Annotated in this window: 31 protein-coding genes and 4 tRNA genes; 15 read left to right on the forward strand and 20 right to left on the reverse strand. The window is 58.0% G+C overall.

What is annotated here, in order from left to right:
• Positions 1-159: 159 nt before the first annotated feature.
• The 4 genes from AB1Z34_RS09795 to AB1Z34_RS09810 form a co-directional block, all read right to left on the reverse strand.
• Positions 160-232, reverse strand: a tRNA-Arg gene (locus AB1Z34_RS09795).
• Positions 233-465: 233 nt separating this feature from the next.
• Positions 466-4,125 carry a phosphoribosylformylglycinamidine synthase gene (locus tag AB1Z34_RS09800; RefSeq protein WP_367158282.1) on the reverse strand — a complete coding sequence of 1,220 codons (3,660 nt, stop codon included), beginning with the start codon at positions 4,123-4,125 and terminating at the stop codon, positions 466-468.
• Between the two features lie 571 nt (positions 4,126-4,696).
• Positions 4,697-4,772 (reverse strand) — tRNA-Arg (locus AB1Z34_RS09805).
• 3 nt (positions 4,773-4,775) lie between these two features.
• A tRNA-Ser gene (locus AB1Z34_RS09810) sits at positions 4,776-4,867 on the reverse strand.
• Between the two features lie 211 nt (positions 4,868-5,078).
• On the opposite strand from AB1Z34_RS09810, the gene AB1Z34_RS09815 reads away from it, so the two are divergent.
• On the forward strand, positions 5,079-6,218 hold the full coding sequence (locus AB1Z34_RS09815; protein WP_367158283.1) for a histidinol-phosphate transaminase: 1,140 nt from the start codon (positions 5,079-5,081) through the stop codon (positions 6,216-6,218).
• 14 nt (positions 6,219-6,232) lie between these two features.
• Here AB1Z34_RS09815 and AB1Z34_RS09820 read toward each other — a convergent pair whose 3' ends face one another.
• The 5 genes from AB1Z34_RS09820 to AB1Z34_RS09840 all read right to left on the reverse strand — a co-directional run bounded on the left by AB1Z34_RS09820 (position 6,233) and on the right by AB1Z34_RS09840 (position 10,357).
• A complete protein-coding gene (locus AB1Z34_RS09820; RefSeq protein WP_242451355.1) occupies positions 6,233-7,126 on the reverse strand; it encodes a hypothetical protein in 894 nt (297 codons plus the stop codon).
• Positions 7,119-7,862 (reverse strand): hypothetical protein, encoded by a 744-nt coding sequence (locus AB1Z34_RS09825; RefSeq protein ID WP_070603642.1) that lies wholly within the window; start codon positions 7,860-7,862, stop codon positions 7,119-7,121. Before AB1Z34_RS09825 ends, AB1Z34_RS09820 begins: the two co-directional genes overlap by 8 nt.
• Positions 7,863-8,152: 290 nt before the next feature.
• A complete protein-coding gene (locus AB1Z34_RS09830; protein ID WP_284858007.1) occupies positions 8,153-8,881 on the reverse strand; it encodes a hypothetical protein in 729 nt (242 codons plus the stop codon).
• Positions 8,882-8,939: 58 nt separating this feature from the next.
• Positions 8,940-9,731, reverse strand: coding sequence for a hypothetical protein (locus tag AB1Z34_RS09835; protein WP_367158284.1), 792 nt, complete (start codon positions 9,729-9,731; stop codon positions 8,940-8,942).
• 541 nt (positions 9,732-10,272) lie between these two features.
• Positions 10,273-10,357: transfer RNA gene (locus tag AB1Z34_RS09840), tRNA-Ser, on the reverse strand.
• A gap of 197 nt (positions 10,358-10,554) precedes the next feature.
• On the opposite strand from AB1Z34_RS09840, the gene AB1Z34_RS09845 reads away from it, so the two are divergent.
• Complete coding sequence (locus AB1Z34_RS09845; RefSeq protein WP_048732059.1) at positions 10,555-11,523, forward strand: NAD(P)H-quinone oxidoreductase; 969 nt, start codon at positions 10,555-10,557, stop codon at positions 11,521-11,523.
• A 16-nt stretch (positions 11,524-11,539) separates the two neighbouring features.
• Here AB1Z34_RS09845 and AB1Z34_RS09850 read toward each other — a convergent pair whose 3' ends face one another.
• Positions 11,540-12,808, reverse strand: a complete 1,269-nt coding sequence (locus AB1Z34_RS09850) for an aminotransferase class V-fold PLP-dependent enzyme (protein ID WP_048732056.1) — start codon at positions 12,806-12,808, stop codon at positions 11,540-11,542.
• A gap of 471 nt (positions 12,809-13,279) precedes the next feature.
• Between AB1Z34_RS09850 and AB1Z34_RS09855 the strand changes: the two genes are divergently transcribed.
• From AB1Z34_RS09855 to AB1Z34_RS09865, 3 genes are all read left to right on the forward strand, one after another.
• The gene (locus AB1Z34_RS09855; RefSeq protein WP_016421833.1) at positions 13,280-14,248 is read left to right on the forward strand and encodes an ABC transporter permease; all 969 of its coding nucleotides are present in this window, start codon (positions 13,280-13,282) and stop codon (positions 14,246-14,248) included.
• 46 nt (positions 14,249-14,294) lie between these two features.
• Positions 14,295-15,077 (forward strand): ABC transporter ATP-binding protein, encoded by a 783-nt coding sequence (locus AB1Z34_RS09860; RefSeq protein ID WP_005510871.1) that lies wholly within the window; start codon positions 14,295-14,297, stop codon positions 15,075-15,077.
• Positions 15,078-15,243: 166 nt separating this feature from the next.
• Positions 15,244-16,350 (forward strand): glycosyltransferase family 2 protein, encoded by a 1,107-nt coding sequence (locus tag AB1Z34_RS09865; RefSeq protein WP_070547050.1) that lies wholly within the window; start codon positions 15,244-15,246, stop codon positions 16,348-16,350.
• Positions 16,351-16,713: 363 nt separating this feature from the next.
• Here the strand turns inward: AB1Z34_RS09865 and AB1Z34_RS09870 are convergent, their stop codons facing one another.
• The 6 genes from AB1Z34_RS09870 to AB1Z34_RS09895 form a co-directional block, all read right to left on the reverse strand.
• Positions 16,714-17,844, reverse strand: coding sequence for a hypothetical protein (locus AB1Z34_RS09870; protein ID WP_367158285.1), 1,131 nt, complete (start codon positions 17,842-17,844; stop codon positions 16,714-16,716).
• Positions 17,845-18,018: 174 nt separating this feature from the next.
• Positions 18,019-19,209 carry a hypothetical protein gene (locus tag AB1Z34_RS09875; RefSeq protein WP_367158286.1) on the reverse strand — a complete coding sequence of 397 codons (1,191 nt, stop codon included), beginning with the start codon at positions 19,207-19,209 and terminating at the stop codon, positions 18,019-18,021.
• A gap of 10 nt (positions 19,210-19,219) precedes the next feature.
• The gene (locus AB1Z34_RS09880) at positions 19,220-21,142 is read right to left on the reverse strand and encodes a glycosyltransferase (RefSeq protein ID WP_049189780.1); all 1,923 of its coding nucleotides are present in this window, start codon (positions 21,140-21,142) and stop codon (positions 19,220-19,222) included.
• 18 nt (positions 21,143-21,160) lie between these two features.
• Positions 21,161-21,694 (reverse strand): GtrA family protein, encoded by a 534-nt coding sequence (locus tag AB1Z34_RS09885; RefSeq protein WP_053093006.1) that lies wholly within the window; start codon positions 21,692-21,694, stop codon positions 21,161-21,163.
• A gap of 78 nt (positions 21,695-21,772) precedes the next feature.
• Positions 21,773-22,756: a hypothetical protein gene (locus AB1Z34_RS09890; protein WP_049189781.1), complete on the reverse strand. Its 984-nt coding sequence runs from the start codon at positions 22,754-22,756 to the stop codon at positions 21,773-21,775.
• 51 nt (positions 22,757-22,807) lie between these two features.
• Positions 22,808-23,461 carry a hypothetical protein gene (locus AB1Z34_RS09895; protein WP_367158287.1) on the reverse strand — a complete coding sequence of 218 codons (654 nt, stop codon included), beginning with the start codon at positions 23,459-23,461 and terminating at the stop codon, positions 22,808-22,810.
• Positions 23,462-23,480: 19 nt separating this feature from the next.
• Here AB1Z34_RS09895 and AB1Z34_RS09900 point away from each other — a divergent pair, with 19 nt between their 5' ends.
• From AB1Z34_RS09900 to AB1Z34_RS09910, 3 genes are all read left to right on the forward strand, one after another.
• Positions 23,481-23,708 (forward strand): hypothetical protein, encoded by a 228-nt coding sequence (locus tag AB1Z34_RS09900; protein WP_005510976.1) that lies wholly within the window; start codon positions 23,481-23,483, stop codon positions 23,706-23,708.
• 113 nt (positions 23,709-23,821) lie between these two features.
• Positions 23,822-25,291: an FAD-binding oxidoreductase gene (locus AB1Z34_RS09905; protein ID WP_070607246.1), complete on the forward strand. Its 1,470-nt coding sequence runs from the start codon at positions 23,822-23,824 to the stop codon at positions 25,289-25,291.
• A 25-nt stretch (positions 25,292-25,316) separates the two neighbouring features.
• Complete coding sequence (locus tag AB1Z34_RS09910) at positions 25,317-26,078, forward strand: decaprenylphospho-beta-D-erythro-pentofuranosid-2-ulose 2-reductase (RefSeq protein ID WP_038627263.1); 762 nt, start codon at positions 25,317-25,319, stop codon at positions 26,076-26,078.
• Positions 26,079-26,278: 200 nt separating this feature from the next.
• On the opposite strand, the gene AB1Z34_RS09915 is transcribed toward AB1Z34_RS09910, so the two are convergent.
• Genes AB1Z34_RS09915 through AB1Z34_RS09930 form a run of 4 tightly spaced genes read right to left on the reverse strand, consistent with a single transcriptional unit; the run spans position 26,279 to position 31,011 of the window.
• A complete protein-coding gene (locus AB1Z34_RS09915) occupies positions 26,279-27,745 on the reverse strand; it encodes an ABC transporter ATP-binding protein (RefSeq protein WP_367158288.1) in 1,467 nt (488 codons plus the stop codon).
• Positions 27,742-28,533, reverse strand: a complete 792-nt coding sequence (locus AB1Z34_RS09920) for an ABC transporter permease subunit (RefSeq protein ID WP_367158289.1) — start codon at positions 28,531-28,533, stop codon at positions 27,742-27,744. The genes AB1Z34_RS09915 and AB1Z34_RS09920 overlap by 4 nt, the downstream gene beginning before the upstream one ends.
• On the reverse strand, positions 28,530-29,477 hold the full coding sequence (locus AB1Z34_RS09925; RefSeq protein WP_069359686.1) for an ABC transporter permease: 948 nt from the start codon (positions 29,475-29,477) through the stop codon (positions 28,530-28,532). Before AB1Z34_RS09925 ends, AB1Z34_RS09920 begins: the two co-directional genes overlap by 4 nt.
• Position 29,478: 1 nt before the next feature.
• Positions 29,479-31,011: an ABC transporter substrate-binding protein gene (locus tag AB1Z34_RS09930; protein WP_035010183.1), complete on the reverse strand. Its 1,533-nt coding sequence runs from the start codon at positions 31,009-31,011 to the stop codon at positions 29,479-29,481.
• A gap of 164 nt (positions 31,012-31,175) precedes the next feature.
• On the opposite strand from AB1Z34_RS09930, the gene AB1Z34_RS09935 reads away from it, so the two are divergent.
• From AB1Z34_RS09935 to AB1Z34_RS09965, 7 genes are all read left to right on the forward strand, one after another.
• Positions 31,176-32,144 (forward strand): TauD/TfdA family dioxygenase, encoded by a 969-nt coding sequence (locus AB1Z34_RS09935; RefSeq protein WP_069359687.1) that lies wholly within the window; start codon positions 31,176-31,178, stop codon positions 32,142-32,144.
• Entirely contained in the window at positions 32,141-33,133 is a 993-nt protein-coding gene (locus AB1Z34_RS09940) for an ornithine cyclodeaminase (protein WP_070429116.1), read from the forward strand. The genes AB1Z34_RS09935 and AB1Z34_RS09940 overlap by 4 nt, the downstream gene beginning before the upstream one ends.
• Positions 33,127-34,515, forward strand: a complete 1,389-nt coding sequence (locus tag AB1Z34_RS09945) for an alanine racemase (protein ID WP_076772194.1) — start codon at positions 33,127-33,129, stop codon at positions 34,513-34,515. Before AB1Z34_RS09940 ends, AB1Z34_RS09945 begins: the two co-directional genes overlap by 7 nt.
• Before the next feature lie 18 nt (positions 34,516-34,533).
• Positions 34,534-35,595: a PLP-dependent cysteine synthase family protein gene (locus tag AB1Z34_RS09950; protein WP_076772192.1), complete on the forward strand. Its 1,062-nt coding sequence runs from the start codon at positions 34,534-34,536 to the stop codon at positions 35,593-35,595.
• On the forward strand, positions 35,577-37,031 hold the full coding sequence (locus AB1Z34_RS09955) for an MATE family efflux transporter (protein WP_367158290.1): 1,455 nt from the start codon (positions 35,577-35,579) through the stop codon (positions 37,029-37,031). Before AB1Z34_RS09950 ends, AB1Z34_RS09955 begins: the two co-directional genes overlap by 19 nt.
• A 74-nt stretch (positions 37,032-37,105) precedes the next feature.
• Complete coding sequence (locus AB1Z34_RS09960; protein WP_367158291.1) at positions 37,106-39,139, forward strand: galactan 5-O-arabinofuranosyltransferase; 2,034 nt, start codon at positions 37,106-37,108, stop codon at positions 39,137-39,139.
• A gap of 146 nt (positions 39,140-39,285) precedes the next feature.
• Positions 39,286-42,684, forward strand: coding sequence for an arabinosyltransferase domain-containing protein (locus tag AB1Z34_RS09965; RefSeq protein ID WP_367158292.1), 3,399 nt, complete (start codon positions 39,286-39,288; stop codon positions 42,682-42,684).
• The last annotated feature ends 187 nt before the right edge of the window (positions 42,685-42,871 follow it).

Raw genomic sequence — 42,871 nt, forward strand, 5'->3', positions numbered from 1 at the left:
CTAGATATATGCTTCCGGAGCATATACTTTCCGGAAACCTACAGGTCAATCCGTGAAAATCCGCGATTCCGGACACACTTTTTGACCCTTAACCCGGAAAACCATCGATAAGTCGGGCAGACAAAAAGACCCGCACCTTACCGGTGCGGGTCTGCGTTGTGCGCCCGAAGGGATTCGAACCCCTAACCTTCTGATCCGTAGTCAGATGCTCTATCCGTTGAGCTACGGGCGCATTTTGTTGTTATTCAGCGACTCTGGGGTAATTCCCTCGGTCCCTGCAACGAATAGATACTTTACTCATCCTGCTAAGTTTTACAAAATCGCCTGTTCAAGCAACCTTTTTCGGCACTTATTCAAGTACATATTCGTTGCACATTAATAACAGGTTTCGTAGCGGTTACCCCGGCCTATCCGAACAGGACCGACCGAGGTACCCCTGACCGAGGTAACGAAGAAACCGAGGAACTACTCGCCGCGGACCCAGCGGACAGCGTTGCCAAAGATGTCCTGCTCACCAATGCCCGGAATATTGCGCATCAGCCCCTCGCGGAAACGCTCCGGGTGGCCCATCTTGCCCAGGATCCTGCCGTCAGCACTGACAATGCCCTCAATGGCGTAGGAGGAACCGTTCGGGTTGGCTGGCGCTGTCATCGTCGGCACGCCCTCGGCATCGCCGTCGGCATCGACGTACTGGAAAGCGACCTGGCCGGCCTCGAACAGGCGGCGGGCCTCGTCCTCGGAAACCACGAAACGACCCTCACCGTGAGAAACCGGCATGAGGTGGGTCTGGCCTGGCTCGAAACCGCGCAGCCACGGGGAATCCACGGTCGCGACGCGAGTAGTAGCGATGCGGGACACGTGACGCAGCTGGCGGTTGTGGGCCAGGGTCGGCGAGTCCTCGCGGAGCTGCGCCGGGTCGCCGTACGGCAGGAAGCCGGACTTGACCAGCGCCTGGAAACCGTTACAAATACCGAGCACAAGACCGTTGTCGGCCACGAACTCCTTGACGGCGGCTGCGACGTCGTCGGAACGCAGGAACGCGGCGATGAACTTGGCGGACCCGTCCGGCTCATCACCCAGGGAGAAGCCACCGGAGAATGCCAGGATGTCGGCGTCCTGAAGCTTCTCGACGAACGCCTTCGTGTCCTCCGCCAGCATTGCCGGGGTCAGGTTGCGGATTACGTGGAACTCGTAGGTAGCGCCAGCCGCGACGAATGCCTCGGCCATGTCGTACTCGGAGTTGGTACCAGGGAAGACTGGCAGCAACACGTGGACATCCTTCTTGCCCGGGCTCTGCAGGTCGGTCTTGGTCTCGTTGACCTGGTTGGCGAACTCCGGCAGGGCCTCGCCCTCGTAGTCATTGAGCGGGAAGACCTCACGGTAACCGGACTCCATCGCCTCCAGAGCCTCGGCGACAGTGAAGGACTCCTCACCGAAGCGCAGCGTGCCCGACTCGTCGGTGGTACCAATCTTCACAGCACCTTCAACAGCACCATCAACATCCTGACCAGCCGGAACAGCCACAACAATGGAACCCAGCGGAGCCTCCGGAAGGGATGCCTCCAGGCCCACGCCATTACCCACAGCCATGTTGACCAGGGTCGCAGCCAGATCCGCGTTAGTAACAGCCGAGGCCGCAGCCGGACGCAGCTCGCGCACAGCAGCAAATAGTTCGTTGAGCTGCTCGTAGTTCGGTTCCCCGGACTCGAGCGGCTGGTGCGCAAACAGGTAGAGGTCGAAATTACCGGCCGGGATTGCAGCGGATACGGCGTCGGTCTCGTCCATCGCGGCAACTGCGAAGGTCACCAGGGTCGCCGGCACGTGCAGGTCCTCACCGTAGGTGCCGGACATGGAGTCCTTACCGCCAATAGCCGCAACCTGGAAGCCGTCCTGAGCCTCGAGCAGACCGAGCAGAGCCTGCGCAACCTCGCCCCAGCGCTGCGGGTCCTGGTCCAGGCGCTGGAAGTACTCCTGCACACTCAGCCAGGCGCCGCGCGGATCGCCACCGGCCGCTGCGAGCTTAGCTAGTGCCTCCACGACGGAGTAGGAACCCATGAGGTACGGGGATTCGTCGGCAAGCGATGGCGAGTAACCCCAGGTCATGATGGACGCGGTGCTCGTGCCGCCATCGACCGGCAGCGTCTGGATCGACGCCTGCTCGTCGGTCTTCTGCGTCGCACCGCCGTACGGCATGAGCACGGTGGAGCGGCCGACGGTCGAGTCGAACTGCTCGATCATGCCCTCCTGGGAGCCCGCCGTCGCCGCACGCAGCGACTCCAGTACGCTCGTCGGAGCCTGCTTTACGACGCCGCCCTCCGCAGCAACCATCTCGACGTTCTGGGCGCGGTCGGCGCCGTTGGTGTCGATGAACTCACGGGAGAGGTCGAACACGACCTCGTCGCCCATGAACATGCGCAGCCGACCGGTGTCGGTGATGTCTGCCAGCGCGACGGCCTCGATGTTCTCTTCGGCAGCGGCGGCGATGATGAAGTCAGCGTCCTCCGGGCGCACGACCAGCGCCATGCGCTCCTGGGACTCGGAAATCGCGATTTCGCGGGCATTCAGACCGGCGTACTTCAGCGGCACGCGCTCGAGGTGAATGTCGATGGAGTCAGCCAGCTCACCGACCGCAACGGACACGCCACCAGCGCCGAAGTCATTACAGCGGACAATCTTGGTGGCGACGTCCTCGCGGCGGAACAGGCGCTGAATCTTGCGCTCGTTGACCGGGTTGCCCTTCTGCACCTCGGCGCCGGAACGGCCCAGCGAGTCCTCATCGTGAGCCTTCGACGAGCCGGTCGCACCGCCGACGCCGTCACGGCCGGTGCGGCCACCGAGCATAATCACCACATCGCCCGGCGCAGGTTCGAGGCGCTTGACGTTGTCTGCCGGGGCAGCGGCGACGACGGCACCGAGTTCCATTCGCTTAGCGACGTATCCCGGGTGGACCAGCTCGCGCACACCAGTGGTGGCCAGACCGATCTGGTTGCCGTAGGAGGAGTAGCCGGCTGCGGCGCGGGAGGAAATATCGCGCTGCGGCAGCTTGCCCTCGAGGGTCTGCTCGCGCGGAGTGTTGATGTCACCTGCGCCGGACAGACGCATGGCCTGGTAGACCCACGAGCGACCCGACAGCGGGTCGCGGATAGCGCCACCGAGACAGGTGGAGGCACCACCGAATGGCTCGATTTCGGTCGGGTGGTTGTGAGTCTCGTTCTTGAACATGAGGAGCCACTTGCGGTCATCGCCCTCGACATCGACGTAGACGGAGCAAGCGTTGATTTCCTCGGAAACTTCCTGGTCATCCATGACACCCGTGCGACGCAGTTCGCGGCCCATGATGGTGCCCATGTCCATCAGGGTGCGTGGCTTGTGGGTGCGGCCGTTGAGCTCACGCAGCTCGTCGTAGCGACGCAGCGCGCGGTCGAGCTGTGCGGCAAAGCGCGGCTCGTTGTTCTCGATGGAGGTCAGCTCGGTGTTGAAGGTGGTGTGGCGGCAGTGGTCCGACCAGTAGGTATCCAACGCGGACAGCTCTACCTCGGTCGGAGTGCGGCCCTCGGAGCGGAAGTAATCCTGGATGGTCTTCAGGTCAGCCAGCGACATGGCCATGCCGTCGGCTGCGAGCAGCTCGGCCAGGCCTTCGTCATCCAGCTCGGTGAAGCCCGGGTACTCCTTCAGCGGCTCGATCTCGCCCATGCTCGGACGGCGCAGGACGCTCAGGTTCTTCTCCCCCGATTCGACCGGGTTGATGAGGAAGGAGCGCACGGCGTCATTCACCGGAGCATCGAAAACATACAGCGTTGCCGAGGTGATCTGCGCCTGCGTTTCCGGGCGGAGCAGGCGCAGGGCCTGCTCGGCGGCATCGGCACGCTGGTCGTACTGGCCAGGCAGCGGCTCGACAGCAAGGTAGTTCCCCAGCTCGGCGGGGGCCGGGAGCTCGACCAGCTCGTCGACACGCGAATCAGCAACTACCGACTCACGCAGCGCGACAAGATCCTCCTCCGTCGCATCGAAAGCATCGTAGAGATAGTAGATTGCCACCTCGCCGTCCTGGCCGATCGAGGACAGCAGCGTAGCTTCCTCATTGCGGAACTCGGGCTTACGGCGAACGGCTAGACGGGCGTCCATCAAGGCTCCTATCGAAATACGGGGAGGGCAACCGGGGTCTAAGTCTATTGCAACTGTTCAGGATAGGAAAATGTCCCCCGGTGTGCGAGGCGGCGCGGGGCGGAAGCGGCGCGGGGCGGAAGCCCCGATTGACCAAGTACAAGGCCAGGCTAATCGGATTCGGTCGGGCAAAGGCTGCGCGGGGGTGTTGGAGGTACGGCCGTGGCGGCTCAGGGAGGTGGCGAGTCGGTCGTCAGGTCCGGGTTGGTGCCTGTTGCTGCGCTTTGCTACCTGTTGCTGCGCGTTGCTGAAGCAAAGGGAGCTGGTTCGTTGTCTTATCGATGCATAGTTCACCCATCGATTCGCTATAGCCTGGCCACAAGTGAACAGTGCATCGACAAGTGCACACGTAGCACCCACAGCGTGCGCATAAGTGGCGCAAAACCATCGACAGGTCACGAGAAACCATCGATATGTGACCGAACCCTGGCCACAAGTGAAGGACCTCGCTGCCCCCGCCCCGCAATGCCCCGGCTCGCGCTGCCAGGTAATAAAAACAAAAAGCCCCGCACCTACAAGGTGCGGGTCTACATGGTGCGCCCGAAGGGATTCGAACCCCTAACCTTCTGATCCGTAGTCAGATGCTCTATCCGTTGAGCTACGGGCGCGTGTGGCGGAGGCGAGAGGATTCGAACCTCCGGCCCGTCGCAAGACAGGCAACTCCTTAGCAGGGAGCCCCATTCGGCCGCTCTGGCACGCCTCCAAAACCACTGGCATCGATCCCGCTTCAGCAAAGCTGTTCGCCATTGCGTGGACGAGACCAAATAACCGCAGCCAATCCTACAGAACACAAGAATTGAAAAGCAAAACACCCGCGGAGCCACCAAATACGGCGCCACAAATAGCGACCACACCTTGGGATTTTGCGGGGATTCTGTACTGCCCAATCCGGGCCATGTTCTACAGTTAGGCCTATGACCAACGATGCATCTTCAGTTCAGCCCAAAACCCGCGCCGACCTCGAGCAGGTTCCGGCCTATGTCCCGGGCAAGGCTGTGCCCGGCGCGCTGAAGATCGCGTCCAATGAAATGACTCAACCGCCACTGCCCTCGGTGGTGGAGGCCATCTCGCAGACCATCGCTGACCCAACCACCAGCCCGAACCGCTACCCGGACATGGGCGCGGTTGACCTGCGCATTAAGCTCGGCGAGCACCTGGATCTGCCCCTGGAGCAGGTCGCGGTCGGCTGCGGCTCCTCTGCTCTGTGCCTGCAGCTCGTACAGGCCACCTGTGCGGATGGGGATGAGCTCGTGTTCCCGTGGCGCAGCTTCGAGGCCTACCCCATTCTCGCTCGCGTCGCCGGGGCTACTCCGGTGCCGGTGCCGCTGGATGCGCAGGGTCGCAATGATCTTTCGGCAATGGCTGCGGCTATCACCGACCGCACGCGCCTGGTTTTCGTCTGTAATCCCAACAACCCAACGGGCACGACCATCACTCGCGAGGCATTCGCGGAGTTTATGGCGCAGGTTCCGGGCGATGTTGTGGTCGCTCTCGACGAGGCCTACATCGAGCTGGTGGACGAGGCCACTCACGCCACTACCCCGTTGGCGCATGAGCTGCTGGATACCTACCCCAACCTGGTCGGTTTGCGCACATTCTCCAAGGTCTACGGCCTGGCTGGGCTCCGCGTGGGCTACATGTTCGGCCCGGAGAAGCTTGTGGAGGCCGTGAATAAAGTCGCCATCCCCTTCTCTGTGAACACCCCCGCGCAGATCGCCGCGCTCGCCTCGCTGGACGCGCAAGAAGAGCTCTCCGCCCGCATCGCTGAGGTCCGCACGCAGCGCGTCGCTGTCACCGAGGCCATCAATGCCGCCACCGGCCGCGAGACGGTGCTGCCGAACTCGCAGGCCAACTTCATTTGGATTGACGAGGGTCGGATCGCGGATCTCTCTTTGCTTGACGACGTCTCGGTGGCCACCACCACGGATCTCGGTGACTTCCTGGCGCAGCGCAACATTCTCATTCGCTGCTTTGCCGGCGAAGGTGCTCGCATCACCATCACTACTGAGGAAGAGACCTCGCAGCTGCTGGCTGCGCTAGGAATTGAGCGCTAACAGCTATCGCTCAGCTAGCAGCTACCGGCGCGGCCGGTGGTCGCGCCACCGCTGCGCTCAATCGCCTTTGCGATGCGGTCAAGCATTTGCTGGCCGGTCTCATAGGTGCCGTCGTCAGGCTGGGCTGCGATAGCTACACCAACGAAGGTGCCCGGCTTCTTGCCCGGCAGATAGCCGAACTGCCGCACAAGGTAGACGCCTTCATCATCGGGACCCCAACCGCCCTTGAAGTGGGCGCCGCGGATGCGTCCGAGGCCGTAGGACTGCTCGTCGGCAATCTGTCCCATGAGGTCAGCGACCTTTGGGCCCGCCTCGATGCACTGCAAATTGGCGCCGAAAATAGCCTGGTCGCGCAAATCCCACTGCGTCTGCCCGAAGACGGTGTATTCCGCACGGATGCGGTCAGTGCCCATGACGGTGCGGGTGTCGTGGCCCTCTCGGAGAATCTCGTCGGTGGTCGCGCCCGCGGTCGCGTCATCGCCCAGGGAGTACCACATGGACTCAGCCGCATCGTTATCGGAAACCGTGATTGCGTCTTCGACCAGGGAATCCACGCCCGATTGGCGCACATAAGCCACCGCAATCGGCACCTTGGAGGTCGACCAGGCCGGACCCGTTTTGAAGTCACCCGTGGAAACCACTTCGGAATCCTTATCCGGCGTTGCCAGAGCGGCGCCGGCCAAACCACCGAGTTCCTTTTGCGCGGATTTCACGGCCTCGACAACTTCGCGAGGCATCTCACCGGGCACAACTTTCCCGTCGGAGGATGCGCCGCCGGGGCCGTCGTCAAGCGGATTGGACAGCGTCGGCGACGGCATGCCCGCCGAATCGGTGCCAATGGTGCAGGCGCTAAGGCCGAGCGTGACGACGGCGGTTGCGGCCAGAGCCGCTCGGAGACGTTTAGACAATGTGCACCGTCGCATTCGTACCGCCGGTGCAAGTGACAACCTCACCGTTATCGCGGCAGGTCATGCTGTATGTCTTGCCTGTTGTTGGGCTGCTAGCGGTGACAGTACCGTTGAGCTTCTTCGTAAGTTGGTACTGCTCAACGAAGGAATTGCGGACGTTGGTGGCAAACTGACAGGTCGTCGTGTTACCGCCGACATCTTCTGCATATACCAAGTTCAAATCACCCGGATCGCCCGAGCCGGAGCAGTGACGCCAGTTCGATGGCGGCTGGAACCCTTCAGCGCGACGCTTCTGCTCAGCGGTCGACGAGGTGGAGGAACCCTCAGCACTAGCGGACTGAACCGACTGGGGCGAGTTGCTGCCGGCCGAATTCACTCCCTTCGAATCGGAGAAGTAGAAGTAAGCCATTGCGCCGACGAAGAGAGCGACCGCAACGAGTGCCAGGACAATAACCGCGATGGTCAGCCCCTTGTTGTCATTGCGCGGCGCAGCAGCCGGACCAGCTTGCGGACCTGGAACATAGGGGGCAGGGCGGTATGGTTCAGGCTGCTGGGACTGTGGATACTGCTGCTGCAGATACTGCGTTTGCCCCTCAGGCTGCTCCCACTGTGCCCCATCCACAGCGCTCCACGCATTTGCCGGCGTATCAGCGGAGGGTTGATCATCTGACGTGCCCGGATTTATGCTCCACTCACCGAACGAGTCGTCCGAGTGGTTGCTCCGATTCGTTGCCATTGTTCGACCTTTTCCCTCAATACCGTCCGCCAGTATGACGCTGGGTTTGTATTACAGCAAGACCGAGCTTACCGGTTTTGGCAATTTGCCCGTATTGTTTCAGGCCACAGTACACGTTGGTCGGAGCAATTAAATTACCTCCGCAAAATTACCTGTGGCAGATTTCGGACACACGAAACCCCCGACCGCATGCGACCGGGGGTTACGTTCTGCAATTCGCTCTCTATCCGGGGGAAGTTTTTACTTATCCCTCAGAGAGAACTGCCGCTAATCGCGACCTAGAACAGTCGTTAGAACGGCCACCACGACGGCTTCGCATTCTTGTTCACGACTACCTTTTCGCCGCCGACAACCCAGTTCTCGTTGGGGTTCAAAAGCGCGCCCACGTGGGCGTAGCCGCCGTTGTCGAACTCACCTTCGTAGTCCGGAGCCCGGTACGTGAAGTCAACGGAGACAGACTTCGAACTGCTGACAGTCGGGTTGTCCTTGAAGGCACCGAGGAAGCCGCCCTCCGTCCAGGACAGGCGCACCTGACGATTACCGTTGCGCTCGGTGTTGACGTACTCCCCCTCCTTCAGCGTGTAAATACCGCCGCCGAGGATATTGTCCTGCGACTGGCGAGTCACACGAACGAGCTCAAAGTCAGCCGGGATGTTGTGGCCGATTCCCCGCAGCTTGGCGTTGCCGTTGACACCGACGACCTCAATACGGATCGTGACCTCGTCACCCGGTCGGACCTCCTTACCGCGGATAATCTGCGAGTAAACATCAGCAGACCATGCCGGGCCACCGATGGTGCCGAGCTTCTTCTTCGGGGCGCTCGAGCCCGGCAGGGTCAGACCAGGCGAATTAAGTCCTGGCGAGTTCAGACTCGGCGAGGGCAGACCCGGGGACTGCGCCATGGCCGGAGCGCCGAAACCGAAGGTCAAGCCAGCTGCGAGGGTAACTGCGGCAATGGCGGTACGGGAGCGACGTCGCGGACGAGAGGCCGCGATGTTCTTGGAGTGCATATTGCGCATGATGGGAAAACTTTCTGTGAAAACCTGAAAACAGGCGCGGTGGAAAAGCTGGAATTACTTAGCGGTTAATGCCCGGCGACGGCAGCCCCGGGGACTGGAAGCCCGGTGACGGCAGGCTCGGCGACTGCAGGCTCGGGGAGCCCAGCGAGCCACCTGGGACATCCGGAATACCCGGAATATCCGGAGCTGGCGCCTCCCGCTTCACAGTGAGCTTCGGCCCCATGTCATGCAGCTTCTCCACCGAATTGCTCGGGTTGAAGTGGATTTCGGTTCCCGTATTCAACGCACCGTCGGCAATTGCGTTCGTGACGCGGTACTTCCACTTGAAACTCACAGTCGACGTGGTCGGGGAGCCCCATGCCTGAAAGATGGTGCCGGCCTTAAACTCCACCGCACCGTTGTTAACGATTTCCAGCCACTTATCCGACTCGTTCGGATTCGCCCACTCATCGTTGCCGACCTTGTACGTCGCCGAGTTGGCCACGTACTGCAGACCATTCGGAATGACATCGGTCATGCGCTGAATGTAGGACTTCGCACCCCAGATGTTGTTGTCCGTGTAGGTCAGAGTAAAGGTCACGACATCGCCAGGCTTGACGACGGCACCCGCGACACCATTGACCTCAACGGATCGCGTCACATTGGAGTTCTTCCAGCTATGCGTCGCGCTGGAGGAACCAGTACCGGTGACTTCACCAATGGCGTCGGTGACAGTCTGAGTGATGGAATCAACGCTCAGCAGGTCCTGAGCATGTGCGGTATTACCGAATCCCGCAAAGGTCATACCTGCGGCTAGAGAGAATGCAGCAATGCGAGCAATGCTGCGGTTACGTACGGTGCGAGTTGCCATCTGTCACGGGCTCCTTTTAACGATGCGAAGACTTGCGGCCGGAGTAGGCCAAATATGGCGGCTCTCCAGTAGGAATGCACGCGTGATGCATCGGCGTGCGGTTCACTTGGCGATAGTTAATACGACACCTATCGACGGCGGCAACAAGTAGCCATTTTTCGAACATCAACCTAAAAATCGAAAACCATGTCGCCACATCAGTCACGCCAGTCACATGTCCGCACATGCGTTACAGGTTTGGGCCGGCTGGAATACTTTTAACTATAGAAATACGCACTGCCCTGAAATGGCCGTTTCCCACCGCTGCCGAAATTGACCCCATTTTCCATCCCGCGACAAAACACCCCAGCTTGCCCCCTGTAACGCTGTTCAGGGGTATCCAAAGAGCCCAATTACATGCCCGTCCGACCACCCCATAACGGGGTTAACCACGAAAGCCTCCCAAAGGTCCGACTATCCGTCGCTGACCTCAGCACATACGCCAACTTTTAGGAGAAATGGAGAAACCCCCGGTAGAAGATCTACCGAGGGCTCCCAGCTGCGGAAGTAGAGGGATTTGAACCCCCGGAGGTGTGACCCTCGCTGGTTTTCAAGACCAGTGCATTCGGCCGCTCTGCCATACTTCCAACGCCAACATCATAACCGCATACCGCCGTAAGGCAGCAAACGCCCTCATAACACCCCTTGCCAGCACCTTTCGCAAGCCCTTCATCGGAAACCGCACCCCAAGCATCCACCTCTACAGACATAACTATTTTTGCTAACTGCAAAAGAGCTTGAAATACCGCGTGCATAACCAGTTTTTGCATTACCTTTGAAGACTATGAAGGCAATCATTCAGACTGATCTTTCCAACCCCCGCGCCCTGGAATGGGCCGATGCTCCGGAACCGACTCTCGAGGATGGGCAGGTGCTGGTCAAGGTCAAAGCCGCTGGCGTAAACCGCGCTGACCTACTGCAGGCCGCTGGCCACTACCCGCCACCGAAAGGCGTGACCGACACCCTCGGCCTGGAGTGCGCGGGTGTCATTGAAGAGGTCAAGGGGGACTCCCAGGGCTGGAAAGTCGGCGACGAGGTCTGCTGCCTTCTCTCCGGTGGCGCTTACGCCGAAAAGGTCGCAGTCCCGGCCGGCCAGATTCTCCCCCTGCCACATGGCTACTCCTTCACCGAGGCCGCATCCATCGTCGAGGTTGCCTGCACGGTGTTCTCGAATGTCGTGATGATTGCCGGCCTCAAGGAAGGCGACCTACTGCTGGTCCACGGTGGCGCGGGTGGCATCGGCACTTTCGCTATTCAGATGGCCAAGCGGCTCGGTGCTCGCGTCGCAGTCACCGCCGGTTCGGCGGAGAAGCTGGCTAAGTGCAAGGAGCTCGGCGCCGACATCCTCATCAATTACAAGGAAGAGGACTTCGAGGAGATCGTTGCAGCTGAGGGTGGCGCCAATGTCATTCTGGACATCATGGGCGCAAAGTACCTCGACCGAAACGTCAAGGCCCTGGCGAAGGACGGCCACCTGGTCATCATCGGCATGCAGGGAGGCGTTAAGGGCGAGCTCAACATCGGCCGCCTGCTGAGCAAGCGCGGCTCCATCACCGCCACCGGCCTGCGCTACCGCGATCTCGCTGACAAGGCTCGCATCGTCAACGCCACAGAGGACACCATCTGGCCAATGCTTGCCGACGGCACCGTCACCCCTCAAATTCATGAGGTCATGGATATGCGCGACGCAGCCAAGGCCCACGAGCTGCTCGACAGCGGCGCGGTCAGCGGCAAGATTGTGCTGACCGTCTAGTTAGCTGACTACCTAGTTAACCGAGCGAGGCAACTGCGCGCACGAGCTGGTCAATGTCGTGCGGCGTATTGAACGGCTGGAGGCCAACTCCCACGGCGCCTCCAGCCTCATCGATGCCCATGGCCTCCAGCAGTGGCGATTCGTATGCATCAACAATGCTGGTCACCAGGCCATTATCCAGCAGCCTGTCCACAACCACCTTCGCCGACACCCCATCGACGAGGAAGCTAACGCGCGGAATGTGCTGTGCCCGCGACACACTCGCGAAAGAATCATCTTCGGTATCCATACCGATGATGTACACCCGAGGCAGGGTCATCAACGCTGCAATCAGGCGTTCCGACAACGTCGTCAAGTAGCGAGAAACCTGCGGCATCGCCGTTTCAATGCGATGCCTACGTGACCCCCTCGCCGTGCTATCCAGCGATGCCAGGTGCAGCACCGATTCCGACACTCCGCCGAGCAATGCCGGCGACACCGCGGAAACCTCGATCCGCTCGACGCCGCGCACATTCGGCACATAGCTTAACGACGTCATGCGCTCGAACATCTCGGGATCCTTGAACACCAATGCTGCGACCTCAGGCCCGCCCAGCACGGAGGCATCAACCAGCATGATGTCGGCGCCCAGCTTGCTCATCGACACATCGCGGTAGGCGACAATATCCGAGGCATCAACCAAAACCCAGGCGTTGGAGTGCTCATGCACCCGCCGAGAAATGTCAGCTACCGGGGCAATGGTGCCAATGAACGGATCCGCGGCCGGGACGACAACGAGGCGAGTGTGCTCGTCTACGAGCTCGTCGAACTGCCAGGACGGCAACGTACCCGAGGACAAGTCGGCCTCAGCAATGCGGACTTGAGCTCCGTAGAGATTGGCTGCCCGGCGTAGTGGTGCGTGTACAACTTGCGAACCAATGCGAGAAATCACCAGGTTAGAGCCGAGCGTCAAGCGTCGACTCATTGCGGACGTGAACTGCTCCATGAGCACCTCACGCGAAGATCCCAACACCACGCCGGCGACCGGGCCGCCAGTGAGGTCGGCAAAAGCCCGGCGCGCACTGGCGGTTAGCTCCGCTGCAGCGGGAACGCCCGAGCTGCGCGACTGGCCATGAGCCCCCGCCCCAGTCTCACCAGGAAGGGACTTCTGGGCATTGCGAAATGCAGAAATCATCGCAGCCTGGACACGCTCGGGTACCTGGGTGCGTTGACCCGCATTGAGGTATGTCCAACCGTCGGAAAGCGACGAGTAAGCACCCCTGGTTGTCGGCACATCGAAGGCCATGAAAACCCTTTCCCGGTTTCGAATTCAAGCTGCGATATCTATTTCAGAGTTAACTGTGCAATCACCCACGAATCGAGCGTTCATGCCCCGAACCGTGTATCGCTTGCACATCTTAGTTGGAACCAATTCTATCGAAGCAACCCCATATAGGATAATCTTTATCCCTTTTTAGCAGTTGCTTAAAATTGGCCGAACTTTTCCTGCCTGTATCCATGCGCAAGCACTCCCGATGCGTGAACCATATGCACCAGCTGCATGCCATAAAGCAGTTACAGCGGCGATTGTATGTAAGTTTTCCAGGGTCACATAACCAGTCACATAACCAACCGTGGAAACAGCCTCAGAAGCACCACGTCACCACCAATGACGACCGTCCCACGCGACCGTTGTTCGCTGTCACGACATGGAATAATGGCTCGCCCAGTGCCGTCGGTATTCAATCTAAACCGCCCTAGCTAGTAGTTTGGAGACGTGACTAACGCAGAAAATGATCGCCAATCCGCAGCTGCAGCCGACCAGCCGGCCAATACTGTGCGCAATGGCTCCGCTATCCGCACGGAGGAAACTCTCCGTCGCGACATTGCGCGCATAACTGACGCAACGGGTGAGGCACCGGCTTTCAAGTCGCGTTCCCGCACCATGGGTGCCGCCTGGCAGGATCTGGTTACCGGCTTCGGCCAGCGTGAGCTGTGGCTGCAACTGGGCTGGCAGGACATCAAACAGCGGTACCGCCGCTCCACGCTTGGCCCACTGTGGATCACCATTGCCACCGGCGCCATGGCCCTGGCTCTCGGCCTGCTGTACTCGCTGCTGTTCCAGCAGGAGCTGGCGTTCTTCCTGCCACACGTGACCGTTGGCCTGATCATCTGGGGATTCATCTCCGGCTGCGTGCGCGAGGGCGCAACCGTCTTCATTGAAAACGAAGGTCTGATCAAACAGTTGCCCAGCGCGCTGAGTGTTCACGTCTACAGGCTGGTATGGCGGCAGCTGCTCTTCCTGGCCCACAACATGGTGATCTGGCTGATCCTCGTGCTGGTCTTCCGGCCGGATTTGGGCTGGAACTTCTTCCTGGTCATCCCCGCGATGGCGCTGCTGGTGGTCAACGGTGTGTGGGTGACGATGTTCTTCGGCATCATCGCTACGCGCTACCGCGACGTGGCACCACTGCTGGATTCCCTAATTCAGCTGGTGTTTTACATGACTCCGATTGTGTGGACCACCAAGACACTGGAGGAACAGGGCGGTGCCGTCGCCGAACGCGCACGCATCGCAGAGATCAATCCCCTGTTCCACTACCTGGAAATCATCCGCGCCCCACTGACCGGCCAGCCGGTGGATACCTACCACTGGTGGATCGTCCTCGCCTGCACCGCAGTTGGCCTGTTGCTGGCACTCGGGGCCATGCGCCTGTGGCGCTCCCGCGTGAGCTACTGGGTTTAGGCCGCAAAGGCCGTCGTTAAGCGAATAGAACTAGCAAGGGATAAGCATGGTCAGCATTGATACTTACAACGCGTGCGTTGACTTCCCCATTTTCGACGCCAAATCGCGGTCGATGAAGAAGGCGTTCCTCGGCGCCGCGGGTGGTGCGATTGGCCGCAATGACTCCAATGTCGTGGTCATTGAGGCGCTGAAGGACATCAACATCCACCTGCGTGAGGGCGACCGCGTCGGCTTGGTTGGCCACAACGGAGCGGGTAAGTCCACGCTGCTGCGACTGCTGTCGGGCATCTATGAGCCCACGCGCGGTGCCGCCGATGTGCGCGGCCGTGTGGCTCCGGTGTTCGACCTCGGTGTCGGCATGGACCCGGAGATCTCAGGCCTGGAAAACATCATTATCCGCGGTCTGTTCCTGGGGCAGACGCGCAAGCAGATGAAATCCAAGCTCGACGAAATCGCAGAGTTCACCGAACTCGGCGACTACCTGCACATGCCACTGCGCACCTACTCCACCGGTATGCGCGTGCGACTGGCGCTCGGCGTGGTCACGTCCATTGAGCCGGAGATTTTGCTTCTCGACGAAGGCATCGGAGCCGTCGACGCCGCATTCATGGCGAAGGCCCGGACGAAGTTGACCGAATTGGTCGATCGCTCCGGTCTGCTGGTGTTTGCGTCGCACTCAAATGAGTTCCTGGCGCAGCTGTGCGACACGGCGCTGTGGATTGATCACGGTACGGTTCGACAGGCAGGGCTTGTCGACGAAGTGGTCGAAGCCTACGAAGGTAAAGAGGCCGCCGACCAGGTGCGCCGCGTGCTCGCGCAGCGACGGTAGCAGCTTCGCCGGGAGTCCGGGCGCGGTTCCCCCATCGTGGCCGAGCGAGCGGCTCGCGGGCAGCCGGCCGGCGGCTGGCGGGCGGCACGGATGCTTGGAATTGCTCACCCGGAGCAACATGGCAAGATAGACAGCAATAAAAACAGTAATAAACGGTACGTCCCCGATGGAGAACGAAGTGAGCGAAAACTCGGCTGACCACCCAAATCACGATGAGGCAGCAACGGCCGCAATCGTGGTGACTCACAACCGCATCGAGGACCTGCGCCAATCGCTTCCCATCGTTGCCAGCCAGACCCACATGCCGAAGTGGCTCATCATCGTCGACAACGGCAACGACCCGAAGGTCAAGGAACTCGCCGAGCAGGTGGCGGCGCAGCAGTCGTCGGAAAGCGGATCGGCGCCGGAGATTCACTACGTCGGTTCCAAGACGAACCTGGGCGGCGCTGGTGGTTTCGCACTGGGCATGCTGACCGCGCTGTCGCTCGGCGCGGAGTGGATTTGGTGCGCCGATGACGACGGGCGCCCGGAGGACTCCTACGTGCTGAAGGCGCTGCACAGCTGCGCGCGACGCCACCAGCTCGACGCTGTCTCGCCGGTGGTCTGCGATATTAAGGCCCCGAACAAGCTGGCATTCCCCCTGCGCCGCGGGCTGGTGTGGCGCCGTCATCGCGAGGAGCTTTTCGAAAGCGGCATCAACCCCAAACTCCCGGCAGTGAACGACTCTGAGGGGCGGAGATGGTTCACCAACTTTGCAGATCAGAAGGCTGCGACCGGGCTCGAACTGCCTAGCGACCTCGAAACCATCGACGGCAACCACGACCTCCTGCCCGGCATCGCATCCCTGTTCAACGGCGCGCTGTTTAGCGCCCGCTCGCTGGAACAGCTCGGCGTTCCCGACTACCGCCTATTCATCCGCGGCGACGAGGTCGAATTCCACCGCCGCCTGGTCCGCTCCGGCCTCCGGTTCGGCACATGCTTGACGACGGCCTACCTGCACCCCTCCGGTTCGGGTGAATTTGTGCCCATTCTCGGCGGCAAAATGCACACGCAGTACCCGACCAATGACTTCAAGCGCTACTTCACCTACCGCAACCGTGGCTACCTGATGAGCCAGCCTGGCATGCGCAAGCTCATGCCACAGGAGTTCCTGCGCTTCGGCTGGTTCTTCCTGGTCCAGCGCCGCGATGTCCGCGGCTTCTACCGCTGGTTCAAGCTACTGAAGCAGGGGCGCAGGGAGAACTTCGAGCGCTTCGATCCAAAGTCGAAGTAGTTCGGGCTGGCGTTGCGGCTGGTGGGGCTGAGGCTGTGGCGCTGGCCTGCATATTTGATCTCGCCCGGGTCGTGTAGTCCGCATTTCGAGTGCTCAGTGCGCAAAAGTGTTACCTAACCCCTGGTTCCCTTCTCCTCCACTGACATATCGATGAGGTATTCACTCATCGATGCGCTACAGCCTGCGCATAAGTGAATAGTCCTACGATAAGTGCGCGGGCCAGGCCAACAGCGTGGCCATAAGTCCTGAAAAGTCATCGACAAGTGGCGGAAAGTTGGCCATAAGTCGCTGGAAATCCGAGCCAGTCCGCTCGTAATCGTTCCAAGTCCGGTGAGCACAATTGCAATAGGTCAGAAGCCGAACTCAGCGGGAGTCGCGCGAGGCCGGTGCATTTTCCAGAAGCTGCAAACGCTGCTTACGCTCCTGGATTCTGGACTCACGGAGCTGCCGATCTTTATACGGGACAGTGGCTTGACGAAAACGCCCAACTTCGGACGAAAATACCAACCCACCTGCCTGAATGCGCTGCCTCTGCCGAATAGCGAACTGTCGCAAGACCTCCACGCAGTCCCCATTAATGACCTGTGACCATTGGAAGCGGAGTACATCTAAGTGGAGGTTTCGCAGACGCTTCTCGCGAGCTTGCTCTTTCAGAAGCACAGTCTCCGTAGCTGCTACCCCGCCACCGGAATACTTAGTCAGCCCATCGAACTCAATGATCAAATTCAGATGAGGCACATAAAAATCGACGCGCCCAATGAATCCTTCACTGTCATAGAACTCGACTTGCTGCATGAGCACGCATTTTTCGTCGTAAAGCGTGGCAATTCCTGAGTCGATTATGCATTTCTTTGTGATTGACTCACCGATGGTTTCGCTGTGTGCGCTGGCAGTTCGAAGTAGCTCGCGGGCGCGGCGGGTACCCGGCGAACGTGGGTAATTTGTGAGGACGGTGTGCAGTTCTTCGAGGTCACACCACTGTCGCAGTGCGGTGTCAACGATGACTGGCCCGTTTTCGGACTCGGCGGTGCGGCAGATATCGATGACGGTTTTCGGCACATCGGTAACGCAGCGCCCACCAATGCGAACGATGTCTTGTTCGAGGATTCTGTCACCGACATGGCGCAATCCGCCGCCAGGTCGGCGCAGGCCGGAATTGGCAAGCGCGATTGTGGCATTTCGAACAAGCAACGGGATGCCATGCAACGCAGCGGCTGCTTCACCCGTAATGATTGTCCCGGAACCTGGCTTGACCAGTGCCTTTATCTGCAGTTGAAAACGTTCGAATGCTGACAGCGCATTCCAGCGAGAGCACTCGATGTATGTGCCGTACGCCAGTCTGAGCAGGGATCCATCTCGAATATTTGCGCTTCCGACGTGCCCGTGCAGATTATCCAGCTCTGACTTGGCACTGACATATTCACAAGGATGCTTGATTTGTTTCTGCGAAGCCGCGTGAATGAGGCCATCGGAATCGTAAGTCCAGTTAGGCATTGGTTTAGGCACGCTCCCCGAGGTGGGCTACAGGAATTCACGCATTGGAATTAGTGCCTTTAGTTATGGTCGACCCCGCGGAAATTGGCAGCAGAAAAGCCGCCGAATTGCCCGTTTCTGTGGACAATTTGGCGGCTGTGGATAACTAGCTGCGGACACCCAGCTGTCGCTTACTTAGTACTTGGCGCCGTCCTCAACTGCGAGACCGAACGGAATGACGGTGTCTGACGGCCAGTACTTCTCGTCAGCTGAGAAGCTAATCGTTACCCTTTCCCCGTCGCTGTGGAGACTTGGGTTAATCACGACATGGTCAATAGTGCGTGTCTCAGATTCATTACTTCCTGCAAGCTTTGCTGTCACTTCAGTTGGCTGGTCGAGAACCAGAATCGCAAATTGTCGATCGTCGGCAGTATGGGGGTTGGGATCCTCACGCTGCTGATAAGCGAGAACCTCGGCTCGATTCTGGAAAACCTTCACAGTACCGGTCACGGTCTGCTGGCCGCTGGTTCCGTTGCTCGACCCCTGCGAACTAGAACCCGAAGCCCCAGACTGCGAACCCGAACCAGCCCCCGACTCCGAAGCCGACTGCCCCGCCGTCGGATTCGGGCCACCGTTGCCACCGTTACCACCATCAGCGCCAGTACCATTCGAGCCCGAGCCCGGCGCGCAGTCATTACCAGCAGCAATGGCCTCGACGACATCCAGGTTGTCAGCCGGAATCCAGTTAAACTGTTCGAACTCCCCGGCACCCGGATTCGCAGGCGTTTCCACCAGCTCATTGCCCTGGCGCGTCACCAGCAAATCTTCCTGATCGCGCCCCATCCTCTCTGCAGAAAACGAGAACATACCCGGCTGACCAGTAGCTCGCTGAAGAGCGCGACGTACACCGCCCACAGAAGTCACGCCGTCATGGTAGGAATTCTGAAACTGAATTTCCTGACCATTCTCGTCAACGCCGTAGACACCAATCGCATCAATTTCGGCGCTCATCGCACTTGTGCCATAGTTCAGCACCAGCTCGGGCACGCACCCATCATCAAGATGCACGAGCGCATATTTCATCGCCCCACCGGGGCTAACTTCTCCGACAAAAGTCTGCAGTGGCGCCGGGTTCGCCAGCACCTGCTTGTACACAACGACGGCCTTCTCCGCCTGCGCCTGCACCTGCGCATCGCCATTTTCGCGTGACGACGACACACTGCCCTCGGCAGCCGCCGAATCGCCACCTCGATCCCCAGAAACCTGGAGGAAAAGGAACAGAGCCAGCAACAGGATAATCAGCACCAATAGCACCAAAATGGCGATGAGCTGCTTGCGGGTTTTGCCACCTGAGCTAGTCGAAGGCGTGGGTGTGTGCGTGGTCATGATTGAAGAACTACTCGCCTTGGAAGAACTTCTCCCAGTTGTCCTCGCTGGTCAAAAATGGCACGGCGGCACGCCACTGCTTCGCCAGGTCGTCCCACTTGGAGGAAAGTTCGCGCATGAGGCTGATGGTCTCGGCACGCATGGACTTTTCCTTTTCCAGGTCGCGGACCAGGTGACGCACTCCATTCTGGGAAGCATCGGTAACCCACACGTCGTCGAAGGTGGAAATGTGCCACCAGAAGGAGTCCTCGAAGGCCACAGCCACCGGACCCGGGCGCTTCTTACCCATCTGCGTATAAGCCAAACGCTTGGCCATCGTCTTGTTTTCGCTGGAGATCTCGTGTGACGGCGGACGAACTGGGGTCAGACCGCCCGGCATCTCGTGCATCGGCAGCAGCTCGGTCTCCGGGAAGTTCTTTCGACCAGCGGAAATGCGAGCGAAGTCGCCCTGCGATGCGTTCTTCAGCACCTCCGGGCCACGCAGCAGGTCACGGACAGCTTCCATCTGCGTCCAGGCCAGGCCGTAGCGCATGGAGACCAGGTTCGAGAGGATTCGTCGTGAAGCGACGTTGACCATGTCCTTTGCGGTGACATCGCCGTGCATGGTGGCGGCGATGAGGGAGTTGCGCAGGCCGAAGTACTGGGCGGCGTTTTCGATGTCCTTCCAGTAGAAATCGGCGTGCCAGACGGCGGCGCCCGGAATGGTGTCGGTCGGGTAGCCGGCCTTGGCGGCGCGGAATCCGTAGTCGATGTCGTCGTACTGGAAGAACAGCGGCAGCGCCAGGCCAATCTTCTTAATGACCTCGGACGGCACCAGGCAGGTCCACCAGGCGTTGTAGTCAACGCCCAGGCGACGCAGCTGGTGGTACTTGCGCACGTCCACGTCGGCGTAACCGAACTTGGGGTCGTTCTCCTCGACGGTCAGCGCCTTCCAGTTGTAGGTCTCGCCGGTGCGGAAGAGGCTGGTCGGGTTGAACAGGAAGAGCATCTGCGCGCCGAGCAGCATCGGCTTTTCCGCGCATACGGCCAGGGCGGATAGGCGCAAGGTAGTTTCGGGCTCGGGGCGGATGTCGTCGTCGGTAAGCAGAACCATGCAGTCGCCCGCAGCGGTGGCGTCGCGCATGCCGCGGGAGAAACCGCCGGCGCCGCCGAGGTTCGGCTGGTGGACAACGTTCAGACGCTCGCCGAGGATCTCCTTGGCCTGGATGAAGTCGGCTTCGTCGGCCGGGTGCTGTTCGCCCTGGTCAACGACGCGGATGGTGCGAACGCGCTCAAGGGCTGGCAGGTCCTCTGCCAGCGTGGCGACGGTTCGAGCACAGTCAACCGGTCGGTTGTAAGAACAAATGACCAGGTCAGTCGGAATATCGCGCTTGATAGCCGACTTGGGCACAACATAGCGGACATCGGAAATCTTTGCGCCTGCGTCCTCGGTGTCGAAGCGCAGGTGAATGGCACCGCCATCGGCGAAGCGGTCCAGCGGAACGGTCAGGCGCACCTCTTCATTTGCAGAGCCCGACATCGGCGAGTGCTCACCGGTCCAGTTGCCGTCGGCATCCGAGCCGCCCGCTGCCCAGGAGTCCTCCAAGCGAAGGTGGCCCCCAATATCTTCGGTGTAGGCCAGCACACGCGCGGAACCGACCACGCGCGCACGGATTTCGACCTGCTTAATTGAGGTCCAGCGCTGCCAGTAAGAAGCTCGGAAGCGACCGAAGTAGGTGTCAGTGCGCACCACGGTGTGGCGACCGAGCGTGATCGAGTTACGGGTGGCCTGCACCGAGCTGTCGTAGGCGCCAACGCCTTCGACTCGGTAGTACAAATCCGGCTCCACCCAGTCTGCGGGCGGAGCAAACAGCACGCGCTGAATAGTCAGCATGTCAACATCGGTTTCGGCGGTCAGCTGAGTGGATTCCTTATTAGAAGCAGTCGAAGTCACGTCCCCCAGCGTATCGCGCTATTTCACACGGAAGATGAATACACGCTGAATGATGAAGTTAATTACCGTCGCAACGCCCTGTGCGACGACGAATGCGCCGAACTGTGCCCACTGCGCGTTCCAATCCCAGGCCTCGACAAGCCAGGGCTGCAACACATTAAAGATGCCGACCTGTGTGGCGTAAGTAATCAAGTACAGCACCGCAACTGCCAGCACCTTCTTCGCCGAGGACTTCGACTTGAAGGTCCAGCGGCTGTTAATGATGTACGCCGTAATCGTGCCGAAAACCCAGCCGACCGTCTTACCCCAGAAGTTGGTCGCCCCGAAGGCGTTGAGCATGATAAACGTCAGGCCGAAGTCCACCACCGCCGCGATGACGCCGGAGATGATAAAGCGCATCATCTGCACTTTCAGTCCGTGCTCGTCCTTGGTCTCCGTCGCCATTGGCACTGCGGCCGAGTCCTCTACGACAAAACCGTTTTCGTGGGAGCCGTTTCCGAGCTTGCCGTTGTCGCGGTTCGGGTTTTCATTTGCTGTTTCATTCGCTGACACGCCTAGGAATTCTAGGCCACCGGCCAGCTAACAAACAGCCAGCGCGAACATAAACAGGCAATAAAGAGGAGAAAAGAACTAACGCCGCAGCGCCTCACGCAGCAGATCCAGCCGCTCCACCGGCGAGAGCGCATCCTCCCCAGCTAGCCCCAACGCGCTCATCTCCGCCCAGCTAGCCGCCGCCAATTCCTCAACGTCCTCGCCGGATAGCGGGATGCCCTCGTCGCTCTCCCAGCCGAGGCGCTCCATGACATGCGCCGCCACATCATGCCGTAGCTCATCCGAGGTCAGCGCCGCCAAGCACAGCAGCTCCACCAATGCCGCATCGTGCCCGGCTGGGTCTTTCTCGGCGTCCTCTATAGGCAATGCGCGCAATCGCTTAACGACGCTCTCCCCCGCCTCCCCGGTCAATTCCAGCGCGGTTGCTTCCGACCTCTGCAGGTCCAGAGCCTGTAACAGGGGCACGAATTCAAACACCCCCGACCTCTCGATGATGTCCACGATATCGGCACGAGCGGTGGCCAGCGTATTTTGAATAGAGTCCCGTCCGGTCAATTCCCTATTGATTGCGGCAATATCTACCGGCTCCTCCGCGTCCACATCCCCCAGTGCGCGGATTGAACCCGAGCCACCGATGCACAGGGCATCCGGGGTGGCCTCATCGCGGGCAAAAGCTTCTCTGACCTGCAAGGTATGTTCCCACAGGCCCCACTGCCAGATAAGGGTATCGCCGGGACTTTGCAGCACCTCGGCAACTGTGGTGGACAGGGGAACATCGACGACTCCGACCGCTGCGGGTCTGCCGCCAGTCACCAGCTGCGCCGCAGACTCCACCGCAGAGCCGGGCAAATGGAACTTCGTCGGCACGCTTTCCTCGCCCCACCCAAAGATGACCGCTAACACGCGGGACAGGCTTCGCAAATCCATCTGGTCATTGACCCCGAAGACGCGGTGGGCACTGCACGGTTCTTCCTCTAAAGAGGCACCGATAATGAGCGTGGCCGGTTCCGTGGCCACGCGAACGCCTGGGAAGGCGACTACGTTATCGGTCTGTGCTGCCATACCTCACAGCGTACGCAGGAAAAACAATGTGGCCTGGATAGCAAAAACTCGCTACAATGCGCGCGTTTTTACCAGCGGAATCTGGCGCGGCTCCGCACCCCATGGCTCTACCAAGTACTTGCGACGCAGGCGCTGCGACTCCACCGCGGTCCACTGCGCCACCAGCTCTTCTACCCCGCGGGCAAGCCCCAGCACCGGCCCTGCGACCTTTTCGCCAACATGCGGAAAATCAATAACCTCCACGTCGTTGACCTTGGGAAACCGCGGCTCCGTCAGATTTCCCTTGCCGGGCTTGGCCTTCTCTTCCTTCGCGGCGGCGCGCAGCTGTCCGATGTGGTCACGAATGCCGGCCACGGATGCCGGCAGGTCAATCACCGTGGCCCCCGCCTGCTCAATCGCTTGCGATAGCAAGTCCGCACCCTCAGCACCCTCAGCGCTCTCTGCCGCAGCGTCACCGTCACCATCGCCCGCGGTCACAGTTGCAACAAAGCAACCGGTGAGCAGATTGGTGGCGGTCTCCAGGGCTCCGTCGTCAAGCGGATCCACCAGCCATGCACCCGACAACCTCTCGCCTGCAAAGGACGGCGAGAGCTCCACATGCCAAATGACAACGGGCGATGTGGAACTACATACGGCAAGGGTCTGCGGAGTAGCAGCAGGCGTGGAAGTCATGAGGTTGATGGTATCGCGAGTGACGGATCCCACGCGGGGTAGCCTTTATCGCATGTTCGACTTTTTCAAGAAGAAGCCGCGTGAAACCATCAACATGGCCGCCGAGTACACCAACACCCCGCTGTCGAACCAGATGGTCATGCTGTTCGCCGAGGAACTGCCCATCCTCGACAGCAAGGAACGCGCACAGGTCTACCGCGCACTCGAGGCGTACGACGGCCCGCAGATCACCTCGCAGGAAATGCTGCCGGAAGAGATCCGAAAAATTATGGATCTATAGTCTCTCCGTACATTTCACTCGCTTTCCGACGGCCCGTGCGCGGCCTCAAGCGTGACCAACACCTCGGAGCGTCACGGGCGACGGAGCCGGTGCAAAGGGGTAGCCTAGCCTTGATGTCCACTAACACTAACGGCAAGTCCAGCACCGATGCTTCGAACGGTGCCTACGGAGCCGTACACACAGAAGCCAGGACCCTGACCGGTTGGGGTCGTACCGCCCCCGCTAAGTCCCAGGTGCTGTCGACGCCGGACTTGGATGAAATCGTTAACGCCGTCAAGGCTGTCGCAGACCAGAACTCCGACAAGCCTGCCCACCTGCGCCGCGGTGTAATTGCCCGCGGTATGGGCCGCTCTTACGGCGACCCCGCCCAGAACTCGGGCGGTCTTGTCATCGACATGCAGAAGCTCAACAAGATCCACTCCATTGACCAGGAGTCGGCGATTGTTGATGTCGACGGCGGTGTCACACTGGATCAGCTGATGAAGGCCGCGCTGCCCTACGGCCTGTGGGTGCCGGTACTGCCGGGTACTCGCCAGGTCACCATCGGTGGTGCCATTGGTCCGGATATTCACGGTAAGAACCACCACTCCGCAGGTTCTTTCGGCAACCATGTGCTGTCGATGGAGCTGCTGGTCGCTGATGGCCGTATCCTGCACCTCGAGCCGGAGGGCTCCGCAGATGATCCGGACGGCAAGCTGTTCTGGGCAACTGTCGGCGGCATGGGCCTGACCGGCATTATTGTCCGCGCTCGGATCAAGATGACCAAGACCGAGACGGCCTACTTCATCGCTGATACGGACCGCACGAATAACCTCGACGAGACCGTGGCATTCCACTCCGATGGCTCGGAGCACAACTACACGTACTCCTCCGCGTGGTTCGACGTCATCTCCCCGGAGCCAAAGCTGGGCCGTTCCACTATTTCCCGCGGTTCGCTGGCAACCTTGGCGCAGCTGGAGGAATTCGCCCCGAAGCTGGCCAAGGATCCGTTGAAGTTCAACGCTCCGCAGCTGATGACGGTTCCGGATATCTTCCCGAACTTCACCATGAATAAGCTTTCCCTCATGGCTATCGGTGAGGCCTACTACCTCATGGGCGCCCCGGCGCGTAACCAGGTCAAAAACCTCACCCAGTTCTACCAGCCGCTGGATCTCATCGGCGAGTGGAACCGTGGCTACGGCTCCAACGGCTTCCTGCAGTACCAGTTCGTGGTACCGACCGACGCCGTCGAGCCTTTCAAGGACATCATCCGGGACATGCAGCGCTCCGGCCACTACTCCGCGCTCAACGTGTTCAAGCTCTTTGGCCCCGGCAACAAGGCCCCACTGTCCTACCCGATGCCGGGTTGGAACGTCTGCGTGGACTTCCCGATCAAGCCGGGTCTGGGCGCCTTCCTCGATGATCTGGATAAGCGCGTCATGGAGTTCGGCGGCCGCCTCTACCTGGCCAAGGAATCGCGCACTTCCGCCGCTAACTTCCACCAGATGTACCCCGAGATGCAGAGCTGGCTGAACACCCGCAACGAGATCGACCCGCACGGTGTCTTCGCCTCTGACATGTCGCGTCGACTGGAACTGCACTAAAAGAACCGAGAGGATTTAAGCCCCAATGATTAATGCTGTAGGCGCTGCCCAGTCCATCCTGCTGCTCGGCGGCACTAGTGAAATCGGCCTGGCTATTACCGCCGAGTTCCTGAAGAAGGGCCCGGCCAAGGTCATCCTGGCTTCCCTGCCCAACGATCCACTGCGCGAGGCCTCCGCTGAGAAGATGAAGGCCGCCGGCGCTTCCGAGGTGGTCACCCTCGACTTCGACGCAACGGACTTCGACTCCCACCCGGAGGTCGTCGAGAAGGCATTTGCCGACGGCGACGTGGATATCTGCATCGTCGCGTTTGGCATGCTTGGCGACGCCGAGGAGCTCTGGCAGAACCAGCGCAAGGCCGTCCTGGCTGCGAACATCAACTACACCGGCGCGGTGTCGATGGGTGTTCTGGTTGGTCAGAAGTTCAAGGCGCAGGGTCACGGCCAGTTCATTGCCATGTCCTCCGTTGCTGGTGAGCGCGTGCGTCGCTCCAACTTTGTCTACGGTTCCACCAAGGCCGGCCTGGATGGTTTCTACCTGAACCTGGGTGAGGCCCTGGAGGAGTACGGCGTCAAGACCCTGGTTATCCGCCCGGGTCAGGTCCGTACCCGTATGTCCGCTGACGTGGACGAGGCTCCGTTGACCGTGAACAAGGAAGATGTCGCCAAGCTCGCAGTGAAATCCGTCGAGGCCGGTAAGACCCTGGTCTGGGCTCCGCCGGCATTCCAGCTAGTGATGATGGTGCTGAAGCACATCCCGCGCCCGATCTTCAAGAAGCTGCCGATTTAAGACTCGAACAGCAGAGCTTTTACAGGGTATTTCCGCGCTGACTCTCAAGTTTCTTGCATCCGTTTCGATAAAACCCCAGGGCTGTTTTCTGAGGAGGGCGAGAAGTGCAAGAAACTTGAGAGTTTCTTGCACTTAGGCCCCTTTTCATCCTTGACCCCACTTTTAGCGCCTGGGCTCAGACAACCAAGCGTGTATTGGTCTCAACCCACAGCTGCAGTTCCAATTGGGATAACCGTGGAGCAATACGATTGCAGCAGCTCATCATCGTGACTGACTAGAACTATGCCCATTCCCTCGCTGTTGAGTTCTTGCAGAACGCTCATCACTTTGGTCGCTGCTTGATAATCAAGCGCAGAGGTAATTTCATCGCAGAGCAGGAGCTTTGGGCGCACGGCTAGAGCACGTGCGATTGCAACACGCTGCCTCTGCCCTCCAGAGAGTCCACTTGGCTTACGCTGTGCGAGCTGCTTATCGATACCGACTTTATCGAGCAAATCTATTGCCGCTCGGCGTGCGTCACGGCGTCCCCTTACCGACACCCGGGCTGCACGCGCTACGGCATCGAGCGCGGTCATTTTCGGGTTCAACGTAGAGGCAGGATCCTGCGGAACTATCTGCATCATCAAACGATTCTTCCGTGGCCATGTACGCTTAGCTTCACGAGTTACACCAGCACATTCAATCTCACCCGACTCTGCGTGGTTTAGCCCGATTAGGCACCGAAGTAGTGTCGACTTTCCGCTTCCCGACGGTCCCTTGACCCCAACCATAGTGCCACGCTGTACAGCGAAAGAGAGGCCCTGAAAAAGAGTCACGCGTTCATTATTCACGCAGCTCAAGTTGGAAACTCTTAAGACTGGAGACGCGCCCGCCCCTGCCCCCGCCCCCGGCATAGATTCACCGATCGAGGCTTTGGATAGTTCTGTGACCTGGGTATCTTTCGTTACCAAATGCAGGATTTGATCAGTCTTCGTCCCTGCACTCTGGCGTTCCGCAATCTGGCATTTCGAACCGTTTTCTTCGATTCCATTCCCGACAACCGCGACTTTGTCAATGCCAATCGCGAGCTTAGGAACCTGGTGAGCGGTGAAGATGACCGTAACACCGCTATCCGCAATGTCCCTGAGCAGATGAGCGATAACCGTCGATGTACCGGAATCGAGGCCAGCGAACGGCTCATCGAGAACAATTGCTTTAGACGAACGTGATAGCGCCCGAGCTAATGCCACCCGCCGCTGTTGCCCACCGGACAGCTGGTGAATCCGCCGGGAAGCAATGCTGGCTGGAAGATCTACACGCTGCAGCAACGCTGCAACGTCGGCCGCTGGAGCTAGCTCCCGGAGCATCCGGGCTACTGACATCAATGGTGGCAACTCGGCGCCCGGATCCTGTCCTACGAAAGCAATGTGCTCACGGCGAAAATGAGCTAATTCACATGATGGAAGCTCCAGCGGGTTTACATCTCGCCACTCACTGGACTCGACAGAAACCCCACCAATTACTTCCGATCTCTCCGGTACCGCACCAATCAATGCCTTTAAAAGTGAGGTCTTCCCGGAGCCGCTCACCCCAGTTAAAACCGTAATCTCACCCGCTCGGGCAGTGAGCACTGTGCGGGGTAGGATAACGTGCCCGCTTTGCATCACGGAAATATCTACATCAATCACGAGCTCGGCACATCCTTCGGTTCCTTCTGCCTCCCATTAATCAGGGCCACTACAGCAATCGATGTCGCTGCCAACGCGGCGGCTGGTGCAAGTACTGACCAGGGGTTCAGTGATATTCCACTCGCGTTATCCCGCACCATCGCTGACCATGCAAACTCACCGAGGCTTCTCCCGACCCCAAGGAAGCTCGCCGTAGCCAGCACATACAGCGCTTCGATAATGCGAAGACTCCATACCGAACGAAGTACTGCGGAAATATTGGGAATGATGTCCCGCAAGATTATCGAGACGGTCGATACGCCACTGCCCAGCGCAGCCTGAACATAACCAGCGTTAGCAGCGGGATAGGTGGCGGCGGCGACCACACGGGCAGCATAAGGCGTACCCACCACAACCGAAACACCAATAAGCGCTGGTAGCCCACCATTGGGATACAAGACTGCGGTTAAAAGCAAAAGAATTACTGCGGGCACCAAGATGGTGACATCCGCCACTGCTTCAATAAAGAAGCCCAGTTTTGGCTTTAGCGACCCCAAGATACCGAATAGAGCGCCAAATGCCGTGGTCAAAGAACCGACGATAATTGCAGTTACGACCAAGGACCGGCCACCGACAAGCACTGCAGCGCCCACGCTTCTCCCCAGGTGTTCTGTTCCTAGGAAACCCTCCTCGTTACCGTTAGCGAAGGGCACGCCATGCGCCGACAGTTCAATGCCAAACAAACCAGCAGCGACCGGTCCGCCTAACACTAGGGCGATAAAGGCCCCCGCTAAAAACCTTCGAATCATAGTTGCACCTTCGGGGTGAATGCGACTTTTATTGCATCTGCCACAGTCAGCAACACCAATATGATCGCCCCTGTTACAGCAAGTACGGCAAGAATCACCGAGATATCCCGTTGCGCGACTGCATTAGACACCAAAAGCCCCACTCCAGGATGGTTAAATAACGCTTCGACTGTGACTGTCCCTGCTATCAAAACACCTGCTGTTGTAGCCATTGAAGTAGCAAATGTCGGTGCGGATAGCGGCAGGATATGTCGAAGTGCCAGCTGATTTCCCACGATTCCGTTTAGCTCAGCATTGCGGACCGCAGTGTTGTGAGAAGCATCCTCGAACGCTGCGAAAAGCATTCTCGAATTCCAGGCCGCCTGAGGAATTACCAGCGCCATAACCGGTAATGCGTACATACTTATCTGGGTTGGCAAGCCTTCCGCGGTAATAGTGACCGCGGGAAACCAACCAAGCCAGAGAGAGAATACCGCTACCAGAAACACACCAACGACAAACTCTGGTAGCGCAATTAATGCCACTGTCGATCGGTCAATAATGTGCGAAATCCAGGGTCTTTCAGCACGTGAAGCCCAAAAAATGGCGATTGCTACCGAAAGAACAGCAGTGACTAAAAATGCCATACCAGTTGTTGCCAGCGTCACAGGCAGCGCTGAACTCAGCAGATTAATAATCGGTACTCCGTTTACGGAAGTACCAAAGTCGCCCGCAAACGCACTTCCCAGCCAGCTCAGGAAGCGGGCCATAAGCGGCTTATCAAGATTCAGGTTTCTTTCTAGCGCTGCCAGAGCTTCCGGGGTCCGGTTTGCGCCCAAGATTGCGGAGGCAGCATTACCGGGCAGCCAATCAATCGCTACAAAAACAAGTCCGAGAACTGCGAAAAGTAAGCCTCCACGAATTATCAGCCGAGGAATAAGCCAACGCGCGATTTCCGCTGGCACACTAAGCCTTCTGGACGGTTTCAAGAAGGACACGACCATAGCCTGGAGCCTTAGGCAGACCACTCAAATTAGCTCTCGCAATATCGACTCCGTCAGATGCACCCCAGACCAGATACCCGGATCGCTCGAACTCAATCTTCTGCAGCTGGCGGCTTAGCTGGTTAATTCTCTCAGTATCGGTGCTTTCCAGTACCTGATCATAGATCTCGTTGAATTCAGCATCATCAAATGCGGTCTCATTAGAGGCCGCGTCACCGTCGAGAACCTTCCCAGCGAAGAAGAGCACAGAATCATTAGTTCCCCAATAGCCACAATATAGGTCTGCCTTGGTCCATGTCTCGTCGTAGAAAGTACCCGAATCCTGCTCCACTACATTGAGAGTCATGCCGATTTCTTTCACCTGATCAGCGATAACCTTCATCGCCTCTACTTGACCCGGAGCCTCAGGGGTAACGTACAAGTCATACGTTTTCTCAAGGTCAAAATCTGCCTCTTGGAGGAGATTCTTCGCTTTCACAACGTCACGCTTACGCACTAACGAAGAATCCAGGTTCGAATCTGCCGTTCCAAGAATGTCGTTTGCAGGGGTTCCATAACCGGAGAGAGCTCGTTGGATGATTTGCTCCCGATCAACTGCAAGGCGCAGCGCCTGACGAACTTTCACATCTGAGAAAGGCCCATCTGAGGTACGCATGATTAGTGGAATAACCGAGTCATTCATCCGGCGCACAATCTTTATATCTTCATTTCCTTCGACGGATCGGGCCGCAATAGGACCCGCAGCTTGAGCTAAGTCAATTTGCCCGGACAACAGCGCATTAGTCATTGCGGTGGAGTCTTCAAATGGAATGACATGGACCTCAGCAACTCCTGCTACTGTTCCGTGATAGTTATCGAAACGCTTGAGCTTAGCAGAACCATTTTCCCAACTGACCAGCTGGAACGGCCCCGATCCAATGGGCTTTTCAGCAGAGGAACCCTTCTTCATCACGAAGGTCATCAATCGCGCAAGCATCGGAAGCTGTGAATTCGGTTCCGCAGTTTCCATCACAACGACGTTGGCTCCAGCAGCACGAATGCTATCAGGCATCACTGGAAGCCGGAATGAGTTTTCCTCATCCGAAAGCATCTTCTTCAACGACCACACGACATCTTCAGATGTGACCGAGGAACCATCATGGAAGGTAGCACCGTCGGCAATCATAAATTCCCACTCAGTCGGATTATTCTGTTTCCATTCCTGCATCAGGCGTGGCACTACAGTTTCTTTCTCGCCCGGCACCGTCAGAGCCTCCCAGATCAGGGAGCTAATAAGCATATCTGAATCATTAGGCAAAAGCTGGTAAGGGTCTCGTTGAGCGCTTGCCGCTTTCCCGAGAGCCCCAACACGCAGCACATTAACGTTTTCGACTTCATCCCCACTGGCAGCCCCATCCCCTGCCGTCGACTCTCGTGACGTACACGCCGTCAGAAAAGTGCCTGTCCCAATAACTGCCATTGCAGCGAGGAATTGGCGTCGAGAAAAATTGGTCATGATGGTTCCTTAATCTCTAAGAAAGACTGCCCACAGGGGAAAAGACATAGCTAACAACTACAGCAGCAGTAAAGCTTAGGCAAGCCTACTAACGAAATTCTTTTAAGAATAATTACCTAGGTCACCCTTTACAGCATAGGCTACCCCCACCTAATCTCTCTGTCATGCAGCATTTGCACCTGAGCCAAGAACTCTCACACAGGATCGTTAAAGCTGCCGACGAACTGGCTGCGACACAGAAGATTAGCTCTCCCGACTCGTACAATGCCATCAATCATCTTTTGACTGATGAGCTGGAGGAACTGAAAGAACTAATTCTGCTCTCCCCTACTGCCCATGCCACTTCCATCCATGGACTTCCCTTCCCTGCAGTTCACGGACCTACCCCAGCCACGTGGCAGGAATGCGTTGGCAAGGTCCGAACCTGGAGATTCGTTCTTGCGATCATCGCTAGCGCTGTCGGTCGCCCATTCGGATGGTTCGGACAGCAGAAAGGCCGTATCACCACAGACTTGGTGCCGACCCGCAGCCAGGAGAACCAGCAAGTTGGCGCCAGCAGCAACACCACATTGACTCTGCACACAGAAGATGCTTTTCATCCGCGGCGCGCGACGCACTTCGCTTTATTTGGTCTTCGTAACCCCAAAAATGTCGGCACTACGCTGGCCCCCATCGATGAAGCATGGCATCTACTCGATGTAGATTCGAAAAAAATTCTAACCGGGGACGGAGCCATCATTATTCCAGATGCATCTTACGGTGATTACGAATATGCAGCTCCTACTGCCATGACATCAATCTGGAAAACTGATGGCAATTTAGGCATGCGGTTTGACCCCGCCTACACAGACAAAAATTCTGGAACCTTACAGTGGTGGGAGGCATTTGAGAAGCTTCAACAGGCTCTTCACACTGTCACCTATACGGTGCCTATAAAGCCAGGTCAGATGGTCATCATCAACAATGACCGATGCGCCCACGGACGAGTACCTTTCGTAGCCAACTACGACGGGACCGACCGCTGGATGCTACGCATCAACATTATGGGAACCAAAAACACACGCCCCATCAATGAAATCAACGAACCCGGCTACGGCCAACACATCCGATTTATGGATGGTGAAATCCTATGAAACAGCGAACTAACCTGACCGTCCTCAGCAGATCAGAACTAGCTCAAATAAAAATTTCACCCGAGTCCGTACTCGAGTCGGTGAAATCCGCTCTCATCGAGCTCGACCAGCCAGGAACTCTGTGCCCAGGGAAAATCAAAGTTGAAGTACCTGAAAGCGTGAGTTACTCGATGGTCGGCAGAAGTCGTTCTTCAAATTCCGTCGGATTCAAGACTTCCTATACCCATTGGAGCAAAACTCACCAACAAAGCGCCAGGGATAGAAGCTATTACACGACCCTCACACTGTACGACGATTCCAGCGGATATCCTATTGCACTTCTCGACGGCGCTGCGGCAGGAACTCTCAGAACCCCGGCAGTCTCAGCGCTGTTGGCACAGTATGCTGGTGCAATTCCTCAGAGCGCTCTCATCATCGGTTCGGGAACCCAAGGACAAAACGCAGCCCCTTTTCTCCTTGAAACCTTTGAAACATTAAACACGATTTATCTCGCCGGCAGCCACAGCGTGGGACTAGAGAAAGGCGCCAAGATTGCATCAACAGCAGCAGTGAAGCTTGGCCGAAAAATAAAAATCAAGATTGTAGACGATCCTACAACTGTGAGTTCAAACTGTGATCTCATTATCGGGGCCGCTGGACCTGAGACTCGTTGTACTGTCACAGCATCCGATATTCCCCGGCACGCAACCGTCGTTGTTGTGGGCTACGGAATCGCCCCTGATATCTGTCATCAAGCGAGCAGAGTCATCACGACGAGTATCGAACAGATGAATGTTACCGGTCGCGATTACGCTGACACCGATGGTCGGTTGCCGAATGTCCATGCCGAACTATCCGATTTGCTCCGCAAAGGGCGCAAACTGCCTCGTATTGACGAAACTACGTTTTGCTATAACAGCGGACTAGTTCTAACCGATATCGCTGTCGGCCAAATCCTCGCCAAGGAAGGTCTTAAGCAGGGATTCGGGACGGAGATATCCCTGTGGTAAGTGCCATATCATGCAAGATTGATGTTCCAAGCTGGCAAACGGCTCTGATTGGCTCAGGGAAACTTGACTTCATTGCTGAGCTTTCCGACACCCCTTTTCATGTCCTTTGCCCAAACCAATTTGCTCAAACACTTTCAGCCTGGCATACAACCGCTAAGGAAGTCGGCATTAAATTCGGTATTCGATTTGGCAAAAAGGCAAATAAGTCCGCGCACTTCAGTCGCGAGATAGCACTGAGTGCTCTTCGTGGTTTCGACAGTGGAATCGATGTCGCCAGCGTAGAAGAGTTCCAATCATCTCTGGCCGCTGGTGTACCAGGAAATAAATTAATCATTACTGGTGCTACACCGAGTCGAGAACTTATCCATTTGGCAGTTTGCCACGATGCAACTCTAACTATTTCCAATGAAGTAGATTCAAGAATAATTTCCCAATTTGTCGACGAAATCGATACGCCTAATCAGCTCCGAGTTCTTCTCCGGATTGCGAACCAAACCCCCTCCACACGGTTTGGTATGAGCATCGATACCGCCTTGTCTCTAACCGCTCGTCTTAGCCAAGGCCGTGCCAACATCGAAATTACCGGCCTAAGTTTCCACTGCAACGGTTATGACCTCCACGAGAGGATAAACATGTCGCATCTGGCAATCGACACCCTACTCAAGGTGCGCTCCCTGTCTCCACGGGCCGACACTATTTCCATTGGAGGTGGATTTCCCACAAGCTCAGTCGAGTATGGAGTCTGGCGAAACCTGCAATCTCGACTAAAAAACGAAATGTTCATAGATTCGGATAAACCTAAAGACCAATATCCGTTCGGATCACCTTTATCCGGACAATACTCACTACGGTTTATAGCTAATCAACATCGCCCACTGACACGTCGAGATATGGAGTCCACTCGACGCAGCTCGGACTCCATGGCTCAGCGCGCTCATCGTCACAACATAAAGATTTTGGCAGAGCCTGGACGGTCTTTATGCCAGTTCGCGGGTGCTAGTTTCTTTCCTGTTCTTTCGTGTCACGCATTGCCCAATGCTGCACGGACAGTAACTGTCGTACGTGGAACTAGTCTCAGCCTCTCAGAGCAATGGTTCAACTCGGAGTATTATCCGGACCCATACCTTGTGCGTAACGGAGTCATTATCGACTCGGGAGTAGCTACCGCAACAGCAGTTTCCGGATCAACGTGCTTAGACAGCGATTATCTCAGCAAAAGAATGATTCAACTCCCCGACAGGCCTCGACCTGGAGATTTCCTAGTCTATCCCGACACAGCCGGGTATCAAATGGACTCGAACGAGTCTGCTTTCCACGGATATCGGATTCCTCAGAAATACGCCTTTAATCCTGTCACCATGACCATCACGGAAGATCGCTAGAACAGAGGCCAAATAAAGATGCCAAAAAGAATTTATACGCAGATGTCTCAACTCATTGGCAATACTCCTCTGTTCGAGCTTGTCTGTACTCCCCAGAAAAGTCGCGTTTTGCTTAAGCTCGAGCAATTCAACCCAACTGGAAGTGCGAAAATCCGGATGGCCCAGTCGATGATTAAGGCGGCAGAGCAGGATAACCGACTTCAAGAGCATGGCACTATCGTTGAATCGACTTCCGGTAATACTGGACAGGGCTTAGCACTTCTTGCACTTGAGCGCGGATACGACTTCGTAGCAGTCGTCGATAATCATTCTTGTAAAGATAAATTGAACTCCATGCGTGCAATGAATGCACAGATGTGCTTCGTTTCCAATCAAGATGACGATTCGCTCGCCACATCGGCTAGAGAAAACCATGCTGAGGAGCTCGGCAAACAACACGGCTGGGTATTCATGAAGCAGCATGACAATGTCGCAAACTCGATGGGTTATTACCCTGCAGCTGATGAAATTTTGAATGATCTTGGGGAAAGTCCGACTCATATCATTAGTGCCGTAGGCACAGGTGGAAGCCTCTTTGGAGTTACTGAACGTCTCCATCAATTGGGACACCGTCCCACTATTATAGGCGTCGAACCGGAAGGTTCCATTGCATTCGGTGCTCCTGGACACGACTATTGGCAATCTGGAACGGGCACCCCCGAAGGTGCAGTTATCGGCACTTCAGTTCGCTATGACTTACTCGACTACGGAGCAAAGGTATCCGACAAAGCAGCTTTCGCTGCATGCCGAACAATCGGAAAGCACATGGGGCTTCTACTGGGAGGATCTGCTGGCGGAGCCGTAATAGCAGCCCTCGAGCTCCTGCCGGGCTTTCCCGCTGGCTCTACATCGTTGACCATGGTGTGCGATGGAGGGGAAAAGTATCTAGATACCGTATTCAACGATGAGTGGATGTCCGAACGTGGTTTACTCGATGTCGCCCTCGAGGACAAAATTTGGGCACAAATTACGTCATTGCGCGCTGGGAAAAGTTCAATTCCGCTAGGTTCAACACGAATTTCATGGTCGAAGGAAAAGTAGTGCCCGGTACTACCTCACAGAACTTAAATCGTCAGCTTTTGGCGATGTCTCTTCCCCTCGCCGGCACACAGCTTGCGAACATCGCAATCTCAACCACGGACACTCTCATGATGGGTCAACTTAGCCTCGAGGCTCTGGCTGGCGGAGGCTTGGCAGTGGTGTGGTTTAACCAAGTACGCACAATGGCTGTGGGCCTATTAACACCACTGGGCAATAGGATTGCGTCGGCTCATGCGCTGTACGAAAGCAAATCTCGCGAACGAGCGGACTCTGAACTATCTGTTACTACGTTGCAAGGCGAAATTCGCAATCTTTCACGCACCGGCTGGTTCCTAGCAACTGCCAGTGGCCTCGTGGGAGCACTAGTGCTAATCGGGATTGCCTACGCGCTGCCATTTTTCGGCCAGTCCGCTGAGATTAGTTCCGCAGCCACTTCCATGATGTGGTTGCTCGCGCCAGGTCTTGTTCCTTGTTTGTGGTTCCAAGTCTCCCGTCAGTTTTGTGTAGGCCTCGGCAAACCAAAATCGCTACTACACATAACCGTGGCGATGATCGTAGTGAATGCAGCGTTGAACTACGCGCTCGGTTTTGGATTCGGGCCGTTTCCTGCATTGGGTCTGCTAGGCATTGGACTGTCCACCACACTGGTTCATTTAATGTCGGCCCTAATTTATCTGCGAATCACCATCCGAGATCCCGACCTCTCAACTTTTCTTGCCCTCGATTTCTGGAGTGCCGACGGAGACACGATGCACGGAAGGCTCCGTCACCTCGTCCGCACTCAGCTTCGTCTGGGGCTTCCAGTCTCAGCAACCTACGGAGCCGAAGCGGGCATGTTTTCTGTGCTGGCGATGGTCATGGGATCCTTTGGCACAGAAGCACTCGCAGCGCACAACGTCGTCTATCAAATAACCTTTATTGTTTTCCAGATTGGTGTTGGGTTCTCCCACGGCAGCTCTATTCTTGTGAGTCGCGCTTGGGGTCTGAATGACAACTCCCTTGCACGCCAAGTCGGCATTCGAACTCAAACGATGATGGCTGCCATCGTTGCTGTTGCTTCCGTCAGCTTTCTTTGCGCTCCCCGCCTCGTACTTTCCCCATTTATAAACAGCTCCGAGAAATCCAATGCCACCGAGACATTAAGCATCGCATTGGGGTTGTTGGCTATTGGCGCAGTGATGGAATTTGTCGATACTGCACAAAACATAGCTATCGGTCTCCTGCGCGGGATTAGCGACACCACTACTGGTTTGAAGGCATCCCTCACTGGTTATTGGATTATAGGTTTGCCAGCTGCTTTAATACTTGCTTTTCCCATCGGTCTAGGGCCTCACGGGGTGTGGTGGGGATTGGTCATCGGGCTTGCCAGTTCTTCAATAATCCTTTGGAGAGCTTTCCTTCTCGCGACGCGTAAAGACCTTACCGTGAAACTCTAAAGAACTCGTCCCTCAAAGCGATATCCACGTCGCAGGTATCCGGTCGTTCACGTTCGTGTGCAACACTTAAAAGCATGGTTGACAAGCAGGCCGACACCTCATCATGCAGCGAAGCCCAACAGGCTTCGCCAGCTTTTGACGAAACTACAGAGTTTTCCACAAACCGGCTCGCAGGCGAGTTCACCGACGAAGACCGTTACGAGATCTTCAACGACGACCAGCTCTCCCTCAAGGCTGCCTTCCTCTACCTGGTCGCAGCGCTTGTGGGCGGTTCGGTTATCGCTCTGGCGTCCTGGTTTGTGTTCCACCGCCTGTCGCTGCCGGCCTTTGGCGGCTCGCAGCTGACCAGGGCGGTCGCAACAGCGCTGATTGTCATCACGCTGACGCTCACCACCGTCCTGCTGTATTTCTTCGCCACCAAGGGCAAAGACAATCGCCCCAGGTGGCTAACGTGGTTGACGTACCTGATGGCTTACATGTCACCGGCCATTCTGGTGGTCTCTGCCGTCGGCCTGCCGCTGGGCTCGACCAGGCTGTGGCTGGACGGCCTTTCTGTCGACCAGGAGTTCCGCACTGAGTACCTCACCAGGATGGCCGCGGAGCCTGGCCTGCATGACATGTCGTACATCGACATCCCGTCTTTCTACCCCGCTGGTTGGTTCTTCCTGGGCGGACGCCTGGCCAATATCCTGGGCATTGCCGGCTGGGAGGTCTTCCAGCCCTGGGCGTTGATGACACTCGCCGCTGCTGGCTGTGTTTTGGTTCCGGTGTGGCAACGCCTGAGTGGCTCCCTGCCAGTAGCCACTGGCATTGCGCTGACAACCACGGCCGTCGCCCTGGCCACTGTCGCCGATGAACCCTACGCCGCAGTCGTTGCTATGGGTCTTCCGGCGATGACCGTGATGGCCTGGCGCGGTCTCACCGGCGCTTGGTCCGCCATGTTTGGCGTGCTCGTCTTCCTGGGTATTTCTGCGACTTTCTACACTCTTTACACTGCCGTAGGCGCGCTTATTGTGGTCGTGTTGGCCGTGGTCGCGTGGACGTCGTCAAGCTCGTGGATGCCTGTAGTGCGCCTGATCATAATGGGCGTGGGATCGATGCTGATTGCGGCGACGGTGTGGGGTCCGTACATGCTGGCGGTTGCGGCGGGGGCACCGCGCTCGGGCGCGACAGCGACGCATTACCTGCCGCCAGAGGGCGCGCAGCTGCCTTTGCCGATGCTCGCTGCCAGCGTGATCGGTGTGCTGTGTTTCATCGGTGTGGTGCGCATGTTGGTCAGCGCCACGGAGCCGGATGCCCGCGCGCTCGGCCTGGGCACGCTGGTGCTCTATGGCTGGGTAGTGGCCTCGATGGTGGCGACACTGCTCGGACGCACGCTGCTGGGGTTTCGCCTCACCGCACCGATTACGTTCATGTTGATCGCGGCTGGTGTGGTCGCGCTTGCCGACGCCCGTCTCAACGGAATCGAGAAGTACTGGCCGCAGACGGCACCAGCTCACATTGCCAAGCGTGTTTCCGCGGTAATGGCGGCAGTCTTGTTGCTGGCGGGCATTGGCTACGCACAGTCGATTCCGAATAAGTTGCATGGCGCCATCGACTTGGCGCATACCGACACCGACGGTAACGGCGAGCGCGCGGACCGATTCCCACCGAATGCCGGGGCGTGGTACTCAGCGGTGGACCAAACGCTGAAGGAGGCTGGGCTCGATCCGGCCCAGACAGTGGTGCTGACGGATGAGAAGAATTTCCAGGCACTCTATCCCTGGTACGGATTCCAGGCACTGACCAGCCACTACGCTAACCCTCTGGGTGAGTTTGACCGCCGTAATCAGGCGTTGGAGGAATGGTCGGAGATTCGCGACCCCGATGAGCTCGTGCAGGCAATGGACGAAACGCCGTGGCGCGGACCAGATGCCATTGTGCTGCGGGGCGAAGTTGAGACGCCTGATGGCGAGGATGCCGCTCCGCTGACGTTGGACATCGCGGATGATATCTATCCGAACAATCCGAATGTGGTCTTCCGGAGCCTGAATTTTGCCCGCTCTGCATTTGAGAAGCACTGGGAGCTAAACCAGGTCGGCCCGTTTGTAGTGGCGGTTCGCAAGTAGGTGTTGGCAAGTAGGTATTGGCAAGTCGATATTGAGCGGCTATCCCCTGCCGCAAACGTGATTCCTGTTACTAATGTGGAAACTGTGATGTAACTTTCGCGTTGCAAACTCAAAGAAAAAGGCCAATTACCGTAGTATCTTTCCTTGTGACTGCCGAAACTAAAGAAATCAAAGAAAGTGTCGACGGTTCACCCGAAGTGACCATCGACCGCGTGGAGAGACCGCCTATGGACGGCCCCTCTCCTACGACACTGACTCGTTGGACAGCGATTATCGCTGGAATCGTCGGTTTCATTTGCTTTGTCATCACACCGTTCCTTCCGGTCGTGAATACTCAGTCCTCCGTGTCTTGGCCTCAGCGCGACACACTGAACTCAGTGGATACGCCACTCATGGCGCAGGCACCGTTGGATCTGAGCGTCGATTTGCCTCTGTCGCTGACGGATGAACTTTCCGACAAGCGGACAACCCTATTGTCGACTATCCCGCCAACCGCGGATAAGCCGACCAAACGGGGCTTGATGGTGCGTTCGGGCAAGGACGGCCTCGACGTCATTCTGCGCGACAGCGTGGTGATGAGCCTGGATAAGAAGGAGCTTGCCAGCAACAAGGGCAAGATCCTGGAGATCCGCTCAAACGAGCATGAGACCACCGTCAACATCGACGGCGCCAAGAACTCAGATGGTGAGAAGCTCACCGCCACCGCACAGGGCGATTACCGCCCGCAGGTCACCGGTATCTACACTGACCTGCCCGCTGACGGCGACGTGGCCAAGGCCGTAGCCGATGGACTCGATGTCCACATGAACATCGACTCCCGCTACACCTCACACCCGACAGTGGTGAAGTACATCGTCATGTACTTGGGTCTGCTTCTGACGCTGGCTTCTCTGGTCGCGTTAGCTCGCATTGACCGTATCGACGGTTCCTCCTTCACTCCGCTGTTCAAGCGCGGTGCGTTGAAGCCGACTCCGCTGGACATCCTGGTTGGCACGATTTTGGTCGTTTGGCACTTCATCGGTGGCAACACCTCCGATGACGGTTACATCTTCACCATGGCGCGCGTCTCCGACGAGTCGGGCTACATGGCGAACTACTACCGTTGGTTCGGCGCTCCTGAGTCACCGTTCGGCAGCCCCTACTACGACCTGCTGTCGCTGATGGTGAAGGTGTCCACCTCGTCTCTGTGGATGCGACTTCCTGCGCTGCTGTCCGCACTGCTGGTGTGGTTCATTATTTCCCGAATGGTTATCCCGCGCCTCGGCGAGAAGATTGCCCAGCGCCGGGTGGCCTACTGGTCTGCTGCTGGTGTGCTGTTGGCCTTCTGGCTGCCGTACAACAACGGACTGCGCCCGGAGCCGGTCATTGCTCTGGGATCCCTGCTGACCTGGGTATTTATCGAGCGCGCAATTCTAACTCGACGCCTGCTGCCAGCTGCAGTCGCAGTGGTTATCGCCACGCTGGCACTGGGCTCGGGCCCAACGGGCCTAATGGCAGTTGCTGCCCTGCTCGCAGGCATCCCGATGCTGGTACGCATTGTCGTTGAGCGCCATAAGGCTCTCGGTGGTGGTTGGCAGGCCCCACTGATGCAGATTGCACCGTTCCTGGCTGCGGGCACCGCCATCTTGGTCGGTGTCTTCGGCGACCAGACTTTGGCCACGGTCCGCGAGTCCATTCGTGTCCGCAGCATCATCGGCCCGTCGGAGCCTTGGTACAACGAGTACGTCCGCTACTACTGGCTGGTGCTGCAGTCGGTCGACGGCGCCTTCCCGCGTCGTTTCCCGGTTCTGATTGCACTGGCGTGCTTGAGCATCACGATTGCCGCGCTGCTTCGTCACCGCACCGTTCCGGGGGCTCTGGCCGGTCCGTCGGCACGCCTGGTGTTCATGTTCATCGGCACCATGTTCTTCCTGACCTTCACGCCGACAAAGTGGACGCACCACTTCGGCGTGTACGCGGGCATCGCGGCTTCCCTGGCAGCACTTGCCGCTATGGCCATTAGCCATTGGGTAGCAGGTAACCCGCGCAACCAGCTGTTCTTTGCCGGTGGTTTCACCTTCATCCTCGCTTTCTCGCTGATGGGTATTAACGGCTGGTGGTATGTGTCGTCCTACGGTGTGCCGTGGTTCGACAAGACCATTCAGCTGCGCGGCCACCAGCTGGGTTCAGCAGTATTGGCTCTGGCCTTGCTACTGCTGCTGGCTGGTGCAGTAATGAACTTCGTCCAGGAGTTCCGCACCAAGCCGAAGTCGCAGGAAAAGTCGGCACGCGCGCGCCGCATCAATGCAGTTGCATCGTCCCCGATTGCGGTGACAACACTGTTGGTGACGATGTTCATGGTGGCTTCGCTGGGCAAGGGCGCAGTATCGCAGTACCCGGCCTACTCGGTCGCCGCGGGTAATATCCGCTCCTTGGCTGGTCAGACATGTAATCTGGCGAGCGATGTGCTGATGGAAACCGATCCGAACGATGGCTTCCTGAATACCGTCGATGGCAAGCCGCTAGCGGAATCGCTGCGCGGTGGCGGCAAGAGCCGTGGCTTCGACCCGAACGGCGTCCCGTCAAACATGAAGGCCGAAGCTGTGGACACCAGCCAGAGCCAGGCAAGTACTGCCGACACTGATGATCAATCTTCTGATCCGGAAGCCACAGTTGAGGGCGGTTCCGCGTCGGGCACCGACGGCGGTAAGCGCGCCGACAAGGGTGTCAACGGCTCGCAGGTCGAGCTGCCATTTGGCTTGAATCCGGATAAGGTACCGGTGCTTGGCTCCTACTCCGAGGACATTCAGCGTCCGGCAAGCCTGGAAACTTCCTGGTTCCAGCTGCCTGAGATTGACGAGGACCACCCGCTACTCGTCGTATCGGCGGCCGGCCGTATCTTCCACCACGACATCAACGGTGTGGCTCAGCCGGGTCGCAAGCTGGTGGCACAGTATGGTCGCAAGGGCGGCGACGAGGATGGCTTCGAGGTCCTCTCCGAGTCGGAACCGATTGATATCGGCCCTGCTCCGACCTGGCGTAACCTGCGCTTCCTGACCGAGGAGATCCCAGAGGGAGCCACCGCTGTGCGACTGGTCGCGGAGGACAATGACGTCTCCGAGGATCAGTGGCTGGCGCTGACCCCGCCTCGCCTGGCCGAACTGCAGTCGATGACTGATGTCATCTCACCGGAAACTGCGACTATCCCGGACTGGCCGGTTGCCTTCCAGTTCCCGTGCCAGCGTCCGTTCGACCACTACGCCGGTGTCGCGGAACTTCCGGAGTACCGCATCACTCCGGACCGTGGTCTGAAGGTCGTCGGCGCAGATGTCTGGCAGTCGGTCGATGGCGGTGGTCCGCTCGGATTCTCCGACGCTGTAAATGAGGCTACGTCCGTACCGACTTACCTCAAGAACGACTGGCGCCGCGACTGGGGTTCCGTCGAGAAGCTCTCGCCGCGTCCGAATAAGGACAAGGTCAAGCCGGATGTCGCCGAAATTGAGTATGAAGATATCACTCGCTCGGGTCTATACTCGCCCGGGAAGATGATTGTGAAGGATCCCTAGGTGTGATGTCCAGGGACGTTGTTCTGGCCCCCGCCCGTAATGACACCGTGCCGATTCAAGAAGTATCTGTCCAGACCGCTTGCCATTGAAGGTGAGGTTACCCTCGTTTAGTGGACACCCTATTTGTGCGGATCTTGTGTCCGTAGGAGAGGATGTTCATTGTGAGTCAACAGCGCAAGAAGTACAC

The organism is Corynebacterium sp. 045007 (assembly GCF_040743205.1).
GTDB classification, from domain to species: domain Bacteria; phylum Actinomycetota; class Actinomycetes; order Mycobacteriales; family Mycobacteriaceae; genus Corynebacterium; species Corynebacterium jeikeium_D.

Bases quoted from the DNA above. Each gene is read 5' to 3' on its own strand.
- AB1Z34_RS09890 (WP_049189781.1), bottom strand. From the start codon at position 22,756: ATGGCAGCACAGACCGATAACGTAGTCGCCTTCCCAGGCGTTCGCGTG.
- AB1Z34_RS09865 (WP_070547050.1), top strand. From the start codon at position 15,244: ATGGAGAACGAAGTGAGCGAAAACTCGGCTGACCACCCAAATCACGAT.
- AB1Z34_RS09825 (WP_070603642.1), bottom strand. From the start codon at position 7,862: ATGGCAACGAATCGGAGCAACCACTCGGACGACTCGTTCGGTGAGTGG.
- AB1Z34_RS09835 (WP_367158284.1), bottom strand. From the start codon at position 9,731: ATGGCAACTCGCACCGTACGTAACCGCAGCATTGCTCGCATTGCTGCA.
- AB1Z34_RS09870 (WP_367158285.1), bottom strand. From the start codon at position 17,844: ATGCCTAACTGGACTTACGATTCCGATGGCCTCATTCACGCGGCTTCG.
- AB1Z34_RS09905 (WP_070607246.1), top strand. From the start codon at position 23,822: ATGTCCACTAACACTAACGGCAAGTCCAGCACCGATGCTTCGAACGGT.
- AB1Z34_RS09850 (WP_048732056.1), bottom strand. From the start codon at position 12,808: ATGGCCTTCGATGTGCCGACAACCAGGGGTGCTTACTCGTCGCTTTCC.
- AB1Z34_RS09955 (WP_367158290.1), top strand. From the start codon at position 35,577: ATGGTCGAAGGAAAAGTAGTGCCCGGTACTACCTCACAGAACTTAAAT.
- AB1Z34_RS09875 (WP_367158286.1), bottom strand. From the start codon at position 19,209: ATGACCACGCACACACCCACGCCTTCGACTAGCTCAGGTGGCAAAACC.
- AB1Z34_RS09800 (WP_367158282.1), bottom strand. From the start codon at position 4,125: ATGGACGCCCGTCTAGCCGTTCGCCGTAAGCCCGAGTTCCGCAATGAG.
- AB1Z34_RS09830 (WP_284858007.1), bottom strand. From the start codon at position 8,881: ATGCGCAATATGCACTCCAAGAACATCGCGGCCTCTCGTCCGCGACGT.
- AB1Z34_RS09940 (WP_070429116.1), top strand. From the start codon at position 32,141: ATGAAACAGCGAACTAACCTGACCGTCCTCAGCAGATCAGAACTAGCT.
- AB1Z34_RS09950 (WP_076772192.1), top strand. From the start codon at position 34,534: ATGCCAAAAAGAATTTATACGCAGATGTCTCAACTCATTGGCAATACT.
- AB1Z34_RS09860 (WP_005510871.1), top strand. From the start codon at position 14,295: ATGGTCAGCATTGATACTTACAACGCGTGCGTTGACTTCCCCATTTTC.
- AB1Z34_RS09935 (WP_069359687.1), top strand. From the start codon at position 31,176: ATGCAGCATTTGCACCTGAGCCAAGAACTCTCACACAGGATCGTTAAA.
- AB1Z34_RS09815 (WP_367158283.1), top strand. From the start codon at position 5,079: ATGACCAACGATGCATCTTCAGTTCAGCCCAAAACCCGCGCCGACCTC.
- AB1Z34_RS09920 (WP_367158289.1), bottom strand. From the start codon at position 28,533: ATGATTCGAAGGTTTTTAGCGGGGGCCTTTATCGCCCTAGTGTTAGGC.
- AB1Z34_RS09910 (WP_038627263.1), top strand. From the start codon at position 25,317: ATGATTAATGCTGTAGGCGCTGCCCAGTCCATCCTGCTGCTCGGCGGC.
- AB1Z34_RS09845 (WP_048732059.1), top strand. From the start codon at position 10,555: ATGAAGGCAATCATTCAGACTGATCTTTCCAACCCCCGCGCCCTGGAA.
- AB1Z34_RS09930 (WP_035010183.1), bottom strand. From the start codon at position 31,011: ATGACCAATTTTTCTCGACGCCAATTCCTCGCTGCAATGGCAGTTATT.
- AB1Z34_RS09960 (WP_367158291.1), top strand. From the start codon at position 37,106: ATGGTTGACAAGCAGGCCGACACCTCATCATGCAGCGAAGCCCAACAG.
- AB1Z34_RS09900 (WP_005510976.1), top strand. From the start codon at position 23,481: ATGTTCGACTTTTTCAAGAAGAAGCCGCGTGAAACCATCAACATGGCC.